52 protein-coding genes and 1 pseudogene (1 of these 53 running past the window's edge) are annotated in these 55,900 nt (G+C 67.7%); 28 read left to right on the top strand and 25 right to left on the bottom strand.

Going from position 1 to position 55,900, the window contains the following annotated elements:
- Positions 1-486 precede the first annotated feature (486 nt).
- From ABIC51_RS19075 to ABIC51_RS19065, 3 genes and pseudogenes are all read right to left on the bottom strand, one after another.
- Positions 487-637 (bottom strand): annotated as a pseudogene (locus tag ABIC51_RS19075) (antibiotic biosynthesis monooxygenase); the annotation flags it as partial.
- A 421-nt stretch (positions 638-1,058) separates the two neighbouring features.
- Complete coding sequence (locus tag ABIC51_RS19070) at positions 1,059-2,435, bottom strand: ATP-binding protein (protein WP_027789586.1); 1,377 nt, start codon at positions 2,433-2,435, stop codon at positions 1,059-1,061.
- Positions 2,432-3,094 (bottom strand): response regulator, encoded by a 663-nt coding sequence (locus ABIC51_RS19065; protein ID WP_021159887.1) that lies wholly within the window; start codon positions 3,092-3,094, stop codon positions 2,432-2,434. The genes ABIC51_RS19070 and ABIC51_RS19065 overlap by 4 nt, the downstream gene beginning before the upstream one ends.
- A 229-nt stretch (positions 3,095-3,323) precedes the next feature.
- Between ABIC51_RS19065 and ABIC51_RS19060 the strand changes: the two genes are divergently transcribed.
- The 7 genes from ABIC51_RS19060 to ABIC51_RS19030 all read left to right on the top strand — a co-directional run bounded on the left by ABIC51_RS19060 (position 3,324) and on the right by ABIC51_RS19030 (position 9,997).
- Positions 3,324-3,677 (top strand): YgiW/YdeI family stress tolerance OB fold protein, encoded by a 354-nt coding sequence (locus tag ABIC51_RS19060; protein ID WP_021159886.1) that lies wholly within the window; start codon positions 3,324-3,326, stop codon positions 3,675-3,677.
- Between the two features lie 63 nt (positions 3,678-3,740).
- Positions 3,741-4,601: a MurR/RpiR family transcriptional regulator gene (locus ABIC51_RS19055; RefSeq protein WP_011354378.1), complete on the top strand. Its 861-nt coding sequence runs from the start codon at positions 3,741-3,743 to the stop codon at positions 4,599-4,601.
- 54 nt (positions 4,602-4,655) lie between these two features.
- On the top strand, positions 4,656-5,081 hold the full coding sequence (locus ABIC51_RS19050) for a GNAT family N-acetyltransferase (protein WP_175755468.1): 426 nt from the start codon (positions 4,656-4,658) through the stop codon (positions 5,079-5,081).
- Between the two features lie 189 nt (positions 5,082-5,270).
- Positions 5,271-6,938: an ankyrin repeat domain-containing protein gene (locus ABIC51_RS19045; RefSeq protein ID WP_175854326.1), complete on the top strand. Its 1,668-nt coding sequence runs from the start codon at positions 5,271-5,273 to the stop codon at positions 6,936-6,938.
- Between the two features lie 287 nt (positions 6,939-7,225).
- Positions 7,226-8,086: an isocitrate lyase/PEP mutase family protein gene (locus tag ABIC51_RS19040; protein ID WP_027789583.1), complete on the top strand. Its 861-nt coding sequence runs from the start codon at positions 7,226-7,228 to the stop codon at positions 8,084-8,086.
- 337 nt (positions 8,087-8,423) lie between these two features.
- A complete protein-coding gene (locus tag ABIC51_RS19035; protein ID WP_027789582.1) occupies positions 8,424-8,690 on the top strand; it encodes a YodC family protein in 267 nt (88 codons plus the stop codon).
- Positions 8,691-8,791: 101 nt separating this feature from the next.
- A complete protein-coding gene (locus ABIC51_RS19030) occupies positions 8,792-9,997 on the top strand; it encodes a cytochrome P450 (RefSeq protein ID WP_226128028.1) in 1,206 nt (401 codons plus the stop codon).
- A 15-nt stretch (positions 9,998-10,012) separates the two neighbouring features.
- On the opposite strand, the gene ABIC51_RS19025 is transcribed toward ABIC51_RS19030, so the two are convergent.
- Together ABIC51_RS19025 and ABIC51_RS19020 are read right to left on the bottom strand one after the other, a co-directional pair.
- On the bottom strand, positions 10,013-10,339 hold the full coding sequence (locus ABIC51_RS19025) for a superinfection immunity protein (RefSeq protein WP_011354384.1): 327 nt from the start codon (positions 10,337-10,339) through the stop codon (positions 10,013-10,015).
- 101 nt (positions 10,340-10,440) lie between these two features.
- Positions 10,441-10,860 (bottom strand): rhodanese-like domain-containing protein, encoded by a 420-nt coding sequence (locus ABIC51_RS19020; RefSeq protein ID WP_226128026.1) that lies wholly within the window; start codon positions 10,858-10,860, stop codon positions 10,441-10,443.
- Positions 10,861-10,971: 111 nt separating this feature from the next.
- Here ABIC51_RS19020 and ftrA point away from each other — a divergent pair, with 111 nt between their 5' ends.
- Together ftrA and ABIC51_RS19010 are read left to right on the top strand one after the other, a co-directional pair.
- A complete protein-coding gene (ftrA, locus tag ABIC51_RS19015; protein ID WP_354006586.1) occupies positions 10,972-11,946 on the top strand; it encodes a transcriptional regulator FtrA in 975 nt (324 codons plus the stop codon).
- 88 nt (positions 11,947-12,034) lie between these two features.
- A complete protein-coding gene (locus tag ABIC51_RS19010; RefSeq protein WP_175897640.1) occupies positions 12,035-14,461 on the top strand; it encodes a DKNYY domain-containing protein in 2,427 nt (808 codons plus the stop codon).
- A gap of 199 nt (positions 14,462-14,660) precedes the next feature.
- On the opposite strand, the gene ABIC51_RS19005 is transcribed toward ABIC51_RS19010, so the two are convergent.
- The gene (locus ABIC51_RS19005) at positions 14,661-17,000 is read right to left on the bottom strand and encodes an Orn/Lys/Arg family decarboxylase (protein WP_175854331.1); all 2,340 of its coding nucleotides are present in this window, start codon (positions 16,998-17,000) and stop codon (positions 14,661-14,663) included.
- A 3-nt stretch (positions 17,001-17,003) separates the two neighbouring features.
- Positions 17,004-18,536 (bottom strand): arginine/agmatine antiporter, encoded by a 1,533-nt coding sequence (gene adiC / locus ABIC51_RS19000; RefSeq protein ID WP_034195968.1) that lies wholly within the window; start codon positions 18,534-18,536, stop codon positions 17,004-17,006.
- Positions 18,537-18,967: 431 nt separating this feature from the next.
- Here adiC and ABIC51_RS18995 point away from each other — a divergent pair, with 431 nt between their 5' ends.
- From ABIC51_RS18995 to ABIC51_RS18975, 5 genes are all read left to right on the top strand, one after another.
- Positions 18,968-20,038, top strand: a complete 1,071-nt coding sequence (locus tag ABIC51_RS18995; protein ID WP_027789576.1) for an NAD(P)H-dependent flavin oxidoreductase — start codon at positions 18,968-18,970, stop codon at positions 20,036-20,038.
- An 80-nt stretch (positions 20,039-20,118) separates the two neighbouring features.
- Positions 20,119-21,573, top strand: coding sequence for a M20 family metallopeptidase (locus tag ABIC51_RS18990; protein ID WP_027789575.1), 1,455 nt, complete (start codon positions 20,119-20,121; stop codon positions 21,571-21,573).
- A gap of 40 nt (positions 21,574-21,613) precedes the next feature.
- Entirely contained in the window at positions 21,614-22,723 is a 1,110-nt protein-coding gene (locus tag ABIC51_RS18985; protein ID WP_354006585.1) for a malate/lactate/ureidoglycolate dehydrogenase, read from the top strand.
- Complete coding sequence (locus ABIC51_RS18980; protein WP_354006584.1) at positions 22,720-23,361, top strand: TfoX/Sxy family protein; 642 nt, start codon at positions 22,720-22,722, stop codon at positions 23,359-23,361. The genes ABIC51_RS18985 and ABIC51_RS18980 overlap by 4 nt, the downstream gene beginning before the upstream one ends.
- Positions 23,362-23,678: 317 nt before the next feature.
- Positions 23,679-24,257, top strand: a complete 579-nt coding sequence (locus ABIC51_RS18975) for an NnrU family protein (protein WP_322036608.1) — start codon at positions 23,679-23,681, stop codon at positions 24,255-24,257.
- Positions 24,258-24,367: 110 nt separating this feature from the next.
- Here ABIC51_RS18975 and ABIC51_RS18970 read toward each other — a convergent pair whose 3' ends face one another.
- Positions 24,368-25,747, bottom strand: coding sequence for an amino acid permease (locus ABIC51_RS18970; protein ID WP_027789571.1), 1,380 nt, complete (start codon positions 25,745-25,747; stop codon positions 24,368-24,370).
- 287 nt (positions 25,748-26,034) lie between these two features.
- Positions 26,035-26,772 carry a sulfite exporter TauE/SafE family protein gene (locus ABIC51_RS18965; protein WP_021163683.1) on the bottom strand — a complete coding sequence of 246 codons (738 nt, stop codon included), beginning with the start codon at positions 26,770-26,772 and terminating at the stop codon, positions 26,035-26,037.
- A gap of 335 nt (positions 26,773-27,107) precedes the next feature.
- Here ABIC51_RS18965 and ABIC51_RS18960 point away from each other — a divergent pair, with 335 nt between their 5' ends.
- Entirely contained in the window at positions 27,108-27,545 is a 438-nt protein-coding gene (locus ABIC51_RS18960) for a hypothetical protein (protein WP_049097299.1), read from the top strand.
- Between the two features lie 33 nt (positions 27,546-27,578).
- Here ABIC51_RS18960 and ABIC51_RS18955 read toward each other — a convergent pair whose 3' ends face one another.
- From ABIC51_RS18955 to codB, 3 genes are read right to left on the bottom strand one after another with little or no spacing between them, the layout of a single operon-like run.
- Positions 27,579-28,283 (bottom strand): TetR family transcriptional regulator C-terminal domain-containing protein, encoded by a 705-nt coding sequence (locus ABIC51_RS18955; RefSeq protein ID WP_034195967.1) that lies wholly within the window; start codon positions 28,281-28,283, stop codon positions 27,579-27,581.
- A gap of 44 nt (positions 28,284-28,327) precedes the next feature.
- On the bottom strand, positions 28,328-29,581 hold the full coding sequence (gene codA / locus ABIC51_RS18950) for a cytosine deaminase (protein ID WP_060086251.1): 1,254 nt from the start codon (positions 29,579-29,581) through the stop codon (positions 28,328-28,330).
- Between the two features lie 46 nt (positions 29,582-29,627).
- Positions 29,628-30,923 (bottom strand): cytosine permease, encoded by a 1,296-nt coding sequence (gene codB, locus ABIC51_RS18945; protein WP_059675697.1) that lies wholly within the window; start codon positions 30,921-30,923, stop codon positions 29,628-29,630.
- A gap of 432 nt (positions 30,924-31,355) precedes the next feature.
- On the opposite strand from codB, the gene ABIC51_RS18940 reads away from it, so the two are divergent.
- From ABIC51_RS18940 to ABIC51_RS18930, 3 genes are all read left to right on the top strand, one after another.
- The gene (locus tag ABIC51_RS18940; protein WP_175897638.1) at positions 31,356-32,645 is read left to right on the top strand and encodes an NAD(P)/FAD-dependent oxidoreductase; all 1,290 of its coding nucleotides are present in this window, start codon (positions 31,356-31,358) and stop codon (positions 32,643-32,645) included.
- A 17-nt stretch (positions 32,646-32,662) separates the two neighbouring features.
- Positions 32,663-33,220, top strand: coding sequence for a helix-turn-helix domain-containing protein (locus ABIC51_RS18935; RefSeq protein WP_034189364.1), 558 nt, complete (start codon positions 32,663-32,665; stop codon positions 33,218-33,220).
- A gap of 151 nt (positions 33,221-33,371) precedes the next feature.
- Positions 33,372-34,718, top strand: coding sequence for a glutamine synthetase family protein (locus ABIC51_RS18930; RefSeq protein WP_060173322.1), 1,347 nt, complete (start codon positions 33,372-33,374; stop codon positions 34,716-34,718).
- A 23-nt stretch (positions 34,719-34,741) separates the two neighbouring features.
- Here the strand turns inward: ABIC51_RS18930 and ABIC51_RS18925 are convergent, their stop codons facing one another.
- The gene (locus ABIC51_RS18925) at positions 34,742-35,920 is read right to left on the bottom strand and encodes an FAD-dependent monooxygenase (RefSeq protein ID WP_175897637.1); all 1,179 of its coding nucleotides are present in this window, start codon (positions 35,918-35,920) and stop codon (positions 34,742-34,744) included.
- A 149-nt stretch (positions 35,921-36,069) separates the two neighbouring features.
- Between ABIC51_RS18925 and ABIC51_RS18920 the strand changes: the two genes are divergently transcribed.
- A complete protein-coding gene (locus ABIC51_RS18920) occupies positions 36,070-37,005 on the top strand; it encodes a LysR family transcriptional regulator (protein ID WP_027789563.1) in 936 nt (311 codons plus the stop codon).
- On the opposite strand, the gene ABIC51_RS18915 is transcribed toward ABIC51_RS18920, so the two are convergent.
- From ABIC51_RS18915 to ABIC51_RS18890, 6 genes are all read right to left on the bottom strand, one after another.
- Positions 36,985-37,530 (bottom strand): GNAT family N-acetyltransferase, encoded by a 546-nt coding sequence (locus ABIC51_RS18915; protein ID WP_175897636.1) that lies wholly within the window; start codon positions 37,528-37,530, stop codon positions 36,985-36,987. The two genes, ABIC51_RS18920 and ABIC51_RS18915, sit on opposite strands and share 21 nt — an antisense overlap.
- 58 nt (positions 37,531-37,588) lie before the next feature.
- The gene (locus ABIC51_RS18910) at positions 37,589-38,167 is read right to left on the bottom strand and encodes a hypothetical protein (protein ID WP_175897635.1); all 579 of its coding nucleotides are present in this window, start codon (positions 38,165-38,167) and stop codon (positions 37,589-37,591) included.
- A gap of 62 nt (positions 38,168-38,229) precedes the next feature.
- On the bottom strand, positions 38,230-38,619 hold the full coding sequence (locus ABIC51_RS18905) for a lysozyme inhibitor LprI family protein (RefSeq protein ID WP_059698594.1): 390 nt from the start codon (positions 38,617-38,619) through the stop codon (positions 38,230-38,232).
- Positions 38,620-38,673: 54 nt separating this feature from the next.
- Positions 38,674-39,438, bottom strand: coding sequence for an N-acetylmuramoyl-L-alanine amidase family protein (locus tag ABIC51_RS18900; protein WP_175897634.1), 765 nt, complete (start codon positions 39,436-39,438; stop codon positions 38,674-38,676).
- Between the two features lie 124 nt (positions 39,439-39,562).
- Positions 39,563-41,182, bottom strand: coding sequence for an NAD(P)-binding protein (locus ABIC51_RS18895; protein ID WP_175897633.1), 1,620 nt, complete (start codon positions 41,180-41,182; stop codon positions 39,563-39,565).
- Positions 41,182-42,696 (bottom strand): polyamine aminopropyltransferase, encoded by a 1,515-nt coding sequence (locus tag ABIC51_RS18890; protein ID WP_175897632.1) that lies wholly within the window; start codon positions 42,694-42,696, stop codon positions 41,182-41,184. The genes ABIC51_RS18895 and ABIC51_RS18890 overlap by 1 nt, the downstream gene beginning before the upstream one ends.
- Before the next feature lie 121 nt (positions 42,697-42,817).
- Here ABIC51_RS18890 and ABIC51_RS18885 point away from each other — a divergent pair, with 121 nt between their 5' ends.
- Genes ABIC51_RS18885 through ABIC51_RS18860 form a run of 6 tightly spaced genes read left to right on the top strand, consistent with a single transcriptional unit; the run spans position 42,818 to position 46,738 of the window.
- The gene (locus ABIC51_RS18885) at positions 42,818-43,204 is read left to right on the top strand and encodes a DUF350 domain-containing protein (protein ID WP_027789557.1); all 387 of its coding nucleotides are present in this window, start codon (positions 42,818-42,820) and stop codon (positions 43,202-43,204) included.
- Positions 43,205-43,231: 27 nt separating this feature from the next.
- On the top strand, positions 43,232-44,272 hold the full coding sequence (locus ABIC51_RS18880) for an SPFH domain-containing protein (RefSeq protein WP_060349912.1): 1,041 nt from the start codon (positions 43,232-43,234) through the stop codon (positions 44,270-44,272).
- Between the two features lie 9 nt (positions 44,273-44,281).
- Positions 44,282-45,799: a DUF4178 domain-containing protein gene (locus ABIC51_RS18875; protein ID WP_175897631.1), complete on the top strand. Its 1,518-nt coding sequence runs from the start codon at positions 44,282-44,284 to the stop codon at positions 45,797-45,799.
- Positions 45,796-45,945, top strand: a complete 150-nt coding sequence (locus ABIC51_RS18870; protein ID WP_153489189.1) for a hypothetical protein — start codon at positions 45,796-45,798, stop codon at positions 45,943-45,945. The genes ABIC51_RS18875 and ABIC51_RS18870 overlap by 4 nt, the downstream gene beginning before the upstream one ends.
- Positions 45,942-46,325: an adenosylmethionine decarboxylase gene (gene speD, locus ABIC51_RS18865; RefSeq protein ID WP_059686731.1), complete on the top strand. Its 384-nt coding sequence runs from the start codon at positions 45,942-45,944 to the stop codon at positions 46,323-46,325. Before ABIC51_RS18870 ends, speD begins: the two co-directional genes overlap by 4 nt.
- Positions 46,322-46,738, top strand: coding sequence for a hypothetical protein (locus tag ABIC51_RS18860; RefSeq protein WP_226128020.1), 417 nt, complete (start codon positions 46,322-46,324; stop codon positions 46,736-46,738). Before speD ends, ABIC51_RS18860 begins: the two co-directional genes overlap by 4 nt.
- Positions 46,739-46,911: 173 nt before the next feature.
- Here the strand turns inward: ABIC51_RS18860 and ABIC51_RS18855 are convergent, their stop codons facing one another.
- The 3 genes from ABIC51_RS18855 to ABIC51_RS18845 form a co-directional block, all read right to left on the bottom strand.
- Complete coding sequence (locus ABIC51_RS18855) at positions 46,912-47,700, bottom strand: lysozyme inhibitor LprI family protein (RefSeq protein ID WP_175897630.1); 789 nt, start codon at positions 47,698-47,700, stop codon at positions 46,912-46,914.
- A gap of 121 nt (positions 47,701-47,821) precedes the next feature.
- Positions 47,822-48,709, bottom strand: coding sequence for a DUF4261 domain-containing protein (locus ABIC51_RS18850; protein ID WP_027789551.1), 888 nt, complete (start codon positions 48,707-48,709; stop codon positions 47,822-47,824).
- 212 nt (positions 48,710-48,921) lie between these two features.
- Positions 48,922-49,374, bottom strand: coding sequence for a type II toxin-antitoxin system RatA family toxin (locus tag ABIC51_RS18845; RefSeq protein WP_027789550.1), 453 nt, complete (start codon positions 49,372-49,374; stop codon positions 48,922-48,924).
- A 181-nt stretch (positions 49,375-49,555) separates the two neighbouring features.
- On the opposite strand from ABIC51_RS18845, the gene ABIC51_RS18840 reads away from it, so the two are divergent.
- Positions 49,556-50,596: a bifunctional nicotinamide-nucleotide adenylyltransferase/Nudix hydroxylase gene (locus ABIC51_RS18840; protein WP_027789549.1), complete on the top strand. Its 1,041-nt coding sequence runs from the start codon at positions 49,556-49,558 to the stop codon at positions 50,594-50,596.
- 74 nt (positions 50,597-50,670) lie between these two features.
- Complete coding sequence (locus tag ABIC51_RS18835; RefSeq protein ID WP_027789548.1) at positions 50,671-52,104, top strand: nicotinate phosphoribosyltransferase; 1,434 nt, start codon at positions 50,671-50,673, stop codon at positions 52,102-52,104.
- 85 nt (positions 52,105-52,189) lie between these two features.
- Here the strand turns inward: ABIC51_RS18835 and ABIC51_RS18830 are convergent, their stop codons facing one another.
- The 3 genes from ABIC51_RS18830 to ABIC51_RS18820 all read right to left on the bottom strand — a co-directional run bounded on the left by ABIC51_RS18830 (position 52,190) and on the right by ABIC51_RS18820 (position 55,021).
- On the bottom strand, positions 52,190-52,669 hold the full coding sequence (locus tag ABIC51_RS18830; protein ID WP_049097292.1) for an OmpA family protein: 480 nt from the start codon (positions 52,667-52,669) through the stop codon (positions 52,190-52,192).
- Entirely contained in the window at positions 52,663-53,364 is a 702-nt protein-coding gene (locus tag ABIC51_RS18825) for a M35 family metalloendopeptidase (RefSeq protein WP_049097291.1), read from the bottom strand. The genes ABIC51_RS18830 and ABIC51_RS18825 overlap by 7 nt, the downstream gene beginning before the upstream one ends.
- Positions 53,365-53,542: 178 nt before the next feature.
- Entirely contained in the window at positions 53,543-55,021 is a 1,479-nt protein-coding gene (locus tag ABIC51_RS18820) for an aminotransferase-like domain-containing protein (protein WP_027789545.1), read from the bottom strand.
- 126 nt (positions 55,022-55,147) lie between these two features.
- Between ABIC51_RS18820 and ABIC51_RS18815 the strand changes: the two genes are divergently transcribed.
- A protein-coding gene (locus ABIC51_RS18815; RefSeq protein ID WP_027789544.1) for a DMT family transporter crosses the window boundary here: on the top strand, positions 55,148-55,900 show its 5' portion. The gene runs 135 nt beyond the window's last position; the window shows 753 of its 888 coding nt (coding positions 1-753); it begins with the start codon at positions 55,148-55,150; its stop codon lies off the right edge, out of view.

Below are 55,900 nucleotides of genomic sequence, written 5' to 3'. Positions count from 1 at the left end.
TCGCGTGATCTTGACGCGTGGCGGGCGCGAGCGTCAAGGCGAGGGTGGTGCACGGGGGGGGCTCGTCGGTCGCGCGGGATCGTCCGCATTCACGCATGTCCGGGCCACACGCTGCCGCAACCGTGACGCGGCGCATGAACCGTAAGCCGATCAACGGGTTAGCGCACGCGTGCGCAGGATATCCACAAGCTTGCCAACAAAATCTGTGGGTAAGTGGCGCAGCGCATGGCCGGCACGTGTGCGCCGGCCGCGACGTGCATCGTCGTGGCGTCGTGATGCGAAGTGCGGCGAAGCGGTGGACGCGGTGGCCGTCACCGGGGCCGCGTCTGCATCACGCGTGCCAAAGTCCATCGGATCAAGGGTTTAGCGTTGCGGTGCGCAGGATATCCACAAGCTTGCCAACATTTTCTGTGGAGAAGTCCGGGTGCGCGCGCGACGCGCGGGACACCCGCGAATGCCACGCGTTGCCGCGATGCGTGCGGGCGCTCACGCAGTGCAGATGCCGGCCGCGCCGACTTTCTGGAACAGGTGCGGGCTCGCGACGGCGGACGGCGGACGACGGACAGGCCGACAGCCTGACGGCGAACCCGGGATGCGTGAAGGCCGCGCGAAACGCTGCGATCGATTCGCGGATCGCGCAGTACGGCCGGCTCCATTACATGGGCGAACACGTCGGCGCCTCATCCATCCGGCGGTACCGTCGTCGTGCACGAAGAGGGCCGAACCCGACCCAAGCCGGACGGCTGTCAGAAAGGCCTTCTATATTGCTACGGGTCGAAGCGCGCAAGCATCCTCGAAATCTCGACCGCCCTGCGAGTCGAACGGATCGTCGTCGGAAATTGAGACGAAGGAGGGGCGGCGCATGACGCGTGGTCGAGGCTACGGTGGCGGCGTGGATGTGCCTGTTCACGACCGCATGGCGCATTTGCCGCGCATCTCCGACAAACCCTTTCCGATCAATGGCTTGGTGTCGTTAATGGACGGTTGTCCACACGCTTGCCAACACAATCTGTGGAAAAGCCGCGCGAGGCACGTCGCACGTCGCACGCGGCGCGGCGTCAGGCCGGCAGCGGAAAGCGCACCGTGACGGTCAGCCCGCGCCCGCCGCGTGTCGTGCCGAGTGCGACCGTCGCGCGATGCTGTTCGGCGATCCGCTTGACGATCGACAGCCCGAGCCCGCTGCCCGACGACGTGACGGCCTGCGCGCCCTCGCCGCGATAGAAACGCTCCCATACGTCGGTGCGTTCGGCTTCCGGGATCCCGGGGCCGTCGTCGGCGACTTCGAGCACGGGCGTCGTGCCGTCGAGCCGCGCGGACACGTCGACACGCGCGCCGTCGCCCGCATAGCGGATCGCGTTGTCGACGAGGTTGTTCAGCAGCACGCGCAGCGTGTCGGCATTGCCCGACGTCATCACGGGCGTCGACACGATCGCGCCGAGATCGATCCGGTGCGCGTCGGCGACGCGCGTGCGGTCCGATACCACCGACCGGCACAGCGCGGCGAGATCGACGGGCGCCGACGCTGAGGCGGCCGCCTGCGCATCGGGTTCGAGGCGCGCGAGCGTCAGCAGCTGTTCGGCGAGGTGGCCGAGCCGCGTCGTGCCGGCATGGATCTGCGCGAGGATGTGCTCGCGTTCCTCGGCGGTCGACGCGCGCCGCAGCAGCTGCGACTGGATCGACAGCCCCATGATCGGCGTGCGCAATTCGTGCGCGGCATCGGCGATGAAGTGCCGTTGCAGCGTGAACGAGCGGTCCAGGCGCGCGAGCAGGTCGTTGATCGCTTCGGCGAGCGGACGGACTTCGTTCGGCATCGCGCCGACGTCGACCGGCTCGAGATTGTTCGCATTCCTGCGTTTGAGGCCGGATGCGATCGTGCGCAGCGGCCGCAACCCCGCGCCGATGCCGAACCACAGGCCGATCGCGAGCAGCGGCAGCATCGAGAACACGGGCCACAGCAGGTGCACGGCGATGCCCGCGATCGCTTCCCAGCGCGCATGGCGTGCCTGCGCGAGCCGGATCGTCGTGCCGCCGCGTTCGGTCACGTAGGTGCGCCACGGCTGGCCGCCGACGTCGACGCTCGCGATGCCTTTCTGCTCGGGCGGCGGCAGGGTCGAATCGCGGTCGGTCGAATACACGAGCTTGCCGTTGCGCCAGACCTGCAGCAGCACGGCGTCGGGATCGCTCGCCTCGAAACCGTGCTTGCCGTTGGCGCGGTTGCTGAACGACAGCTCGCCGTTCGGGCCGACGACGATCTGCTTCGACATGCTGCGCATCTGGTCGTCGAGCAGGTCGTCGAGCTCGCGCAGCGCGCCCCAGTAGGTGCCGGCACTCGCGACGAGGCCGATCACGCACGCGGCCGGAAGCAGCCACGTCAGCAGGCGCCGCCGCAGCGACGCGTTGCGCCAGCGCGCGATCGCGTGTTGCATGCGCGTCATGCGCCGTCACCGATCCGGTAGCCGACGCCGCGCACCGTGCGGATCATGTCGTGGCCGAGCTTCTTGCGCAGGTTGTGGATGTGCACCTGCACGGCGTTGCTCTCGATTTCCTCGCCCCAGCTGTACAGCCGCTCCTCGAACTGCTCGCGCGAAATCACCGCGCCCGGGTCGCGCATCAGCTCGTGCAGCAGCACGAACTCCTTCGGCGACAGCGTGACTTCGTCGTCGCCGAGCCAGACGAGGTGCTTGACGGGGTCGAGCCGCAGCGGGCCGATCGCGAGGGTCGTCTGCGCGCGGCCCGCGTGGCGGCGGTTGACCGCGCGGATGCGGGCGAGCAGTTCGTCGAGTTCGAACGGCTTGACGAGATAGTCGTCCGCGCCGCTGTCGAGGCCCGCGATGCGGTCGGGCACGCCGTCGCGCGCGGTGATGATGATCGCGGGCAGGTTTTCGTCGCGGCGGCGCAGCGCGGCGAGCACCGACAGGCCGTCGCGGTTCGGCAGCCCGAGATCGAGCAGCAGCAGGCCGTAGCCGGTCGCGCGCAATGCGAGCGACGCGGCGTCGCCGTCCTTCACCCAGTCGACCGCGAAGCCTTCCTGTTTGAGGCCCTGTTCGAGCCCGCTGCCGATCAGCGGATCGTCCTCGACGAGCAGTACGCGCATGGATTCGTGTCTCTTCAACGGGGCGCCATGGCGCCCGGGGTTCCCATGATAAGCGCGCGGGCCTTAGCGGGAGCTTAAACACGGGCGCACGGCCGGCTTGCGCGCGTGCCCGGTGCGGCACCGTGCCGCTGCGGCGCGACCTTCAGGTTTGCTTAATCTTACGGTCCGTAATCTGAGGCCGTCGCGTTCAACGGAGCGCGGCGTCACATCGAAGAAGAGGACCGAAATCATGAAACACCTGACGAGAATCCTGGCGGTTGCGCTCGCCGTGCTGCCCGCCGCCGTTTATGCGGAATATACCGGGCCGTCCACGCTGACCACGACGACCGTGAAGGAACTGCTCGCGAACGGCAAGGACGACCAGCACGTGCAGTTGCAGGGGCGCATCGTCAAGCATGTCGGCGGCGAGGATTACGAATTCGCCGATGCGACGGGCACGATCCGCGTCGAGATCGACCACAAGCTGTGGGCGGCCGGCCAGCCCGTCAGCGACCGGAACGAAGTGAAGGTGACCGGCGAATTCGAGCGCAAATGGTCGGGCAGCGTGAAGGTCGACGCCGATCACGTCGAAGTGCTGCGCTGACCGGTGCACCGGTGTATACGGGGCCGGTGATACCATGGACGACCGGTTCCCGCTCACACCAAGATGGCCGCCAATTTCGACGAACTCGCGTCCCGGATCCGGGCGCAATTTTCCGAGCTGAGCCCGCAATTCCAGGCGGGCGCGGCCTTCCTGCTCGATCATCCCGACGAAGTCGCCACATCGTCGATGCGCAAGGTCGCACAGCGCGCGCAGGTGCAGCCCGCATCGCTCGTGCGGCTCGCGCAGCAATTCGGCTTCCCCGGCTGGAACGAACTGCGCGACCTGTGTGTCGCGCGCGTGCGCACGCGCCCCGAGCCGCTCACGCAGCGGGCGCGCTCGCTCGTGCGGCCCGATGCGAAGGCGTCGCTCGCGCACGACCTGCTCGCCGCGCAACAACACAACCTGTCGGCCACCGCCGCGCAGAACGAGCACGCGCTCGCCGATGCCGCGAAACTCATCCGCAAGGCGTCGCACGTGCATGTCGCGGGGTTTCGCTCGTGCTACCCGGTTGCATTCGGCTTCGTGTACGGCTACCGGCTGTTCCGCCCGACCGTGTCGCTGCTCAACGGCGTCGCCGGGTCGCTCGAAATGGAGCTGCGGACGATCGCGAAGCAGAGCGTGACCGTCGTCGTCAGCTTCGCGCCGTATTCGGCGGAAGCGACGCGCGTCGCGCAGGCCGCGAAGGCGCAGGGCAGCCGGATCGTCGCGATCACCGACAGCGCGGTGTCGCCGATCGCGCTGCACGCGGACGCACAACTGATCTTCACGCACGACAGCCCGTCGTTCTTCCCGTCGCTGGTGGCCGCGCACGCGATGGCCGAAGCGCTGGTCGCGCAGTTGCTGGCGCTCGAAGGCAGCGATGCGATCGCCGCGCTCGAGCGCACGGAAGCGGAGCTGCATGCGAAGGGCGCTTACGTCGTCTGACGCGGTGCGTGCGGGTTCAACCTTCCTCATTTCCGATTCAACCGGACTCGACCGATGACGTTCACATACGAGGTGACCGACGCGGGCGACGTGAACGTTCGCAAGCAGATCGTCGCGCCGCTCATCCGATTCAACGAAAGCCAGGCGGGCCCGAACGACTTCCGCGCGCTGGCCGTGGTCGTGACCGACGCCGAAGGCACGGTGGTCGGCGGCTTGTGGGGCAGCACGGCGTACGGCTGGCTGCATGTCGACCTGCTCGTGGTGCCCGAGGCCGCGCGCGGCCAGGGTGCGGGCACGCGCATCATGGATCTGGCCGAGGCGGAAGCTGTCGCGCGCGGATGCCACGGCGCGTGGCTCGACACGTTCGACTTCCAGGCGCGGCCGTTCTACGAGAAACGCGGCTATGTCCGCTTCGGCGAACTGCCGGATTATCCGGCCGGGCACACGCGCATTTTCCTGACGAAGCAGCTCGCGGGCTGAGCGTCGCCGCATGGAGCGGCCCGGTTGACGCGGTCGCCGGCCGTCGCCTAGGATAGCGGCCAGCGATGCAGGTCGCTTCCGGGTCCGCGGAAAGGGTTGAACCCACCTGTCGCAGCAAATCCAGTCTTCCTCCTGTCCTTTGTGCTGGCGGTATTGCGGACCTTCGGCCATGACTGCACGAGGATTCGCATGAAAAAGCTGCCTCCCGGGGCCAATCCCGATCATCTGAAAAAGCAGGCCAAGGCATTGTTGCGCCTGTACCGGCAGGGTGACGCCGACGCCGTCGCGCGCTTTGTCCGCTTTCTCCCCGCCGCCGCCAACCGCACGCACGACGAAGCGCTCGCGCTCGGGCTCCGGCTTCACGATGCGCAGTCGTGCATTGCGCGCGAGTACGGTTTCGCGTCATGGGCCGATCTCGGCGCGTTCGTCGAAACGCATGCGCTCGCCGGGCAACAGCGGTCGGCGTTGATCCGGCGCTGGCTCGACCTGGCGTACGGCGCCGACGTGACGGGCGGTTTCGATGCGGCCCGGCCGCGTGTCGCCGCGCAACTGCTGCTCGACCGGCCCGATCTCGTTGCAAGCGATCCGACCGTCGCATGCGCGGCCGGCGACCTCGATGCCGTGAAGGCGGCGCTGGCCGCCGATCCCGGATGGATCGCGCGCGCCGGCGGCGTGCTGAAGCTGCCGCCGCTGGTTGCCGTCACGCATTCGCGGCTCGGGCAGATTCCCGGGTTCGCCGTCCGGCTGCGCGCCTGCGCGCGTCATCTGCTCGATGCCGGCGCCGATCCGAACCAGCGGATCGGCAACCGGTTTCCGCCGGCGTCGCTCGCGGCGCCCGACGAAGCGGGGCCGCTGTCGGCGCTGTACGGTGCCGCGGGCGTCAATCGCGATCCGGTTCTGACCGCGATGCTGCTGGAAGCCGGCGCCGACCCGAACGACGGCGAATCGCTCTATCACTCGGTGGAAAATCCGGCCTGTACGCGTCTGCTGCTCGAACACGGCGCGCGGGTGGGCGGGACCAATGCGTTGCGTCGCGCATTCGACATGCGCGATGCGGACGCGCTCGAACTGCTGCTCGCGCATGGCGGCGACCCGAACGAGCCGCCCGGCGAGGGGCTGGCGCAGACCTGGGGCGCACCGTTGTTGCGGGCGATCGGCGTGCGCTGCTCGGCGCGCCACGTCGCCGCGCTGCTGGCGGCCGGCGCCGATCCCCGCGCGCGGACCCCGGCGGGCGTCAGTGCGTACCGGCTGGCGATGCAGACCGGGCTGTCCGAGGTCGCCGCGTTGTTGCGTGCGGCGGGCGCGGAAGAGACGCTCGACGCCGAGGACGCATTCGTGGCGGCCTGCGCGCGCGCCGACGCCGACGATGCGCGACGCATCCAGGCACGGCATCCCGAACTGCCGGGCGCGCTGCCCGGCGAGCGGCTGCGGCTGCTGCCGGATGCCGCCGCGTGGGGGTCGGGCGACGCGGTGAAGGTCATGGTCGAACTGGGCTGGCCGATCGCGGCGCGGGGCGGCGACTGGGACGCGAGCGCGCTGAATCACGCGGTGTTTCGCGGCGATGCGGGCTTGCTGGCGTTCCTCCTCGAGCACGGTGCGAGCTGGCGTGACATGCACGGGTTCGGCAGCGACGCGCTCGGCACATTGTCCTGGGCATCCGTCAACGAACCGGAGCATGTCGGCGCAGCCGATTGGGAGGCTTGCGCGCGGGTGCTGCTCGCGCACGGTGTGCCGCAAGCCGCGCGGGACCCGTCGAATCCGGACGGCGTACTGATCGACGGTCGCGCGATGCGTTTCTCCGAAGCCGTCACCGACGTGTTGCTCGGCATCGACGGCGGGCCACCGGCGGCAAGGTAAGCGGCTATCGGTTGGCAACGGATGGGCGGCGGTGTCGGCCCGCTCGTTGTCGATTGCGGGTTGCCGGCTCCCGATTCCCGATTCCCGATTCCCGGCTTCCTGCTCCCAGCTCCCGACTTCCGGCTTCCGGCTTCCGGCTTCCGGCTTCCGGCTTCCGGCTTCCGGCTTCCGGCGCGCAGTCGGCGCATCGGTTTTTTCCTGTCGCGCGACGACATTTCGGTGAACGCTGAAACGTCGCGTGCACGATCGGCGTAAGCTCGGCCGTCAACTTTCTCCTGGAGCCCGCGATGACCCGTTCCGATCTTCAAGTCCGCCAAGCCGAAGCCTTCCGCGCCCTGCATGCACGTGCCGGCGCCTTCATCATCCCGAACCCGTGGGACGCCGGTACCGCGCGCCTGCTCGCGATGGCCGGCTTCGAGGCGCTCGCGACCACGAGCGCCGGCTACGCCTTTTCGAAAGGCCGGCCCGACTATGCGATCGACCGCGACGAGATGCTCGATCACATCGCCGAGATCGCCGCCGCAGGTGGCCTGCCCGTGAGCGCCGACCTCGAGAACGGCTTCGGCGATGCGCCCGACACGGTGGCCGAGACGATCCGGCTCGCGGCCGAGGCCGGCGCGGTCGGCGGGTCGATCGAGGATGCGACGGGCCGCGCCGACGCGCCAATCTATGCGCACGAAGCGGCGGTCGAGCGCATCGCGGCGGCCGTCGACGCGGCGCGTGCGCTGCCGTTTCCGTTCACGCTGACCGCGCGCTGCGAAAACTACCTGCACGGCCGCCACGACCTCGCCGACACGATCGCGCGGCTCGTCGCCTATCGCGACGCGGGCGCCGACGTGCTGTATGCGCCGGGCATCACCGATGCGGACGACATCGCGGCGGTGACGCGGGCGGTCGGCGCACCCGTGAACGTCGTGATGGGGCTGCAGGGCGGATTGCTGAGCGTCGACGCACTGGCGGCGCTCGGCGTGAAGCGCGTGAGTGTCGGCGGCGCACTGGCGCGGGCCGCGCTCGGCGCGTTCCTGCGCGCCGCGAAGGAGATGGCGCAGGACGGCACGTTTACGTTCACGCAAGCGGCCGTTCCCGGGCGCGATATCAACCGCTGGTTTGCGTCGCCGGATAATTCACCGGTTTTGTTCGGTGAATGAGTGTAAATAAATCGTGGGATCGTTCCCAATCGAAAAGTTGATTGATAATAATCAATCGATTTCACGTCAGAATTAAACGTCGGTGACGACGAAAAATACATCGTCTATTCTCCGCATTTCGCCCGTTCGACCGGGTCCGGCGCGCAAGCCGCGCCGGATCGGGCGGTCGGGCATCCGCCGGGCGCGTCGATGGCGCGCATTGTTGCATTTTCCCGATCATGACATTTTTGAAAAGGGGAGTTGCCGGCCGGTTTTTTGATTGATAATCTGCGGCACGTTCGAATGAACAGTTGGTGGGCTGCCGGGAATATCGATATATAAAAATGCTGAGAGAGCGATGACGATCCGAGAAAATCAACGCGTCAGGTTTCGCGTCGGCGATGTCGTGACGCTGAAGACGGGCGGGCCGCGCATGACCGTGACCTATGCCGGGCCGGTCGTATTCGACGACGGCGACTGGCTGATCTGCCAGTGGTTCGACGAACACGGCGAATTCCGGCAGGAAATGTTCCCTCACGACACCGTGGTGCCGGAGCCGCGCGCGATTTCGGCCGGGCGTGTCCGCATGCGCATGCAGTCGCATCGCTACCGGTCGGCTGCCTGACATTCACCTGACATCGCGAGGCGGCCGCACGCGGCGCCCGCGCCGCGACATTTCACGCCGGCCCGAAACATGCGGCGGTGCACTGCGTCGATACTGTCTGCATGAACCCGACCGATCCCATCGCAGCGGTTACGCACCGCGATCCCTATCCCTACTACGCGGCGCTCGTCGACGGGCCGCCGCTCGCGTTCGACGCCACGCTCGGCCTGTGGGTCGCGAGCCGCGCGGCCGCCGTGACGGCCGTGCTCGGCCATCCGGCCTGCCGCGTACGCCCGCTGGACGCGCCCGTGCCGCCCGCGTTGCGCGGCACGACGGCCGGCGCGCTGTTCGGCGAGCTGGTGCGCATGAACGACGGCGCGTTGCGGCACGACGTGCCGAAGCAGGCGCTGCGCGCGGCGTTCGCGCCGATCGACGCGGCTGCACTGCGCGACCGTGCCATGCAGCTCGCCGCGCGGCGCCTGCCGCCGCCGGGCGATGCCGGCGCGCTGAACACGTGGTGCATGACGGTGCCCGTCTGCGCGGTCGCGGATCTGCTGGGCTTCGACGAGACGCAGCTCGACGCGATCGCGGCGCAGGTGGTCGACTTCGTCGCGGCGCTGTCGCCGCTGTCCGATGCCGAGGCGCTGGCCCGCGCGAGCGACGCCGCGCGACAGTTGCTCGACCGGATGACGGTGCGCGTCGCGCAGACGCGTGCGCACGACGGCACGCTCGTCGCCGCCGTGCAGCAGGCGGCCCGTGCGGCGGGCTGGCAGGCAAGCGGCGCGCTGGTCGCGAACCTCGTCGGGCTGCTGTCGCAGACGTGCGAGGCGACCGCCGCCTGGCTCGGCAATGCGCTGGTGGCGTGGAACGGGGGCGCGGAATCGGGCTTAGAAGCGGGCTTAGAAGCGGGCGCGGGCGCCGCGCGCGTCGTGCCGGACGATGCCGCGCTCGACGCGTTCGTTGCCGAAGTCGGGCGCTTCGATTCACCGGTGCAGAACACGCGCCGCTTCGTCGCATCGCGCACGACGATCGAAGGCGTGACCGTCGAAGCCGGCGACGCGATCCTCGTCGTGCTCGCCGCGGCGAATCGCGACCCGGCCGTGCATCGCGATCCGCACCGGCTGATGCCCGGCCGCGCGGCCGGGCCGAATTTCGGTTTCGGCACGGGGCCGCACGGCTGCCCGGGCGAGCGGATCGCACGGGCGGTGACAGCGGGGGCGTTCGGGGCGTGGCTGCGTGCGGGCGGCGGGCCGCGGCACGACGGGCTGGCGTGGCATTACCGCGCGTCGACCAACGTCAGGATGCCGAAGTTCGACGCGGCAGGGTGATCGGGAAAGAGGGACTTAACGGCAGCCTTGCTTTTCCGCCCATTGCTCCTGGGCGGCGACACGGCGCTGCACGCGTTCGACGAGACCGGTTGAAAAGGTCCGCATGCTGATGCCGCGACGCTTGGCGAGGATCGTCTGCGCGACATCGGTGCGGGGGTTCGGCTGGCAGGCCCAGTACAGCGTCATCAGCCAGCCGATGCCGGTCCACCCGAACAGCGCGTTGAACATCGCGACCGTCAGCTTGTCGTGCCGGCCACGCCGGTCGGCAATGACCGCCGGCAGAAAATAGATCGCGATCGCGGCCACCGAACCGGCCACTTGAATCAGGACTGCGTTCTGCATGTTGCTGCTCCATCCGAACTGCAATGGAGCCGATTGTCGCGCTTTTTTCGTTCGCGTGCAGGCCGCGCTCAGACAATTGATTGTTGCGGTTTTAATGATGATCAGCCGGCTTCGGTGTCCGCCGGCTGCATTTCGTTGCTCAGCGCGAAACCTTCGTCGCGCCAGCCCGTCACGCCGCCGATCATCAGCTTGACCGGCCGGCCGAGGTGCGCGAGCCGGATCGCCGCGCGCGCGGCGCCGTTGCAGTGCGGGCCCGCGCAGTAGACGACGAACAGCGTGGCGGCCGGATAGCCGGCGAGCTTGCTCTCGATGATCTTGCGGTGCGGCAGGTTGCGCGCGCCGGGCACGTGGCCGGCGGCGAACTGGTCGGGGCCGCGCACGTCGAGCAGCACGAAATCGGGCGCACCCGATGCGAGCGCGTCGTGCACGTCCCAGCAATCGGTCTCGAAGCGCAGCGACGCCTCGAAATGCGCGAGGGCGGCGGGGCTGTCGGCAGCGGGGACGTCGGTGACGTAGGACATGGTCGAGTTCTCCTGAAGGTTGCGCGGAACGCAGTGGAATGAAGGGCAGTATCGCGGTTCGGCGACCGTCGCGGCAGTGGCGCGATCGACAAGTTCCGGTAACATCGCGCCATGCATAATCATCTCGTCGTCGCGCTCGCCTACGATCGCCTCTGCACCTTCGAATTCGGCTGCGTGGTCGAACTGTTCGCGCTCGAGCGCCCCGAGCTCGGGGTCGACTGGTATCGCTTCGCGGTCTGCGCGAGCGAGCCGGGGCCCGTGCGCGCGGCGGGCTGCATCACGGTCGCCGCGCCGTATCGGCTCGCGATGCTCGATCGCGCCGATACCATCGTGATTCCCGGCTGGCGTGATCCGGACGAACCGCCGCCGGAACCGTTGCTGAAAAAGCTGCGGGCCGCGCATCGCCGTGGCGCGCGGCTTTGCTCGATCTGCTCGGGCGTGTTCGTGCTGGCGGCGGCCGGCGTGCTCGATGGCCTCACGGTGACGACCCACTGGCGCTATGCGGAGAAACTGCAGGCGCGTTATCCCGCGCTGCGCGTGAATCCCGATGCGCTTTACGTCGACGAAGGGCAGGTCGTCACGTCGGCCGGATCGGCGGCGGGGCTCGACATGCTGCTGCATCTCGTGCGCCGCGATCACGGCGGCGCGATCGCGAACCGGGTCGCGCAGCGCCTCGTGCTGCCGCCGCATCGCGACGGCGGCCAGGCGCAGTTCGTGCCGCGCCCGGTCGCGCCGGGTGGCACCGACCGGCTCGCGAAGCTGATCGACTGGATGCGCGCGCACGCGGCCGAGCCGCACACGCTCGCGTCGCTCGCCGCGCAGGCCGCGATGAGCACGCGCACGCTGCAGCGGCAGTTCGCGGACGCGACGGGGATGTCGCCGCTCGCATGGCTGATCCGCGAACGCGTGAACGTGGCGAAGGACATGCTCGAAGCGCATCCCGCGCTGTCGCTCGCGCAGGTGGCGGCGCGTGCGGGGTTCGGTTCAGAGGAGTCGCTGCGGCGGCATTTCCGGCGCGTCGCGGCGACGAGCCCGGCCGCGTACCGGCGCGGGATGGATCGCGGCGTAAGATCGCAGGACGCTTGAGCGCCGCGCTGTTGCGCGGTGGCTTTCGTACCCGGCGGCGCACCGCCTGACCGGGGCATTCCGGACGAAAGCGCAACAAACCAACAACATGACACTCAGAGAGAACCTCGGATTCGGCTTCATGCGCGATGACGCGCACGTCTATTGCCACGATGGCCCGCTGCGGGACCGCGCCGGCAACCTCATCGAAGGCATCGCGATCGACAGCTTCCGGCCGTTGTCCCGGTATCTGGCGACGGACGGCGTGCGTGCCTATGCGTGCACTTTCACGTGGTTGCGCTTCACCGTGCTCGACGTCGACGCCGCGACGTTTCGCCTGCTGGACGAGTCGCATGCCGTCGACGCGAACCATGTCTATTTTCAGAACCGGAAACTTGCCGGCGCGTCGCCTGCGCGCTTTCGGCTGCTGAGCGAATCATGGGGGCATGACGACCGTTACCTGTATCACTACGGCAAGCGCATGCGCGGCGCGGATCCCGCGACGCTGCGTTGGGTCGGCGCGTATCTGGTCGACGCACAGCGCGTCTGGTACGGCGGGCGGGCACTGGAAGGCGCTGATGCGGCGAGCTTTGTCAGCGCGGATGAAGTGGCGCAGGATCAGGCGACCGACCGCGCGCGTCCCTACCGTTACGGCCATGCGGATGATCCCGGCCCGCGCGAGCAATGGGAACGCAACTGGTCGCCGTTCTTCGCCGCGCGTCCCGAATTGAAGGGGTACTGGTGGCATGCGCTGATCGGGCAGGCCGTGGCGGACGTATCGACGCGGGAACTCGGCGGCGGATACCGGGTGGTCGGCGATCAGGTGTACCTGCACGACCTGCCGCTGCTCGAACCGGATGCGGGGACGGTCCGATGGCTCGGCGATTCATTCATCGCGGACCGCTCGCGGCTCTATTCGTATTCGGAGTACCACAAGGGCTTTCTTCGCGGAGGGCCGCTTCCGGGCGATCCTGCGCAGTGGCGGCATCTCGGCGGGCCGTGGTATCAGGCCGGCGACCATTGCTATCGGCAGCAATGGCGCGGCCATGCGGAGGCCGCGAAGGTCGACGGCAAGACGTTCGAGATCCTGAACGATACCTATGCGAAGGATCGCAATGGCGTGCTGTGCATGCTGGTACGCAAGCGCGGCATCGATCCCGCACGAATCGAAGTCGTCGGCGACGACCATCTGCGGGAGGGAGACCGGCTGTTCTATTTCGGCAAGGAAGTGAAGGCCAGGTTCGACGCCCCGACGGCCGAACCGGTCGGTCACGGCTTTCTGCGCGACGGGCAGGGGCGATTGCTGCACTACAACCAGCCGTATCGGCGCGGCGTCGACGGAGCGACGCTCACGTTCCTGTCCGAGTATTTCGCACGGGACCGCGCGCGGGCCTACGTCTATTGCAACGGCGCCGAACTCGTGCCGCTGCCCGGCGTCGATCCGACCGCCTTTCATCTGGAGCAACCCGATATCGGCACGGACGGTAGTCGTCGCTACGTGTATCAGGCATGGCTGGCTGCGTGGCGCGCGCGTGACAGGTCGCCGATGCCCGACTACGTGCCGCCGGACTACGTGGCGCCCGAAGCGGGAGCACGGGCCGATGCCGGACCGGCGCCCGAATCGGTGTCGGCGAACGGGTTCCGGCACGCGTCGCCCGCCGGGCCGGACGCCGCCCGCCGGGCGTGCGTGATCGAATGGGCGCGCGACGAGACGGGCGAACCGCGACTCGTCGTGGCCGGCGACGGATTCTGCGACATCTGGGATCTGGCGCAGCGGCAAGTGGTCGCGTCGTTTGCGCTGCCTCGTCCGTTCGTGCCCGACGAGACGGAGGCGACGGCCATGGACCGACTGCGCAACGTGCCGGTGAGCGCGTCGGCCGATGCGTCGTTGTCGACGCTGATTGTCGCGTACTGGGACAACACGGCACTTTACCGGGTCGATGCCGCGAGCGGTGCAGCGGACGCGTGCTGGCGGGCAGACAGCCGTTATGACGATCCGGAACGGGTTCATCTGTCGCCCGACGCGCGCGAAGCGTGGGTGCGCATCCGCAACCGGCTCTATCGCGTGCCGCTCGCCGGCGACGGCACGCTCGACGTGCTCGATTACGATCTGGCCGACCAGCGTTTCCAGGACGCTCCGTTCGCGGTGAGCGCCAGCCGGCATCGCCGTGCATTCGCGCGGGACGCGGCGCTGACGGTGCGCGCGGATGGCGCGACCGATTGCGACATACCCGGCGCGGACAACGGCTTTCCATGCGCGTTTTCGGACGACGGCACGCGCGTGCTGGCGCGCGACGCGAAATTCGTGTTGCGCGAGTTCGACGTCGACAGCGGCAAGCGCCTCGCGTTGCATCGTGGCGGCTGGTGCGAGCGCAAGTGGTTCAAGAGCCAGGCCGGCTGGATCGGCGGGCGCCCCGTGTTCGTCGGCCTGCCGATGGGCGGGCAGGGCGAGGTCGACATCTGGGATGTGCTCGACAACCGGCTGCTGTTTCGCATCGAGGCCGCCGCACGCGTGCCCGAGCCGGACGCGGGCTGACACCGTCGCGACGCTGCGGCCGGTCGCGGGAAGAGCGCCGGGCGATTCCGAAGCCGATGCGAGCGGCCGACGCGATCGCGCCGCGATACGGCGCATGCATCCTCCAACCCGACGACGACGGTGCAGCGCAGGCGGCCGGTGACCGGAGCAACCGGCCGCGTGTACTGAACGGCCGCGTGCCACCGCGGCCGGTGCAGGCTCACCGCGGAATGGTGTCGCGCGCCTTCTGCTTGATGCACGCGATCCGGTACACGCCATCCTCGACTTCGACACCGTGCGTGTCGTGCGTGAAGCCCGGGAAGCGCAGGTCGTACTGCTCGAGCGCCTTGAGGTAGCCGAGCAGCGGGCCGTCGGCCGGCCCCGCGTTCTCGCCGGGCATCAGCAGCGGAATGCCGGGCGGATAGGGCACGACGCCCGTCGCGACGGTGCGGCCTTCCATCTCCGACAGCTCCAGCATCTCGATGTCGTTGTGCACGAGATGCTCGAACGCCTCGGCCGGGCTGTAATCGGGCTTCGGCAGCGTCGAGAAGCCGCGCGACATCATCTCGGTCGTCTTCAGGTCGCTCATCGCGCTGAACATCAGGTCGCACAGGTCGCGCAGGCCGAGCTTGCCGTAGCGTTCCGGATAGCGCGCGACGAGTTCGGGCAACGCCTGTTCTAGCGACACGTTCGCATCGTAGTCGCGCTTGAAATCGAGCAGCGTGTTGACGAGCGTGCCCCACTTGCCCTTCGTCACGCCGAGCGAGAACAGGAACAGGATCGTGAAGTCGGTCGTCTTCTCGACGACGATCCCGTGCCGGTCGAGATACGCGGTGACGACCGATGCCGGAATGCCGACCGGCATCAGCCCGCCGTGCGATGCGACGCCCGGCGTGACGATCGACACCTTGATCGGGTCGAGCATGCAGTAGTCGTCCTCGATTTCGCCGAAGCCGTGCCACGTGTCGCCCGGATGCAGTACCCAGCACGACGGGTCGGTGGCGAGCAGCGTCTCGTCCGCTTCGTGGAAGCGCACGCGGTGGCCCGTCTTGCGATCGACGACGTTGTCGGGCTGCCAGCCGTTGAAGAACCAGTCGTTGTTCTCCGCGCATTCCGCATGCAGGCGCGCAAGCATCTGGCGGAACGCGACGGCCTCGCGTATCGCGTCGGTCGTCAGCGCCTCGCCGCCGGGGCCGTCCATCATCGCGGCGCTCACGTCGTTCGACGCGATGATCGCGTAGTTCGGCGACGTCGACGCATGCATCATGTACGCCTCGTTGAAGCGCGCATGCTCGATCGGGTTGCGGCCGTCGCGGACGTGGATGAACGACGCCTGCGACAGCGCGGCGAGCAGCTTGTGCGTCGATTGCGTCGCGAACACCGTCGGCTTGCTCGCGTCGTGCTGCGACGGATCGCCGTGCATCGCGTGACGGTCGCGGTAGATCGGGTTGAAGCGCGCGTAGCCGTACCACGCCTCGTCGAAGTGCAATCGGTCGACGCTCTGCCCGAGCAGTTCCTCGACGCGCGCGACGTTGTAGCAGAGGCCGTCGTACGTCGAGTTCGTGATCAGCGCATGCACGGGCGTCGGGTCGATGCCGTCGCGGCCGCGCACGAGCGGGTTCGCGTCGATCGCGAGCCGCACGGCGGCGGCCGTCAGCCGTTCCGGCATGATCGGCCCGATGATCCCGTAGTGGTTGCGCGACGGAATCAGGTAGGTCGGAATCGCGCCGGACATCGTCATCGCGTGCTCGGCCGACTTGTGGCAGTTTCGGTCGCACAGCGCGACCTGGTTGCGCGTGACGCTCGCCATCAGGATCACGCGGTTCGACATCGACGAGCCGTTCGTCACGTGATACGTGCGGTGCGCGCCGAACACGCGCGCCGCGTAGCGTTCGCTTTCGCCGATCGGGCCGGAGTGGTCGAGCAGCGAGCCGAGTTCGCCGACCGAGATCGACAGGTCCGAGCGGAACAGCGCCTCGCCGAAGAATTCGAAGTACGCGCGGCCGACCGGCGATTTCAGGAACGCGGTGCCGCCGGTGTGGCCGGGTGTGTGCCACGAGTATTCGTACACGCGCGAGAATTTCGCGAGCGCGCGGAACATCGGCGGCAGCACGGTCTCGCGGTAGCGTTCGATCGCGGCGACGATCCGCCCGCCGATGAACGCGGTGGTGTCCTCCAGCATCCAGATGAAGTCGTCGGCCTTGCGCATCGCGTCGACGGGAATCGCGGATGCGCTGGCACGGCTCGCGAGCAGGAACACGGGCACGGTCGCGTTGCGCGCGCGCATCGCGTCGAGCACGGCCTGCGCGGGCGCGTGGCCGGCGTCGTTGCCGAGTTCCCAGTTGAGCAGCAGGCACTGGATCGCCGGATCGGCGGCGACGACCGCGCAGGCATCGTCGGCGGACGTCGCGATCACGACGTCGACGAGCCGGGTGCGCAGCTCCTCGGCAAGCGCCGTCGCGGCGCGCCCGGTGGCCGTGCGTTCGTCGATGTCGTGCTGCACGAGCAGCGCCTTCATGCCGAGGCGGCGGAAGGCCGGTTGGGTCAAGGATGCGGTCATGTGTCATTCCCCCGTTTGCTGGGTTGCCTGGGCGCTCGCGGCAACGGCCGGCGAGCGCGCGTGAAGGGTGTCGGCCTGGTGACGGCCCACGGAAATCCAGAAGGTCGCGGCGAGCGCGGCGATGGTCACACCGAGCGCGAGATAGCGCACCCAGCGCGGCGAGCGGCCGCCCGGATGCACGTGGGTTTCCTCGATCTCGCGCTGGCGGTTGATCGACAGCTCGTAGAAGACGATCGTCGCGACGACGAAGATCAGCGACCAGCGCGTCTGCTGGCCGTCGGAGCCGACCATCGCCCACAGCGCGTAGACGGCGCCGATCAGGCCGACGATCGTGTAGAACGTGAACTGGTGCGACGGCATCTTGCCGTAGCCGAGCACCTTGATCGCGATGCACGAATAGATGTACGGCAGCAGCGTCATGATCACGGCGATCGACGCGATCTTGCCGAACTGCTCGCTGGCGCTCGGCGACATCGTCGCGAGCACCTGCACCGACATGATCAGCGCGACGATCGCGAGGCCGGCCGACGGCACGTTCTTCGAGTTGACGCGCGCGAACACGCTGGCGAACAGGCCGTCGTCGGCCGCGGCCTTCGCGGTCTGGCCGACCAGCAGCGTCCAGCCCGCGAGCGAGCCGAGGCAGCCGAGCGCCGCGCACAGCGCGACCGCGTTCGCGGCCGTATTGCCGAGCGCGAGGCGCGCGGCATCCGCGAACGGCGCGCTCGATGCGAGCAGCGCCTTGTTCGGGATCATCCCCATGATCACGGTCGAGCTGAGCACGTAGCAGACGGCCGCGAGCACCACGCCGCCGACGGTCGCGATCGGCACGTTGCGCGACGGATTCTCGACGACGCCGGCCGACACCGATGCGCTTTCCACGCCGATGAACGCCCACAGCGTGAAGTTCAGCGTCGCGCCGATCGCGCTGAAGCTGTTGGTGCCCGACACGTTCCAGCCGGCGAAATACACGTCCTTGCTGAACCAGAACCAGCCGAACACGGCCATCCCGAGGATCGGCACGAGCGCGAAGACCGTCGTGACCGACTGCACGCGGCCGACGACGTTCGGCCCGAGGATGTTCGCGTACGTGAACAGCCAGATCACGAAGATCTGCGCGAGCGCGAACACGAGCGGGTCCTTCAGTACCGGGAAGAAATGCGTGAGGTAGCCGAGGCCGGCGACCGCGAGGCCGACGTTGCCGAGCACGTTCGCGAGCCAGTAGATCAGGTTGGTCTGGTAGCCCATGTACGGGCCGAACGACTTGCGCGCATACGCGTACGGGCCGCCGGCGGCCGGGTCGATCGCGGCGAGCTTCGCGAACACGAGCGCGAGCGACACGGCGCCGACGACGGTGATCAGCCAGCCGAAGATCGCGATGCCGCCGGTCGCGGCGAGGTTCGCGGGCAGCATGAAGACGCCGGAGCCCATCATGTTGCCCGCGACCATCAGCGTGGCGGGAATGACGCCGATTTTCGGCGCGGAAGCCGCGTCCGGCGTGGCGGCGGCGCGGGAGGAGGACGAGCTGGCATCGGACATGCGACGCTCCTTGAGAAGGCGTGTTTCGGTTGAGGTAACGCGGTGTGGCGCCGGTCGACGATTCCGGTGTGGTTCGTCGTTTTAATTGACGCGTTCATGTTATCGCTCGGGGCGATTATTAATAAGGGTAAACGCTTGTATTTAATGACTTGAATATTGATCAATGTCATTGAAGCCGGTGAAACGGTGTTTGGCTTCGGGTTCGGCGGCCCGTGTGGAAAGGCCGGAGCGCGTTTTTTCGATTCCGATGCGGACGGGTGGGATCGTGCCGCGGAAGCTTCGAAGAATAATCGCTTTTACTAACCGGTTAAATCAATTCGCGACGCAAATGGCGTGGCAATCGGAGTTTGAGTTTGTCGGTTATTATCGGGCGCATTAAATGCGTGCCGCCGGCGCGCGCGACCACCGCTTCTTCCCCGAGGATGATTCCGATGACGACGCTGCCTTCCCGTTTGCCGCTGATCCAGGCCCCGATGGTCGGTTCACTGAGCCCGCTCGCGATCGCCGTGTGCGAAGCCGGCGGGCTCGGCTCGCTTGCCTGCGCGGCACTGGGCCCGCAGCAATTGCGCGACGAGATCGCGGCGATCCGGGCGCGCACGCCCGCCCCGTTCAACGTGAACTTCTTCTGCCATACGCCGCCGGCGCCCGATGCCGCGGTCGACGCGCGCTGGCGCGCGGCGCTCGCGGGCTACTACGCAGAAGTCGGGCTCGATCCGGCCGACGTGAAGGGCGGCCCCGGACGCGCGCCGTTCGACGATGCGATGTGCGCGGTCGTCGAAGAGCTGCGGCCGGCCGTCGTGAGCTTTCACTTCGGGCTCCCGGACGATCCGCTGCTCGATCGCGTGCGGCGCACGGGCGCGCAGGTCGTCTCGTCCGCGACGACCGTCGAGGAAGCGCGCTGGCTGGATGCGCGCGGCGTCGACGCGATCGTCGCGCAGGGCGCGGAGGCCGGCGGCCATCGCGGCATGTTCCTGACCGACGACATCCATGCGCAGCCGGGCCTGTTCGCGTTGCTGCCGCAGATCGTCGACGCGGTGCGCGCGCCGGTGATCGCCGCCGGCGCGATCGCCGACGGGCGCGGCATCGCGGCCGCGTTCGCGCTCGGCGCGCGCGCGGTACAGATCGGCACCGGTTACCTGCTGACGCCGCAGGCCGGCCGCTCGGCGCAGCATCGCGCGGCGGTGCGCGCCGCGCGCGACGACGGCACGCGCCTGACCAACCTGTACACGGGCCGCCCCGCGCGCGGGCTGCTGACGCGCTTCATGCGCGAACAGGGGCCGATGAGCGCGCTCGCGCCGGCGTTTCCGCTCGCGACGGCCGTGGTCGATCCGCTGCGCGGCGCGTTCGAGCGGCAGGGCCGCGACGACTTCTCGGTGCTGTGGTCGGGCGAGGCCGCGGCGCTCGCGCGTGAAGAGGATGCGGGCGAGCTGACGCAGCGCCTGTGGCGCGATGCGCTGGCATGTGCGGCGGGGCTGCGCGACGCGTTTCCGCAGGCGCGCTGAGCGACCGGGAAGGGGGCGCCGGCGCGGGAGCATCGGCGTATCATCTGGGTTTTCGTCAGCCCGATCCAGGCACCCCCACCATGACCTCCGTCGACACTACCCCCGTCCTCGACCATGACAAGCTCGTTACCTTCATCGAGCGCAAGTGGAACGATGAAATCCTCCATGCACTGACCGACTACATCGCGATCCCCGCGAAGAGCCCTGCATTCGACCCCGACTGGGCGAAGCGCGGTTATCTCGAGCGCGTCGTCACCGATGCCGCGCAGTGGGCCGAGCGACAGCCCGTGAAAGGCCTGAAGCTCGAGATCGTGCGCCTGCCGGGCCGCACGCCGGTGATCTTCTTCGAATCGCCCGCCACGCGCCCGGGCAGCACCGACACGATCCTGCTGTACGGCCACCTCGACAAGCAGCCCGAGTTTGACGGCTGGCGCGCGGACCTCGGCCCGTGGACGCCGAAGTACGAGAACGGCAAGCTGTACGGCCGCGGCGGCGCGGACGACGGTTATGCGATCTACGCGAGCCTCGCCGCGCTCGGCGCGCTCGACGAGCAGGGCATCGAGCGGCCGCGTTGCGTCGGCCTGATCGAGACCTGCGAGGAGTCGGGCAGCTACGACCTGCTGCCGTACGTCGACGCGCTGCGCGACCGGCTCGGCCAGGTGTCGCTCGTCGTGTGCCTCGATTCGGGCGCCGGCAACTACGACCAGATGTGGCTCACCACGTCGCTGCGCGGGCTGGTGTCCGGCGACCTGCAGGTCGAGGTGCTCGAGGAAGGCGTGCATTCGGGCGTGTTCGGCGGCATCGCGCCGTCGAGCTTCCGCGTGATGCGCCAGCTGTTCGAGCGCCTGGAAGATGCGAAGAACGGCAACCTGCTGCCGGGCGTGTTCCATTGCGAGATTCCCGACAGCCGCGTGCGCGAAGCCGACGCAGCCGCCGCCATCCTCGGCGACGCCGTGTGGAAGGGGCTGCCGTGGGCCTGCGGCGCGGACGGCAAGCCGGTGCTGCCGACCACCACCGATCCGCGCGAGGCGCTGCTGAATTCGACGTGGCGCCCGTCGCTGTCGGTGACCGGCGCGGCCGGCATGCCGGCGCTCGCGGATGCGGGCAACGTGCTGCGTCCGCGCACCGCGTTCAAGCTGTCGCTGCGCCTGCCGCCGCTCGTCGACGCCGCGCAGGCCGTGCAGCAACTGAAGGAACTGCTCGAACTCGATCCGCCGTATAACGCGAAGGTCACGTTCAAGCCGGACGCGGGCGCCGCGACGGGCTGGAGCGCTCCGGATCTCGCGCCGTGGCTCGCGTCGTCGCTCGATGCCGCATCGCGCCGCCACTTCGGCGCCGATTGCGCGTACATGGGCCTCGGCGGCACGATCCCGCTGATGAACGTGTTGCAGGAAGGTTTCCCGTCCGCCCAGTTCATGGTGTGCGGCGTGCTCGGGCCGAAGTCGAACGCGCACGGCCCGAACGAGTTCCTGCACGTCCCGTACGCGAAGAAGCTGACGGCGGCGGTCGCGGACGTGATCGCGACCGCGCGCTGAGCGCCACGACTGCCCGACCCGACCTGACGGAACCTTGCCGATGACCGCCTTGCCGACGCCCGATACCGAACCGCTGCGCATGCGCGCCGAACCGCTGCATGCATTCGTCGCGGCACTCTGGGAACGGGCCGGCAGCAGCGAGCGGGAGGCACGGCTCGTCGCCGATCACCTGGTCGGTGCGAATCTCGCGGGCCACGATTCGCACGGAGTCGGGATGATCCCGAACTACGTCGCGTCGTGGCGGGAAGGGCAGTTGCAGCTGAACGGGCACGCGTCGATCGTCCGCGACGGCGGCGCGGTGCTGACGATCGACGGCGGGCGCGGCTTCGGCCAGGTGATCGCGTTCGAGGCGATGGTCGAAGGGATCGAGCGTGCGCGGCGCATGGGCATCTGCGCGATCGGGTTGCGCGACGTGCATCATCTCGGCCGCATCGGACACTGGGCCGAGCAGTGCGCGCGCGCGGGGCTCGTGTCGTTCCATTTCGTCAACGTGCCGGGCGACCTGCTGGTCGCGCCGCTGCACGGCACCGATCCGCGCTTCGGCACGAACCCGTTCTGCGCCGCGTATCCGCGTGCGGGCAGGCCGCCGCTGCTGCTCGATTTCGCGACGAGCGCGATCGCGTACGGCAAGACGCGCGTCGCGCACAACCAGGGCAAGCGCGTGCCGGCCGGGTCGCTGATCGACCATCGCGGCCAGCCGACCGACGATCCGGCCGTGATGCACGAGCGGCCGTTCGGCGCGCTGCTGCCGTTCGGGCTGCACAAGGGGTACGCGCTGGCGGCGATGTGCGAGATTTTCGGCGGTGCGCTCGTCGGCGGGCATACGACCTACGGCGACACGCTGCAGAAGACGAGCGCGATCGTCAACGGGATGCTGTCGGTGCTGATCGACCCGAAGGCATTCGATGCGGCCGATGCGGAGCGTGAAGCCGATGCGTTCGTCGCATGGGCCAAGGCGTCGCCGCAGGCCGGTGACGCGCCGGTACAGGTGCCGGGCGAGCCGGAAGAGACGAGCCGCGCGGCGCGCGGGGCCGGCGGCATTCCGGTCGATCGCGCGACGTGGCGGCAGATCCGCGAGAGCGCGGCGGCGGTCGGCTTCGACGACGCGGCGCTCGACGCGTGGACGCAGCGTTGCACGGAGCGTGCATGAGCTGGCAATCGGAGAAGGCACACGGCGAGGAGATCGCGTATCAGCTCGCGCCGCTCGGCAAGGTCGAGGTCGCGCGGTTCTTCAGCGGGGCGGCGATGCGGCTCGATGGCGTGATGTTCGGCTTCATGTCGCGCGGGTCGCTGTTCCTGCGTGTCGACGACGTGAACCGTCCGGCGTTCGTCGCGGCGGGGATGGGGCCGTTCTCGTATGCGAGGCCCACGCGTACCGTCGCGCTGGAGGGCTACTACGAAACACCGGCCGACGTGCTCGAGGATGCGGGTGCGCTGTTCGACTGGTGCCGCAGCGCGTATCGCGCGGCGCTGCTGGCGGGGCCGCCGAAGCGAAAGACGAGGGCGGCGGCGAAGCCGGTGCCGGAGGTGGCGCCGGTGGTGAAGCGGGTGGCGAAAGCGGCAGCGAAGCCGGCGGAGAAGTCTGCGGCAAAGCCGGCAGTGAAGCAGGCAACGAAACCGGCGGCCAAGCCAGCGGCAAAGGCGGCAGCGAAACCGACGGCGAAACCGACGGCGAAACCGGCAGCGAAACCGACGGCGAAACCGACGGCGAAACCGACGGCGAAACCGACGGCGAAACCGACAGCGAAACCAGCAACTAAACCACCGGCGAAGCGCAAGCAAACCTGATGCCGGTCGAGCGAAGCGACACCTTCACAAATTTCGCTTTCCTTTCTTTCGATCTCGAACGTGTCGGGGCGATTCGCGCGACGCGCGGCGCATGACGGGTGCCAGGCGGTACACCCGCGCAGGTGCGTAAAGTCATGCGGCTTGCCGCACCGCACATCCCCCGTGCTTCACAACGGCGGCCCCGGCGTTTATGATCGGCGCGGGTTGCACCCGTGACTGGCGCGACCCGCGCCGGCCTCGCCGCCGGCTCCAACGAACGGCGCATCGTATGCCGCGCGGGACGCTTCCCCACTCATCATTCCAGACGGAGACAACCGATGCTCGTCCTGATTCTCGGTTTAGCGATCTTCCTCGGTGTTCACTCGATCCGGATCGTCGCGGACGGCTGGCGGTCGGCGACGATCGAGCGAATCGGCGAGAAAGGCTGGAAGGGCCCCTATGCGATCGCATCGATCGTCGGCTTCGTGCTGATCGTCTGGGGTTACGGCATCGCGCGCCAGGGCGCGACGCTGCTGTGGGTGTCGCCGGCCGGTGTGCGCCACCTCACCGGCATGCTGACCGCGATCGCATTCGTGCTGATCGCCGCCTCCTACGTGCCCGGCAACCGAATCAAGACGCTCGTCGGCCATCCGATGGTGGCCGGCGTGGCGGTCTGGGCGATCGCGCACCTGCTCGCGAACGGCACGCTGCACGCCGTCGTGCTGTTCGGCGCCTTCTTCGTCTGGTCGCTCGTCGATTTCGTCGTGTGGCGCGCGCGCGACCGCCGCGAAGGCGTTCGTTATCCGGCGGGCAGGCTGTCGGGCGACGTCGTGGCGATCGTGGCCGGGCTCGTCGTCTGGGCTGTCTTCGCGCTGTTCCTGCACGGCTGGCTGATCGGCGTGCGGCCGTTCGGCTAAGCCGCCAGGCACTTGAGCGGCTGAGCGGCTGAGCGGCCGAGAAGCCAAGCGGTTGAGCAACTGATTGGCCGAGCGGCGCCGGCCAGCGCGCCGCCGGCCGAGGGCAACGGTCAGCGCAGCTTCGCGCCGGCCGTTTCGCCGAGTTGCGCCGGCTTGCGGCGCAGGAAATACGCCGCGACGATCGCGAGCGCCGTCGATACCGTGAACCAGAACTGGAAGCGCGAATCCGGGTTGAATGCCTGCGAGCCGAGCACGGCGACGAGCGCCAGCAGCGCGACCCAGTTCGACACCGGATAGAACCACGCGCGGAACGCCGCCGGGTCGCGTCGCTCGTGCTTCGTCTGCCGGCGCATCGCGAAGTGCGCGACGATGATGAAGATCCACACGATCATCACGAACGCGCCGCTGCTCTTCGCGAGCATCAGGAACAGGTCGCCGCCGCTCACGAAGTGAACGCCGAGGATCGATACGCAGATCGCGAGGCACAGCACGAGCGCGTTCATCGGCACGCCTTTCGCGTTGGTACGGCCGAACATCGCGGGCGCGTGCCCGCGCTGGCTGAGCGAGAACAGCATGCGCGAGTTCGAGAACAGGAACGAGTTCATCACCGACATGAACGACACGAACAGCACGATCTTCATCGCGACGGCCGCGCCCGTGAAGCCCGCCATCCCGAACAGCGACACGTACGGCGATTTCAGGTTGGCCTTGTCCGTCCACGGCATGCACAGGATCAGGATCGACACCGAGCCGACGTAGAACACCATCACGCGCACGATCACGCTCTTGATCGCGCGGATCACGTTCTTGCCCGGGTTCTCGGATTCGCCCGCCGCCACGGCCGCGATTTCGCTGCCGCCGAGCGAGAAGATCACGACCATCACGCCGGCAAGCACGGGCGAAATGCCGTTCGGCATGAAGCCGCCGTGATCCGTGAGGTTCACGAGCCCGGGCGCCGGAATGCGCGGCTGGAAGCCGAGCAGGATCGATGCGCCGAGCGCCATGAACACGACGATCGTCGCGACCTTCGCGAACGACAGCCAGTATTCCGCTTCGCCGAACGAGCGCACCGAGTACGCGTTGCTCGCGATCAGCGTCACGAGCATGAACAGCGCGCCGGCCCACACGGGTAGCCACGGCAGGAAATCGTTGAGGATCGCGCCGAGCAGGATCGCCTCGACGGTGATCGTCATCATCGACTTGAACCAGTACAGCCAGCCGACCGCGAAGCCGGCCCATTCGCCGAGATAGCTGCTCGCGTAGGTGGAGAACGAGCCGCTGTCGGGATTGCGGGACGCCATTTCGCCGAGCATGAACATGACGAGCGTGACGATCACGCCGCCGATCAGGTACGACAGGATCGCCGCGGGGCCGGCGGTCGCGATGATCGCGCCGGAGCCGACGAACAGGCCTGCGCCGATCACGCCGCCAAGCGCGATCATCGTGATGTGCCGTTGCTTGAGGCTTTGCCTCAAAGAATTGTCCTGCATCTCCTACCTCTAGTTATTGTTGGCCGGGAACGCATCGGGCAGCGGCGGCAACGTTCTGCCGCCGCAGGGGCGCCGATGTCGGGGGAGCGTGTGTGACGCGATGTGCCGGGCCGCCGGCGGTGAGTCGGAATGGCGGCCGCGAAGTACCGGTCGGTGCCCGCGAGAGGGCGATGACGACGGCAACCCGGATTGTGGGCGGACACTGCCGTCACCGCAAACGAGATATGAGAAAGACGTCTTGCGGTTTGCTCATCAATTGCCGTGGCGGCGACAAGCGTGTGCGTGGGTCAGATCGGCTTGACGAACAACCCGATGGTCAGCAATGCGCCGATGCAGACGATCCCGATCCGCAGCACGCGTTCGTTCACGCGATGCAGCGCCCACGTGCCGAGCAGCCCGCCGACGATCGCTCCGCCGCCGAGCGCGAGCGCCTTGCCCCAGTGCAGGTGCGGCGACGTCAGGAACAGCACGACGGCCGATGCGTTCATCACGCCTGCGAGCGCGTTCTTCGTAGACATCGCGTGACGCGGCGACAGGCCGGCCATCGTCAGCACGGCCATCATCAGGAAGCCGAGCCCGCCGCCGAAGTAGCCGCCGTAGATCGCGATCATGAATTGCGAGAACGCGGCCGGGACGGTGCCGAGGTGGGCCGTGCCTTCGCCCGGCTTGCGGAAGAAGCTGCCCCACGCGAATACGATCGTCGCGAACAGCACGAGCCACGGCACGAGGCGCGAGAAGATCGACGAAGGCGTCTTCAGCAACAGCAGTCCGCCGAGCGCGCCGCCGACCACGCTGATCGCGAACATCGCCCGAAACGACAGCTTGCCGACGCCGCGCACCATGTTGCGGCTCGCCCAGCCGGTCGTGACCTGAGCGGGAAACAGCGCGACCGTCGACGTGATGTTCGCCGAGAGCGGCGACATGCCCGACACGATCAGCGCGGGCAGTGTGACGAACGAGCCGCCGCCCGCGAGGGTGTTCTGCAGTCCGGCCCACAGGCCGGCGAGGATGACGAGAGCGAGCATGGGTGCGCGAACGGGGAGGTGACTGGAGGCCCGCTTGCCGGAGGCGGGGCAGGCGCGGCGGACGCTCGATGGTAATGCAGGATCGCGGACGCAGGAAGGCAGGCCGGGCGTTCTGCGCGATGCGGTGCAGGTCGTGGTGTGTCGACGCGCTGTTGCGCGGCCCGTCGATGGCGGCCGCGCCGATTGCAATCCCGGCGGCGACACCCGGACGACGCATGTCCGCTCGCGTGGGAGATCGCCATGGAAAGCGGGATTTAACGCTTCATTACGATAGGTTTACCGGAAAGGTGCTAAATTCGCGCATCGATATCTCGAAAAGTGGCGAGGGTAGACAGATGCTGAAGAAATGGGCCGGAATGGCAGCGATGGTCGGCGCGATGGTGGCGGTCTCGGCGCCTGCCGTGGCAGGTGACACGAACAACGCACTGGGCGGCGCGCTCGGCGGTGTCGCGGGCGCGGCGGTCGGCAACGCGGTCGGCGGGAGCACGGGCGCGATCATCGGCGGGGCCGTGGGCGGCGGCGCAGGCGGCGCGGTGACGTCGAACAAGCGCGAACGCACGGGCGCCATCGTCGGCGGCGCACTGGGCGGCGGCGCGGGCACCGCGGCGGGCCACGCGATGGGCGGCACGGCGGGCGGGCTCGTGGGCGCGGCCGTCGGCGGCGGCGCGGGGGCGGCGCTGGGCGGCCACGTGTCGCGCAACAACTCGCGCTCCGACGATTACTATCGCGGCGGCAAGCACAAGAAAAAGAAGCACCACAAGCACAACGACTGACCGGCGGTTCCCGACGCCTCCGATGGCGCCGGGTTACCGTGCGCGAACGGCAACGGCGGCGCTCAGGCCGCCGTTGCCGTTTTCGGTGATCAGCGCCCGGAGCACCAGGTCCGAGATCGTGCGATAGGCCGCGTCGAAATCGTCGCTCCCCAGCGCGCGCTTGCCGAGCACCAGCAGCATCTGCGACGCGAAATCCGCATACGACTGCGTCGCTGCCCAGATCAGGAAGAACAGGTGCTCGGCATCGACCTGCCGGACCTTGCCTTCGTCGATCCAGCGTTCGAGCACCCGGATGTCGTCCCGCAGCACCGGGATCAGTTGCTTGCGGATCTCCTTTCCGTAGGTCTTCGCGCCGCCGATGATCTCCAGCGCGAACACCCGCGATCCATGCGGGCGGTTCCGGGAAAATTCGAGTTTGGCGCGGATATAGGCCGACATCGCTTCCGCCGGCTCGCGCTCGGGCGCCGCGAACTCCCGCATCCTGCCGAGCCAGTCCCGCAGGACGTCGTCCAGCACGCGTCTGTAGAGCGCCAGCTTCGTCGGGAAGTAGTACATCAGGTTCTGCTTCGACAGGCCGGCCGCCGCCGCGATCGCCGCAACGGAACTCCCTTCGAATCCATACGTGGAAAACGATTCCTCGGCGGCGGCGAGAATGGCCGCCTCGAGGGTATCGCGCAGCGCTTCCCGCCGGCCGGGTGGCCGGGCGGGCGGTTCTGCGGTCGGCGCGGACGGGTTCATCGCTCGATCCTCCACCGGCATGTCGGGCCGGAGCCGCCGTCCGCTCAACGCGCGTTCGCTTCGGGATAGGTGATGTGTTCCGGCGCGCGCTGCATGATGACCTTCCCGCCGCGCAGCGACGTACGCACCCTGGCCTGCTTGCGAATCACTTCGTAGTCGCTATCGGCGTCGAGGATCAGCAGATTGGCCGGCCGCCCGACGGCGAGGCCGTACCGGTCGCCGAGGGACATCGCGTTCGCGCTGTGCTCGGTGACGAAATCGAGGCACCGCTGCAGGTCTTCGTATCCGAGCATGTGGCACACGTGCAGGCCCACGTCGAGAATGCGCAGGATGTTGCCGTTGCCGACGGGGTACCACGGGTCCTTGATCGAATCCTGTCCGAAGCACACGTTGATGCCGGCGCGATCGAGCTCCGCCACACGCGTGATGCCGCGCCGTTTCGGGTAGGTGTCGAAACGCCCCTGCAGGTGGATGCTTTCGGTCGGACACGAAATGAAATGAATCTCCGAGCGTTTCAGCAGCCGGAACAGCTTCGAGCAATAAGCGTTGTCGTAGGAGCCCATCGCGGTCGTGTGGCTCGCGGTGACGCGCTTGCCCATCCCGCGTACCCGCGCTTCCTCGGCGAGCACTTCCAGGAAGCGCGATTGCGGATCGTCGGTTTCGTCGCAATGGACGTCGACGAGGCAGCCCTTGCGCTCCGCGAGATCCATCAGGAACTTGATGGAGCTCACGCCCTGGTCGCGCGTGTTCTCGAAATGCGGAATGCCGCCGACGACGTCGGCGCCCATCTCGATCGCGCGCTCCATCAACGCGCGGCCGTTGTCAAAGGATTCGATGCCTTCCTGCGGAAACGCGACGATCTGCAGGTCGATGAGATCGCGCGCCTCCTCCCTGACCTCGACCATCGCCTTCAACGCCGCGAGCGTGGGATCGGTGACGTCCACGTGCGTGCGCACGTGCTGGATGCCGTTGTCGCGCAGCATCCCGATCGTCGTGTGCGCGCGGGCTTTCGTGTCGTCGTGCGTGATCGTGGCCTTGCGCTGGCCCCATCGCTCGATGCCTTCGAACAGCGTGCCGCTCATGTTCCATTCGGGTTCGCCGGCGGTCAGCGTCGCATCGAGATGGATATGCGGCTCGACCAGCGGCGGGATGACGAGATTGCTGCCGGCATCGATGACGTCGTTGCCTTGCGGCGTCAGCGGCGACGGCTGGAGGTCGATCGCACGAATCGTGTCCGCATCGAGGTCGATCGTGAAGAGGCCGCTACGGCCGCGCAATCTGGCGTTGATGATCTTCATGTGGGTTCCTGTCGTTCGAGTGGGGCCGGAAGGGCGCGCAGCGGAATCATTCGCCCTGGACGGACGGCTCGCGCGAGAACGCGCGGGCAACCTGCAGCAGCACGATGTACGCGGCGGCGGACGCCGCGATGCCGACGATCGGCGCGATCCACGGCGAGGTGTAGGCGAGTATCGCACCGATCGCATAGGCGGCCAGGCCGACCAGGTTGAAGCGCGGCAGGCGGGCGGTCGCAAGCGACGGGTAGGCGCCGCGATGGCGGTACCAGTAGTCCGCCATGATCACGCCGCCGACGGGCGGAATGATCGAGCCGAGCAGCACGAGGAACGGGATCAGCAGCTCGTACATCCCGCCGACCGCGAGCACGATGCCGATCGCCGCCCCCACGAGGACGAGCGTGCGGCGCCGTTCGGTGCGCAGCAGGTGGCAGCCGGCGGCGGCCACGTTGTACATCGTCGGCCCCTGGATGGTCCAGAGATTCAGGCACAGCATCACGACCGCCGCGATCGACAGGCCCTGCAGCATCATCACCTCGACGATGTCGGCCTGCTGATAGACGATCGCGCAGTACGCGCCCGCGACGATCATCAGGCCGTTGCCCGCGAAGAACCCGATCATGCTGGCCGATACGGCGCTGCGCGCGCTGCGGGCGAGGCGCGTCCAGTTGGTCGCCTGCGTGGCGCCGCTCGCGAAGGTGCCGATGACCATCGTCACCGCGGCCGAGAACTGCATCGGATGCGTCGGCACGACGTGCTTGAGGCCGGCCCACCCGCCGATATCGCGCGTGGCGATCCACATCGACGTCATCAGCAGCACGAACATCAACGGCACGGACACGCGCGACAGCACGTCCATGCCGCGATAGCCGATGATGGCCGTGATCGAGAATCCGAAGCCGAACAGGATCATCAACGGCGTGGTCACCGACGCGGGCCAGCCGAGCAGCTTGACCAGCACGATGGCGACCGTCGCGGTGCCCCACGCGTACCAGCCGAGTTCCGCGAAGCCGAGCAGGAAATCGGACAGCTTGCTGCCGACTTCGCCGAAGCAGAAGCGCCCCATCAGCACCGCATTCAGGCCGCTGCGCGCGGCGATCAGCGCGAGCGACGCCGCATAGGCGGCGAGCAGCAGGTTACCGATCACGGCGATCTGGATCATGCTGACGACATCGAAGGCGACGCCGATCTTGCCGCCGGCGAACATCGTCCCGGTGAAGAACGTGAAGCTCAGCAGCACCATCGTGATCGATAGAAAGCCGGTGCGTTTCTCGAGCGGGACTTCGCTCAGCGCGAATTCCCCGTGGTTCGACCCGGCAGTCGGGCGTGCATCCTGGTTTGTGGGCATCTCGTTTTCCGTGGGCGATCGGGTTGTGGGCTGAAGGAGGTTGCGGAGGCCCGTCATGGGCAGCGGACGGGCTGTTTCTGTTCCTGTTTCTGTTTTCAGCGCGTCATTCTCTCTGGCCAAAATTTTTACAAGCGTAAAAATTTGGCGTGTGCGTGGCGGTCGCGAAGCGGCTGCCGGGAAAGCGTGCCGGGGTTGATCGCCCGGGGGCGCTGGGGGCGAAGTGATTGCGTGAACCGATGTAACCGGGGTCGACGTGACCGGTGCATCGATCGAGTCGAAGCGCCGATCCCGGCGGATCGCCGGATTCAACCGGGAAAGAACGTGGCCTCGATTCGTCAGACCAATCGGCGATTTTCCCTCCCGCTTGCTCCCGTGAAATTGTCATGCTAGTTTTTCATGAAATTTCTCGGCAAGAATTTCACGGGAGTCCGCATGTTCGTGCAGTCCGACCGTCACGTCGCAAGCTACTACGCCGGTACGTATCCGGAGCCGATCCCGCATCGTCCGGAACTGGACGAGCGCATCGACGCCGACGTGCTCGTCGTCGGCGCGGGGTTCAGCGGGCTGCATACGGCGCTGCGCCTTGCGCTCGCCGGCAAGCGGGTCGTCGTGCTCGAAGCGAGCCGCGTCGCGTGGGCCGCGTCGGGCCGCAACGGCGGGCAGGCGCTGCTCGGCTGGTCGTGCGACATGCAGCCGCTCGAGGATTCGCTCGGCCGCGACGGCGCGCGCCTGCTGTGGGACAGCATGCGCTGGGCCGCGACCGAGGTGCGGGAACTGCCCGGGCGGCATGGTTTCGACATCGACTATCGGCCCGGCAGCCTGTGGGCGGCGGTGCGGCCGCGCCGCGTCGCGATGCTCGCGCAGGCCCGCGACGAAGCGGCCGAGCGCTGGGGCTACGACCGGCTGCGCGTGATCGAGCGGGCCGACATGCCCGAATGGATCGGCGGCTCGCGCTATCTCGCGGCGCTCTACGATCCCGAGGCCGGCCACCTGAACCCGCTGAAGCTCGCGCTTGGCCTCGCCCGGACGATCGAGCGCGCGGGCGGCCGCATCTTCGAGCAGAGCCGCGTGCTCGACTGCCGCGAAATGGCCGGGAGCCACGTCGCCCGCACGGCGCGCGGCGAAGTGCGCGCGGACGTCCTCGTGCTGGCCTGCAACGCGTATGTCGACCGGCTCGATCGCGACCTCGCGCGCCGGCTGTTGCCGGTCGGCACCTACCAGGTCGCGACCGCGCCGCTCGCGCCCGACGTCGCGCGTTCGCTGTTGCCGCGGAACAGCTGCGTGATCGACAACCAGTTCGTGCCCGACTATTTCCGGCTGAGCCCCGACAACCGGCTGCTGTTCGGCGGCGGCTGCACGTATCTCGGCGGCATTCCGGCCGATATCGCGGCGGCCACGCGCCCGCACCTCGAACGCGTGTTTCCGCAACTGGCCGGCGTGCCGCTCGATTACGCGTGGGGCGGCCATATCGACATCAGCATGCGCCGCACGCCGGACATCGGCCGCCTCGGGCAGCGTTTCTGGCTGCAGGGCTTCTCGGGGCACGGCGTGCTGCCGACGCTCGCGGGCGCGCGCGCGGTGGCCGACGCCGTGCTCGGCGACGAACGCCTGCTTGCGCAGTACCAGCGCATCCGCAACCCGCGCTTCCCCGGCGGCGACCGGCTCGCCGCGCCGCTGGAAGCGGTCGGCAAGGCCTGGTACCGTCTGCGCGATACCGTTTGACTGCACCGGAACCCACCATGAACGAACAGGAAGAGATAGAAAGCCTGGCGATCCTGATCCGCGACCTGCGCAAGCATCGCAAGGTCACGCTCAACGATCTCGCGGAACGGATCGGCCGCTCGGTCGGCTTTCTGTCGCAGGTCGAGCGCGGGCTGTCGCGCCCGACGGTCGCGGATCTCACCGCGATCGGCGAGGCGCTCGGCGTGCCGACCACTTATTTCTACAGCCTGAGCAAGCCGCGCAGCGTGCCGTGGGTCACGCGGCCCGACGAGCGGCGCACCGTGTATTACGCGGCCGGCATTACCGACATCCTCGTGTCGCCGAACATGCGCTCGCGTTTCTCGATCCTCGAAAGCCATCTCGCGCCGGGCGCGAGCAGCGGCGAGCGGCCCGTCGACGACAGCGACGAGCAGGGCGGTTTCGTGCTCGAAGGAGAACTGACGATCTGGATCGACGGCGACGACACACCCGTCACGCTCGGCCCGAACGACGCATTCCAGCTTCCCGCGCACAAGCGCTTCCGTTATGCCAACCTGACCGACGTGCCGACGCGCGTGATCTGGGTATTCACCTGAGTGGTCGGCGGGGCGGGCGGCATGACGGGCCGCCCCGCCAAGCAGCCTGTTTGCAGTACTGATCGAGATGATGCATGCGACGTGATGCATGCGCGTGAATCCGGTTCGCCGCGCTGCGGCACCGCCATACAAGACATGGAAAGGATGAGACATGGCTGACGTCGTTCCCGCGCTGGTCGGTGAAGTCCGCGCATTCCGGCAGGCGCACCCCGAGATCCGTTATGTCGACCTGATCTGCCTCGACCTGCCCGGGCATTTCTACGGCAAGCGCTACCCGATCGACGCGCTCGAAAAGGTCGCGTCGGGCTCGTTGCTGAAGCTGCCGCAGAATTGCGTGCTGCTCGGCACGCAGGGCGGCCTCTACAAGATCGGCGACTACTGCTTCAACGACGGCGACCCGGACGCGCCGCGCCGGCTGATTCCCGGCACGCTGAAGCCCGTGCGCTGGGAGCGGCAGCCGCTCGCGCAAATGCTGATCAGCTCCGACGGCACTGATTCGCCGATCGAGTTCGAGCCGCGCGAGGTGCTCGCGCGCGTGCTGCGGCGTTTCGCGGCGCGCGGCATCCGGCCGGTCGTCGCATTCGAGCTCGAGTTCTACCTGTTCGCCGCGCAGCTCGCGGAAGGGATGCCGCAATATCCGCGCGACCGCCTGAGCGACGATCGCGACGATCAGCCCAACATGCATATCGAGCGCCTGTCGCGCTTCTCCGACGTGCTGCACGAGATGGTCGAGGCCGCGCGCGAGCAGGGCGTCGACGCGACGGTGATCACGGCCGAACTTGGTCCCGGCCAGTTCGAGATCAATTTCGGCCACACCGACGATGCGTTGCGCGCGGCCGACTGGTCGGCGCTGTTCTGCCGCAGCACGCGCGGCGTCGCGTTGAAGCACGGCTATCGCGCGAGCTTCATGGGCAAGCCGTACCTGCATGCGCCGGGCAGCGGGATGCACGTGCACGTGAGCCTCTACGACGATGCCGGGCGCAACCTGCTCGCGGCGGACGGGCAGCGGCCGCTGCGGCACGCGGTGGCCGGATGCCTCGCGGTGCTGCCGCACTGCATGCCCGTGTTCGCGCCGAATCACAACGCGTTCCGGCGCTACGGATCGATGGTGAATGCGGCGAGCCGCGCAAGCTGGGGCTTCGAGGATCGCGATGCGTGCATCCGGATTCCCGAGTCGGATGCGCGCAACCTGCGGATCGAGCACCGGCTCGCGAGCGCGGACGCGAACCCGTATCTGGTGCTCGCCGCGATTCTCACCGGGATGGAGCATGGGCTCGATGCACGGATCGAGCCGATCGCGCCGCTCAACGAGGATCGCGGCAGCGGGATCGATTTCCCGAAGGAGATGCTGTCGGCCGTCGCGGCGATGCAGGATCATCCGGCCGTGCGCGAAGGGCTCGGCAGCGAGTTCGTGATGGTGTATTGCGAAAACAAGCGGCAGGAGGAGCTGGATTTTCGCAATGAAATCGGCGCGCGGGAGTATCGGTGGTTCTTGTGAGCGGATGCTGCCGCGCGCGCGTCTTATCGTCCGCGCATCTGCTCCATCGGCAGGTGCGCGCCCCACGCGCTCGTCAGGGCCTCGATTTCCGCGAGCGGGTCGATCTGGTGTCGAGCGCTTTCGGCCACGCCGTCGCCGAACAGCAGGTGCGCGAAATCGCGTGCACGCTCGGTGATCGCCGCTGTTTTCGGGCGGCGCCGCAGCGTGAAAGACGAGAGCGCCGCATCGAGGTCGCTGTCGTTGCCTGCCCCGTGCTCGTCGAGACAACGGGCAAGATGCCACGCGTCCTCGAGCGCCTGGCAAGCGCCTTGTCCGGAGGTCGGTAGCGGGGCGTGAGCGGCATCGCCGATCATCAGCACGTTGCCGCGATGCCACACGTCGACCGGATCGAGATCGTGCACGCGGATCTTCGTGATCGCGTCCGACGGTGTCGCACGTATCGCGTTCGCGACGGGTGCCGGCCACGCAGCGAAGCGCCGTTCCAGCATCGCCGCGGGATCGCTTTCCGTCGCGTCGCCCGGATCGGCTTCGGGCCATGCCGCGGCCCAATACATCCGATGCCGGTCGAGCGCGACGATGCCGAAGCGCTCGCGCACGCCCCAATAGTCGAATACCGACACCTCGTCGACCAGCGGCACATCACTTTGCGCGATACCGATCCAGTTGACGAATCCCTGGTAGACGGGCGCGTTGTGACCGACCACGTAGTGTCGCGCGACGGAGTTCATGCGGCCGTCGGCGCCGATCACGAGATCGGGGGCGATCGTCGTGCCATTGTCGAAGTGAACGACGGCGCGGCCGTCCGTTCCGGTTTCGATGGCCGTCGCACCGTGGCCGAAGCGGACGTCGATGCCGCGCGCGGCGAGGTGCCGTGCCAGCACGGCCTGCAGGTCGCGCCGCAGGATCGAACACGTCGGGAAACCCATGCGGCGGTCGAGTGCGCGGATATCGGTAGCCTTGAGCGCGGTGCCATGCCGGTCGATGCGCCGCATCGCGTGCAGGTGGCCGCCAACCTCGACGATGTCCGGCAGCAGGCCGAGTTGCTCGAGCACGAAGCCGGCATTCGGCCACAGCACGACGCCCGCGCCCATCGTCGATTCCGACGGCCGGCGTTCGTACAACCGGATCCGGTGGCCGAGCCCCGCGAGTGCGAGTGCGGTGCTCATGCCGGCAACGCCGGCGCCCAGAATGGCGATTTCCATCGTGCTCCTTCCTTGTGTCGTACGCGTGCTCGCCGGGGCGCGGAGTTGCGCATCGGCGTCGCATTGACGGGATGAGCATCGTAAATTATGGTCTCCGGCGGGATAAGCCGTGAAAATCGGCACGCTTTGATACCTGAAATGGGCTAATGATGCGGAGCAAGCTGGATCTGAATGCGGTGCGTGTGTTCGTGGCAGTCGTCGACGAAGGCAGCTTCGCCGGCGCCGCGCGCGTGCTCGAGATGCCGGGTTCCAACGTGAGCCGTCACGTGGCGCAACTGGAGTCGAGGCTCGGCGTGCGGCTGCTCGAGCGCAGTACGCGGCACCTGCGCATGACCGAGGCCGGGCGTTTGCTGCACGAGCGCGCGCGACCGATGCTCGATGCGCTGACGCAGGCCGAATCCGAACTGACCTCGCAGCAGACGGAGCTGCGCGGCGTGCTGAAGCTCTGCGTGCCCGGCGAAATCGGGCCGCGCATGCTCGGGCCGATCGTCGCGGAATTCGCGAGCCGCCACCCGCGCGTCGAAATCGACTGCGATACGAGCCTCGCCGGCGTGTCGACGCTGCGCGACGATATCGACCTGTCGATCATCGTCAATCGCGGGAGGCTGGACGACAGCGCATTCGTCGTCAGGCCGCTCGTGAGTTTGCCGAGCGTCGTCGTGGCAGCGCCGTCGCTCGTCGCGCGGGTCGGGTTGCCGACCCGGACGGAACAGCTCGGGCAACTGCCGTGCATCACGACGTTGAGCACGCTGAAAGGGCAGCCGTGGCAGTTCGCCGACGGCGACGGGAGGATTCACAAGATTTCCGTGGCGAGCCGGTATCGCGTCAACAGCGGCGAGATGGCTGGGTTGGCCGCGGTGAACGGAATCGGCTTCGCGATACTCGTCGAGCGCGCGTGCGCGGTCGAGCTGGCCGAGGGGCGGCTGGTACGCGTGCCGCTGGAGATGGCGCCGGCGCCGCTGGAACTGCTTGCCGCTTATGCGAGCCGGAATTCGGTCAACGCGAAGATCCGCGAGTTGCTGCAGATGATGCAGGCGCGGTTGGCGGTGGAGGAGGCGAAACCGTCAACGCGATCGCTTCGGTAACGCGCGCCAGTAACGCACCTCCTCGATCGGCGTCCCGTCGACCTCGAACGTCTTGATGTCGTCTTCGGCGACGAAGCCTTCGCGTTCGTAGAACGCCCTGGCCCGACGGTTCTTGAGCAAGACCCACAGCGATACCCACGCATGGCCCAGCTCGTGCAACGACCGGCATGCATGGTCGACCAGTGCCGCGCCGATCCCCTGGCCGCAATACGACGGATGCAGATAGATCGCTTCGATTTCTCCCCACGCACGATCCTTGTCGGTGTCGCGTGTCGGACCATAGGCGATCCAGCCTGCCGGCGTGTTGTCTGCGACCGACACCGCGAGTGCGACGTGCGGCCGCCCGGCGTCGAACGTACAGCGCCACGAGGCCGTGCGCTTCTCGACCGACAGGCCGGCGAGGAACGCCGCCGGCATGATGTCCGTGTAGGTCGCCTGCCACGCTGCGACGTGGATGTCGGCGATGGCCGGCGCGTCGGCGGAGGTGGCCGTGCGGATGTCGATCGTCGTCGTGTTCGGTGTCATGCGTGCCTCGTCGAATCGTGTGCCGTTTGCCGCGTTGCCGCGTTGCCGCGCGCGGGATTCATTCCGCCGGATCCAGGCTGCCGTCGATCGCGAAACGGTAGCCGAGGTCCACTTGCGACGCATCGCCCGGCGTATCGGTCCGCTTCAGCACGAACTCGAACGCGGGTTCGTACCAGCCGTTGCGCGGCACTTCGCCACCGAGGATTTCGACGTCATACCAGCCGTTGTCGAGGTCGATCACGGGCCGGCCCGGTTCGCGATAACGCGCAAGCAGCGCGTTCACCGATTCGTTGTTGAAGCGCTCGAGAATGCGCCACGTGTAAAGCATCACCGAACGGTGTTCGACGCGCAGCACGTATCCGCCGCGCCGATGCTGCAGGCGGCTTCCGGCCTTCAGCAGTTCGGGCGTGTCGTCGTCCAGCGTGAAGATGACCGTATACGGATGGTTTTCGATACCGGCCAGCGGAATGACGACGCCTTCGAGCACGGCGTTGTCGCCGCTTTCGCCGGTCGTGAACGCGGACGCGACGTTGTCCGGCAGCCGATGGGTTTCCTTGTAGCGCTTCAGCAGCAGAAGATCGCCGACGAGGAAACAGTCGATCAGGTCGTTGAGGACTTCGGAGAATTCATGCCGCATCGTCGTGTCTTTCGAAGGCGGCGTGCCGCGACCTGCACGGCGGCACACCGCGTCCGGCGAGCTTACTCGCCGAGCCTGGACGTCACGCAACCCGTGCTCGAGCACTCGCGCTCACGCTCGCGCAGGAACGACAGCCGCGACTGCGTCATGTCGTTCGCGCACTGGATATCCACGAGGTAGCTGTTGTTGCGCGTTTCGCTGCACTGCGCATCGCGTTGCTTCAGCCATGCGAGCTGGCCGGCCTTCAGCGCGGCCTGCTGGTCGCCGCTCAGTTGCTTGCGCAGGCGGCCGTATTCGTCGTTCAGATCGCGATCGGACTGAGAGAACTGCGTGCTGGTGCAGTACACCTGGTCGAACGCGCTGCGCGGCTTCCCGCAGCCGGCCGCGTGCGCGGCGAACGGAACGGCAAGCGCGAGCAGTGCGCAGGATGCGAGCAGATTCTTCATTTTCATGGTGATGCTCCTGACTGGGTGAAAACCGTTGGGCCCGATGGGCGATTGCATCGTTTATTGCGGCGCGGTGCACGCGTCGATCCCGCCCGCGATCGCGGCGGACAGCTTCTGGATCGTCTCGCGACGCGCAAGCCGTGCTTCCTCGTCCGGGTTGACGATCACGCCGGCCTCGACGAGCACCGCCGGAATCGGCGCGGTGCGCAGCACGACGAGATCGTCGAAGCGGTGAATGCCGAGTGCCGGATCGATCAGCGGGCGGTTCTCGCCGCGGATCGGCTGCGCGTGGTACAGCGACGGCCGTTCGCCGGCCGCGACCAGCCGTTCGGCGATCGCCTTCGCGCAACGCAGGCTTTCCGCGTAGTGCGGATTGCGTTCCGACACGAACACCGAGAAGCCTCGGAATTCGCGCTGCCGGTCCGCGTCGATGAACTGCTGCTGCATCGAGTCGTGATGGATCGACACGAACAGGTTCGCGTCGGGCGCCTGGGTCGAGCGCTGGTCGAGCGAGATCTCGCGGCCGTCGGCCGACGTGCGCAGCACGCGGTCGCCATGCGCGGCGAGTTTTTCGGCGACCGCCGCGGACAGGTCGAGGTTGTACAGGTATTCGACGCGGCCGCTCGCGCCGGTGGAGCCCGGGTGAGCGGGCGTATGGCCGGTGTCGACGACGATGTAGCGCCCGGAGGCGGGCGCGGTGCCGGCGGTGGCCGCGGTGTCGGCCGCATGCAGCGCCGGCGGCGCGCCGAGCAGCGCAGTGCAGGCGAGCACGCGCGCGGTGGCGCGCACGAACGGGCGAAGGCGTCGGATGGTTCGGTTCGTCATTGTTGTTGTCGAGGAGGGCATACGGCGCGTCGGACGGCACGGCACCGTCGGCCTGCTCAATGCAGTCGGAATGTCGCGCGATTATAGCGGCTGGCGGCGCCGCCGCAATGACGGATGACGCCGGTCAGGCCAGCACGCGCCGGGCGGCGAGCATGCCCCAGTACGACGCTTCCTCGAACAGCGACAGCCCGGACAGGTCCGCATGCGCGAACACGACGGGGCCGTCGGCCTCGCGCAGCGCGAGCAGCCCCGGCCGGCTCAGGAAGCCGACGTCGGGTGTCGCCATCGCATGACCGCGCACGGTGATCTCGAGCGCCGTCGCGTGCTTCCAGAGTTCGCGCCCGTAGACGGCCTGCAGGTCGATCGCCGCCTGTTCGCGCAACGCATCGGGCCTGGCCCGGGCAAGCCAGCGGCGCGTGTCGTCCGGCGTTTGCGTACTCAACGCCTGATAGGCGGAGAACACCGAACGCGTCGGCGGCGACATTCGGATCAGCTGGTGCGTCGACACGACATAACCGAGCGCCGCGCCGTCGTAGACGACGTTGTCCCACGCGAGCGGCACGCCCGCTTCCTCGGCCGGCATGCCGTCGAGCAGGAAGTTGGACACGAGCCACGGCGCGCGCGGCGGCAGGTCGCGCGCGGGGTCGAAGCCGTATGCGCCGAGCTGCGGAAACACGCGCGCCGCGACGAACAGCGGCATCGCGCTCACGACGCGCCGCGCCTTCAGCATGAACGTCGACAGCGCACCGTCGTTGCCGACGCGCGCGCACAGCACGTCGACGCCGCCCGCGCGTTCGGTCGCACGCACCGCGAAGCCGTCGCGCGACCACGCGCCGGAACCGGTGCGCGCGGTGATCGAATCGCTCAGCTTCGTCACCATCGTGTGCAGCCCGTCGGGCCAGGTCAGCACCGCGCCGTCGCTCGCATCGCCCGCGTGGCCGCCGCGCGACGAGAAGTAGTGCAGGCCGGCCCACGCGGACACGCGCTCGTACCCGGCGCCATAGTCGTCGCGGCAGCAGTAGTTCAGGTACCAGTGCAACGCCTTCGCCGTGTAGCCCTCGTCGAGCAGCCACTGGCGGAACGAGCGCCGGTCCAGCGCGCGCCAGCGCGGGTCGCGCGACGATTCGGCGATGGGGATGCAGAACACCTTGCGGCCGTCGGTGCCGCGCGCGGTGCGCAGCCCGTCGGTGTAGGCGAAGAACTTCGCCTGTTGCGCGAGTTCGTCTGCGCCGAGGCCGGCGGTCGGCACGATGCCGTCCTGCCACTGGCCGGCGATGAAGAGCCGTTCGTCGGGCGCATGCACGAGCGCGCGTTCGTCGTACACAGGACGTCCGGAGAACGGCGCGGATTCGATCACGCGGAGATCGGCCAGCATGTCGCGCAGGTGCGCGGATTCGAGCGACGGCAGCGGCAGGTAGTGCGCGCCCTTGGGATAACCGAGATCGCCGAAGCGGCCGCCGGCGGCATTGCCGCCGAATTCGGGGCCCGCGAGCACCGTGAAGCGCGTGTGCCCTGCGCGCGCAAGCTGCCATGCGCACGACAGCCCGGCGGCACCCGCGCCGAGGATCGCGACGTCGGTATCGATCGTGCCGGAATGCGGCGGCAGCGTCGCATGGTCGCGCAGCGCATGGCCTTCGCGCATGCCGGGGTAGCCGACCTGCGGCGTCGTCTCGATCCAGCCGGTGCGCCCGCAGGCGGCGAGCGATGCGGCGGCCGACGCGACGAGGAACGTGCGGCGGTCCATCAGCGCAGCACGTGCTTCCAGTCGTCGTCGAAGCGGCGCACGAGCGGCTGGTCGTTGAGTTCGTTCGGCGACATCGGCAGCGACGGCATGTCGGCCGGGAAGTGGAACATCTCGGCGGCCGTCTGCGCGTCGAGCCAGCGGGTGGGCACCGAGTAGTGCGTCGGGACCGTGAAATCGCGGCGCTTGCCGGCGATCACGAAGCCCCAGTCGCCGAACGACGGCACGTAGCAGTGGTACGGCCACGTGTTGAGCCCCGCTTCGTGCAGCGTCGCGATGATGGTCCAGTATGCGTGCGGCGCGAAATACGGCGACGTCGACTGGATCACCGCATAGCCGTTCTCCGACAGGTGGCGCGCGAGCAGCCGGAACACGGGCACCGAATACAGCCGGCCGAGCCCGAAGTTGGTCGGGTCGGGGAAGTCGACCACGATCGCGTCGTACACGTCGGCGTTCGATTCGAGCCAGCGTATCGCGTCGTCGTTGATCACGTGCACACGCGGGTCCTTCAGCGAGCCCTGGTTCAGCTTGACGAGCGGGGCGGACGTCGAGAACAGCTTCGTCATCGCGGGGTCGAGATCGACGAGCGTGATCTGTTCGAGGTTGCGGTGCTTCAGCAGTTCACGCACCGCGAGCCCGTCGCCGCCGCCGAGCACGAGCACGCGCTTCGCCCACGGCAATGCCTCGATCGTCGGGTGGATCAGCGCTTCGTGATAACGATGCTCGTCGCGCGACGAGAACTGCAGGTTGCCGTTCAGGTACAGCCGCATGTCGTCGTGCCACTGCGTGAGCACGATGCGCTGGTACGGCGTCGTTTCCGAATAGATCGTCTCGTCGCCGTACACGCCGTGTTCGGCCCAGTGCGTGATGCGGTCCGACAGCACGAAGCCGGCGACGAGCAGCCCGATCACGAGCGACGCGCGCATCAGCTTGCCGCGCACGTTGCGGATCTCGTCGCGGAACAGGTGCGTCGTCCACAGCGCGACGAAGGCGTTCAGGAGCCCGAACAGGAAGCTGGTGCGCAGCAGGCCGAGGCGCGGCGCGAGCACGAGCGGGAAGATCAGCGACACGGCGAGCGAGCCGAGATAGTCGAAGGTCAGCACTTCGCTGACGGTATGGCGGAATGCCTGGCGACGCTGCTGGAACGCACGCATCACGAGCGGGATCTCCATCCCGATCAGCAGGCCGAGCGCGAGCACCCATGCGTAAAGCGCCGCGCGGAACGGCGCGGCGAGCCAGGCGAACACCGCGAACAGCAGCGCGGCCGACACGCCGCCGAGCAGGCCGACCAGCAACTCGATATCGACGAAGCGGTCGAGCACGTCGTCGTCCTCGACGAACTTCGCGAGCCACGAGCCGATCCCCATCGCGAACAGGTAGCTGCCGATCACCGACGAGAACTGCAGGATCGAATCGCCGAGCAGGTAGCTCGATAGTGCGCTGCTGATCAGTTCGTAGCCGAGCCCGCACGACGCGAGCACGAGAATCGACAGGACGAGCGCACGCTTATGCAGCATGGCGCATCCGTTGTGCAGTGTTCGGCAATGTGGATATACTGGCGCGGAATTTTGTCCGGTGGCCCCGCGCGGGCCGGCCGGCGACGGGGCGGCGAACCGAGCACAAAATCCGAGGGAAAGAATGAATAGTGCCTATCTCTATGCGGTTCATTTACTGTCGGCGTTCGTGCTGCTTCTTGTGTTCGCGGCAGTGTACCTGAAGGTCACCCCGTTCGACGAACTGGCGCTGATCCGCGACGGCAACGCGGCCGCGACGCTGTCGTTCGGCGGTGCGCTGATCGGCTTCTGCCTGACGCTCGCGTCCAGCATCGCGCACAATTCCACATTCGGCGAAGTCGTGATCTGGGCCGTCGGCGCGATGGTCGTGCAGCTGATCACCTATGCGGCGCTGACGCGCCTGATGCCCGGCATGAATCATGCGATCGAGGATCGCAACGTCGCGATGGGCGGCCTGATGGGCACCGCGTCGCTCGTCGTCGGCATCATCAATGCCGCCTGCCTGACCTGACGCGCCACGCGTTTCGAGGAGACCGACATGAGTCTGGGATCGTTTATCCGCAAGCAGTTCATCGACGTCCTGCAATGGACGGAAGACACCGACGGCGTGCTGGCTTGGCGCTACCCGATGGAAGACCAGGAAATCCAGTACGGCGGCAAGCTGACCGTGCGCGAAACGCAGGTCGCGATCTTCGTCAACGAAGGCAAGGTGGCCGACGTGTTCCAGCCGGGGCTGTACACGCTGGAAACGAATACGCTGCCGGTGCTCACGTACCTGAAGAACTGGGACAAACTCTTTCAGTCGCCTTTCAAGTCGGACGTCTATTTTTTCAGCACGCGGCTGCAGCTCGGCCGCCGCTGGGGTACCGCGCAGCCGGTGACGATCCGCGACCGCGAATTCGGCTTCGTGCAGGTGCGCGCGTTCGGCATCTACTCGTACCGGATCGTCGACGCGGCCGCGTTCTATCGCGAGGTCAGCGGCACGCGCGCGCAGTACACGGTCGACGAGGTCGAACAGCAACTGCGCAACCTCGTCGTGACCGCGATGAGCACGACGTTCGGCTCGGCCGACGTGCCGTTCGTCGACATGGCCGCGAACCAGTCGCTGTTGTCGCAGCGTGTCGCCGACGCGCTGGCACCTGTGTTCACGCGCTACGGTCTCGCGCTCGACGCATTCGCGGTCGAGAGCGTGTCGCTGCCGGCCGAGCTGCAGAAGGCGCTCGACCTGCGGATCGGCGCGGGGATGGCCGGCGATCTCGCGCGCGCCACGCAATACCAGACCGCGCAGGCGATTCCGCTCGCCGCGCAGAACCCGGGCGGCCTCGCGGGCGTCGGCGCGGGGCTCGCCGCGGGCGCGGCGATCGGGCAGGCGATGGCCGGACAGATCGCGGGCGCCGCGCAACCGGCGCCGGCCGCACCGCCCGCGGCCACTGCAGCGCCGGTGGCGGCCGCGCCGGCGGAAGGCACCGACTACGTGCAGCGGCTCGAACAGCTGAAGGCGCTGTTCGACAAGGGCCTCGTGACCGAAGACGAATATTCGCGCGCGAAGGCCGAGATCCTCGCAAAGCTCACCCGGTAAGCGTCGCGCATGTTCAGTACCTCGTGCCCCCAGTGCGGCGCGCCGGTCGAGTTTCGCTCGGCGGCGGCGGTGATGGCCGTCTGCGCGTTCTGCCGCAGCACGCTGCTCAAGCGCGGGACCGACGTCGAGCGGATCGGCGAACTGGCCACGGTGCTCGACGATGCGTCGCCGATCCAGATCGGCACGGCCGGGCGCTACGGCAAGCGCACGTTCACGGTGCTCGGGCGCATCCAGATGACCTACGACGCCGGCGTGTGGAGCGAGTGGTATGTCGTGTTCGACGACGGCACGTTCGGCTGGCTGTCGGATGCGTCGGGCCAGTACGCGGTGACGGTGCGCGAGCCCGACGATGCGTCCGGCGGCGCGTGGCCCGCGTTCGGCACACTGGAGCCGGGCATGCGGATCGACCACGGCGGCCGCGCGTTTCTCGTGTCCGACGTGCGTACCGCGCGCTGCACGGGCGGCGACGGCGAGCTGCCGTTCCGCGTCGATGCCGGCTGGGAGGCGCGCGTCGTCGACCTGCGGACCGGCAACGCATTCGCGACATACGACTATTCCGACGCCGATTCGATCGGCGGGAGTCCGGCCGTCTATACGGGCGAAGCGCTGGAGTTCGACGCGCTCGCGTTCACCGGGCTGCGCGATACCGACAACGACACGCGCGAGAAGCGCGGTGCGGAGATGGTGCCGTTCGCGTGCCCGAGCTGCGGCGCACCGCTGTCGTATGCGCCGAACCTGGCCGACTACGTGGTGTGCGGCAGTTGCCATGCGGGCGTGCAGTGCACGGCCGAGCAGCAGACCGTGTTCGCGGCGCAGCGCAAGCTCGAAGCGGTGAAGGGGGCGCTGGAACTCGGCGCGATCGGCACGTTCGACGGCGTGAAGTACACGGTGATCGGGATGATGCGTTGCCGCGTGCCGGGCGACGAAGAGACGTGGGACGAATACCTGCTGCTGAACCCGAAGCGCGGTTTCCTGTGGCTCGTGCAGAGCGAAGGGCGCTGGGAGCGTGTGCAGGTGCTCGACCAGTGGCCGACGATCGGCAGCGAGTCCGACGTGGCCGACGGCGGCAAGACCTACCGCCTGCGTGAGGAATACGACTCGGAGGTCGTCTATGTGGTCGGCGCGTTCAACTGGCGCGTGCAGGTCGGCGATCGCACGTCGATCATCGACTATGGCTGGCAGAAGGACAAGCTGACGCGCGAGCGCAGCGACGCGGAGATCGTCTGGTCGCGCGCGCGGCCGCTGTCGGGCAGCACGCTCGCCGAACGCTTCGGCACGCCGGCGCTTGCGACGGCCGCGGCTGCGGCGGCAACGGGTGCCACCGCGTCGACCGGCCTGTTCGGCCGGAAAGGCCCGCACAGTTTCGCGCCGCTGCCGCTCGTGTTCAGCGCGCTGCTCGTGATCCTGAACATGGGCTCGCTGTTCTCGTTCAGCGGCCGCTCCGTTTACGTGCTGGTCGGCCTGCTGGTGCTGTGGCTGCCTGAATGGCTGTGGAAGAGCTTCGCGTCGGACGGGGGCAGCGCGTGATCCGGTACATCCTCTACGGTGTCTACGGCCTGATCGTCGTCACGCTGTTCAGCTGCGCGTCGATCGGCGGCAGCGGTTCGGGCGGCGGTGGCTGGGGCAGTTCGTCGGCCCGCAGCGGCTACTCGTCGTACGGGTCGCACAAATGACCGCGCGCGACGGGATCGCGCCGCCGCGCGCGACGTTCGGCTCGCACGTGCTGGCCGACCTGGCAGGCATCGACGCGGCGTTGCTGCGCGACGCCGCACGGCTCGAGACGCTGCTCACCGAAGCGGCGCGGCAGGCGGGCGCGCGCGTGATCGGCGCGCATTTCCATCATTTCGGCGGCGAGCATGGCGTGACGGGTGTCGTGCTGCTCGCCGAATCGCACATCACGATCCATACGTGGCCCGAGCATCGCTTCGCGGCCGTCGACGCGTTCATGTGCGGTGCGGCGCGTGCGGCCGAGGCGGTCGATGCGATTGCCGCTGCGCTCGGCACGCAGGCGCAAGTCCGGCAGCAGGTTGCGCGCGGCGGTGCGGCGACGTGAGCGGTCGTTCGACTCTCGTTGCCGAAATGCAAAACAGCATCCGATTCTTAGCGTTGCTCGGCTGGGCACTGCTCGCCGGCCATGCTGCCGCCGATGTGCAGCCGAAGGCGCCCAGTCCGGTCGTGATGGTGCACTTCGATTACGACGAGAAGGACACGGCGCGCCTTCATGCGCTGGAGCGACGGCTGGGTCGCGCGGTGAAGCGGGCCGGGGCCGGCGAACTGGGCGAGACCGAGCTGCATCGCGACGGCAACGACGGGTATCTGTACCTGTACGGCGCCAGCGCCGACCGGTTGTATGCGGTGGCGCGCCCGATCCTGAAATCGTCAGGATGGCTGACCGGCATGGAGGTGACGTTGCGCCGCGACGCCGGTGCGCAGACGTTCCCGTTGCGCCGCGACGGCGCCCGTTAGTGCGTAGATGATCCGGGCGGCGCGGCGGGTGCCGCGGCCGTCGCGAATCGGGGCGGAAAAGGTGATTTCATCACGGCCGACGTTGGCGACATGCCGCCGGGACGTCATCGAGATGACGCATCGCTGCCCGGCGCGTCGTATCCGGGAGGCCGGACACCGTGACGCTCCGGCCGCTAACGATCGAACCGGAACGTCGACACACTGTGCAGCGTCGCGTCGTCGGTGCCGACGATTCCCTGCGTCCCCGCGACGGCCGAGCGCTTGCCGTTGCTCAGCACGGCCCAGTAGCATTCGCCGGCTGCCGAGTAAAAGCCGGTTTTCGGATCGCTGATGCGGCACATGATCGTCGCGCTCATGCCGTGCCAGCCGGGACCGGAGATGCGCTCGACTTCCTGCGGGATGCCGGGGCCGTACGACGTCACCCATTTGCCGTCATCCTGCTTCACGAATCCCGCTTCCTTTTCCGCGACCGGCTCCAGCGCGCCGTCGACGATCTCGAACGAGATGAACCTGCTGCTGTAGGTCATGTTGCGGCCGACGATCGCGATGCAATGGTCGCTGCCGCCTTCCGGGCACGGCTTTTTCACCTGCCGGTTCGCGAGGTATTCGAACGAGATGCCGAGCGCCGGGTCGTGGTAGGTCTTCCAGCCCGCGTGTTTCACCTGCTTCAGCGCTGCCGTGCGATCGCGGTACGCGGTGGCGATGCAGGCGGCGTCGGCGCAGGCATCGCGCTGCGTGAGCCATGCGCGTTGCGACCGGATCACGGCCTGCTGGTCGGCGGCGATGCCGACTGCATCGTAGTACGCGTTCGACAATGCGCTGTCGGCCGACATGAGTGCCTCGTCGGCGCAGATCAGGTGCTCGGTGCGCGTCGTCGCACGTGCGCATTGGATGCCGTCGGCATGGGCCGACAACGAGAGGCCGATGGCGGCCAGCGCGAGACCAGGGCGGATGCCGAACACGGACGACTCCTCAACGGGTTCGAGCGGCGGCCGTCATGCCGCCGTCGGGTGACACAACGGCGCACGCGGTTCGCGAAGCGTTGAACCCGTGCGCCATGCAGCGGGATACGACAAGGCGAAATCAGCGATTGATTTCGTCCGCCGAGATCAGCTCGGCCACCAGCACCGGCGCGGGCCCCCGCAGGTAGTACTCGTGCTCGAGCGGCTCACGCAGCTTCATGAACGTTTCCGCACCGACCTGCATCGTTTCGCCCGCATGCATGCGGGCGCCGCTTTCCAGCAGGTAATGCATCACGCTGTTGAAGATGCCCGAATAACGCTCGCCTTCGTGATGACCTTCCGCGAGCGCGGCGAAATCCGGCAGGCCGAACACGTCGGCGCCATAGGTGCGCATCCATACGCCCTGGACGCCTTCGACCTCGTATTTCACGAAGCCGCAGAAGAACAGGTTCAGCGGGATATTTCGCAGCACTTCGAGGCTTTCGTCGCCGAGTTCCTTCGCGTTGAAAACGCCCGCGGGCAGCGACGTGTGCGCGTGCTCGTTCAGCACTGCGAGGCCGTTCTGTTCGGCCAGCGCGCCGGCGACGGCCGCCAGTGCGACGTACTGGTCGAGCGGATTCGTTTCGTGCCCCGCGTAGTAGAGGATCACGTGGCTGCGGCTCGCGCGCACCTGCTGTTTCAGGTCCTGCCCGTAGTGGGCGGGCGCGACGCACGCTTCCAGCGCGTCGGACGGATAGGGCGCGTCGAAGCCGACGAGCCGGACGACGTGGTTGCCCCAGCCGGCGAGCCCGAACACCTGCGAGAGCGTCGGCTCGGTTTCGACGCGCGCCTGCTTCATGCTCGGGTGGTACGCGCGCAGTGCGGCCGTCAGCGCGGCGATATCGACCTGCAGCGGGCCGTCGAAGACGACCGCCACGCTCAGCGGATTCTCGACGTCGGGTGCCGCGGCCAGCGCGACGGGGTTTTCGGGTACTTCCTTGCGGCCAAAGAATCGGGATATCAGGCTCATCGGATTATGTTCGTGTCGAAGCCGTTTCAGGGAGGGGGCCCCGTTCTCTCGGTCGGGGCGCGCCGTCAGGGTGACGGCCGCCCGTAGTTTCCACGGGTTCGGCGAATCTGGCAAATGCGCGGCGAACGCGTGGCGGTGAGGCGACGGCGCGTTCGAATGCGTTCGGCAGGCGGGGGGCAGACGCGCCGGGCCGTGCGGCCCGCGCTCGCCGGTCAGTGCGGCAGCGCTTCCGCTTCGGCCCAGCGCTTGAACGAATCGAGACGCCGGCGCGTCTGCACGAGATAGAACGCGCCGATCAGCGGTTCGAGCAGCCAGCGCAGCCAGGCCGGTTGGGCGCGGAAGTGGTACGTGAATTTCACCTCGGTCGTGCCGGGCGTGTGCTCGGTGAAGTTCCAGCTGCCGCTGAAGCGTTCGAGCACTTTCGGGCCGTCGACCATTTCGACGGCCGCGACCTGCGGCGGTCGGTACGAGATGTAGCGCGACACCATCGTCGCGCCCGACTGGCTACGGCAGAACGCATCGACGCCGACGTCGGCCGTCATGCCGTCGAGCAGATAGGCATCGGTGAGGAAGCTGTCCCACACGAGCCGCCGCGCGTAATCCTGCGACCACGTGAAGAGGCGCCTGCGATCGACGCCGACGGTCCGGCTGACTGAGATCCTCATGATGGCGGGTGCAATGGCGCGGATTGGGATGGAACCGAGTGTAACCCGCCGATTCGGAGCATTTCTTCATACTTCGTCAAGTCGAGCAAGGGCTCGATTGACGCCCTCCGGGATTTCCCCTAGGATTCACACCAACCCTTCGGGAAAGACCCGAAGCGTTTCAATCTCTTGAGGGAGCCTCATGAGTACGCAACAGAACCGGCGCTTCGACGCGCTCGTTTTCATTGGTCGTTTCCAGCCTCCGCATCGTGGTCACCTGAACGTGCTGAAGTCGGCACTGAGTCGGGCCGAGCGCGTGTGCGTGCTGATCGGGTCGACCGACAAGCCCCGCACCATCAAGGATCCGTTCTCGTTCGACGAGCGCCGCCAGATGCTGGCTTCGCTGCTCGACGCGTCCGAGCGCGACCGCGTGACGATCGCGCCGTTGCAGGATTCGACCTACAACGACGGCGACTGGGTGCGCTGGGTGCAGGACGCCGTCGCGTCCGCGCTCGGCGACGTCGCGCAGCGCAAGGTCGGGCTGATCGGTCACGAGAAGGACGCCACATCGTATTACCTGCGGATGTTCCCGCAATGGGAGCTCGTCGACGTCGACGCGACGGAAGACATTTCCGCCACCGAGATCCGCGACCAGTATTTCGCCGAACGTACCAACAGCTTCGTGCAGTGGGCCGTGCCGGAACCCGTGTTCGGCTGGCTCGAGCGTTTCCGCACGCAGCCGGAATTCGCGCAGCTGAAGTCGGAAGCCGAATTCATCGCCGCGTATCGCAAGGCGTGGGCGGCCGCCCCGTATCCGGTCACGTTCGTGACGGTCGACGCGGTGGTCGTGCACTCGGGCCATATCCTGCTGGTGCGCCGCCGCAGCGAACCCGGCCGCGGCCTGTGGGCGCTGCCGGGCGGGTTCGTGAACCAGGACGAGCGGCTCGACGCGGCCTGCATCCGCGAGCTGCGCGAGGAGACCGGCCTGAAGCTGCCGGAGCCCGTGCTGCGCGGCTCGATCAAGGATCGCCAGGTGTTCGATCACCCGACGCGCTCGTTGCGCGGCCGCACGATCACGCACGCGTGCCTGTTCAATTTCCCGACCGGCGAGCTGCCGCGCGTGAAGGGCAGCGACGACGCCGACAAGGCGCGCTGGGTGCCGCTGAACGAATTCGCGCAGATGCGCAACGTGATGTTCGAGGATCACTTCGACATCGCGTACCACTTCCTGGGGAAGCTGTGATCCGCTGATTCCCCGCATTCCGGTCCGCCGCGACAGACGCGGCGGCACTTCAACGGCCTAGAGGAGCTCTAGCCATGCAAAACGATCTCGGCGGCTTTGCCGCGGTTCTTGCCAATCCGATCCTCAACACGGATTCGTACAAGGCTTCCCACTTCCTGCAATATCCGCCCGACGCGCAGGCGATGTTCTCGTACGTCGAATCGCGTGGCGGCCGCTACGACCGCACGGTGTTCTTCGGACTGCAGATGTTGCTGAAGGAATATCTGTGCAAGCCGATCACGCACGCGATGATCGACGAGGCGCGCGATTTCTTCACGGTGCACGGCGAACCCTTCAACGAAGCAGGCTGGCGTTATATCGTCGAACGCTACGACGGTTATCTGCCGGTGAAGATCCGGGCGGTGCCGGAGGGTTCGGTCGTGCCGGTGCACAACGTGCTGATGACGGTCGAATGCGACGACCCGCAGGTGTTCTGGCTCGCGTCGTATCTCGAGACGATGCTGCTGCGCGTCTGGTATCCGGTGACGGTCGCGACGCGCAGCTGGCACCTGCGGCAGACGATCCGCCGCTTCCTCGAAAAGACCGACGACGACCTCGCGCAACTGCCGTTCAAGCTGCACGACTTCGGCGCGCGCGGCGTGTCGAGCGCGGAGTCGGCCGCGATCGGCGGCGCGGCGCACCTCGTGAACTTCATGGGCTCGGACACGGTGCTCGGCGTGCTGGCCGCGAACCGCTTCTATCGCGAGCCGATGGCCGCGTACTCGGTGCCGGCGGCGGAGCACAGCACGATCACGTCGTGGGGGCGCGAAGGCGAGGCCGACGCGTACCGGAACATGATTGCGCGCTTCGGCTTTCCCGGCGCGATCGTGTCGGTCGTGTCGGACTCCTACGATCTGTTCGCCGCACTCGACCTGTGGGGCGGCGAGCTTCGGCAGGCCGTGCTCGATTCGGGCGCGACGCTGGTCGTGCGTCCCGATTCGGGCGACCCCGTGAAGATCGTGCTGCAGACCGTGCGTGCGCTGGACGCGTCGTTCGGCTCGACCGTGAACGGCAAGGGGCGGCGCGTGCTGAACCGCGTGCGCGTGATCCAGGGCGATGGTGTCGACGAGCTGTCGATCGAAGCGATCCTTTCCGCGCTCGACGACGCGGGTTACGCGGCCGGCAATGTGGTGTTCGGCATGGGCGGCGCGCTGCTGCAACAGGTGAACCGCGATACACAGCGCTTTGCGATGAAGTGCTCGGCGATCCGGCGCGGCGGGGAGTGGCACGACGTTCGCAAGGATCCGGTCACCGATCAGGGCAAGCGCTCGAAGAAAGGGCGGCTCACGCTGCTGCGCAATGATCGAACCGGCGAGTATCGGACGACGACGCTACCGGTTGCGTGGGACGACCGGATGCTGGAAGGCGAGTGGGAAGAGGCGCTCGAGACGGTGTTCGATACGGGGCGGCTGCTCGTCGATACGTCGTTTGCCGAGGTGCGGGCGAGGGCGCACGCAGGGGAGGTGTGAGGTAGGCGGAGGAGTGACGCGCGGCGTTCGCGTCACCCCGCCACCTGCGATGTTCGATGGCGGCTTCGTCGAAAGAAGATCGTTATCAACGAATGGCTCTGGATGTCGGCGTGATGCGAGGATCGTCGCAAAGATGCCGGCATCCGTCCGTGCACAGCGGAACCAGGGTCAGTCCGATCTGAAGATAACCCTCGTAGCCGGCGCTGTCTTTCGGATACGGTTTCGAGATCATGTGCGTGTCTGTCCAGATGTTCTCGTCCTTGACGCCGAGCTGGACGAGGTATTCCCTCAGATTGGCCGCTCGACGCAGCGCAAGCACTTGTGGGTCCTTTTCACCGATATACGCGCCGGCAGAGATGATGCCGCGAATGTCCGCATCAGGCCACTGACGGGCACGGATAACCATGTCCGCTATCTTGACTCGATCCTCATTCGGAATGGCGGAAGAGTTGAGCGCGACACTGTCCAGCATGTCTTCGGAAACGGTACATGCCGCGAGCGGCGGCGAAAACGCCAGGCATAACCCGAGCGCGATGCTCGTCAGATGCGCGAGAGACCTCACCACAAGACCCTGTCGTCAAAGAACGAAATATAGCAAGCGAGGCTGTCGGCGTTATTGATTGCCAGATCCCGATGATCCCGCGCCCAGTATTTCAGGCCGGTCCCGAATCCGTAGATTTCGTCATTCGAGTCGAAGGTATCGACGTAGTGCGTGCACTCGTGAATCAAGACCTTCAACTTGCAATTGGAAGAGAGTCGAGCGTCGGGAAGCGTGCAGAAGTGCGGATAGATTGCGATGATTCGCTTGTCTGAATCGGGTTTGCATACGGCGGCATCGGTGATTCCGTTGTCGGGAAACACGGTACACGTGATGTTTCGCTGTTTCTGCTCGTCCCAGCGGATGACATTTTCCGGTTTTAATTCCTGCATGACGCGCAGAAGCTTCGGCAACCCGATCCGTAGGTGATGTCGAATTTCCTCATCGGATCGCCCGAACCAGGTATGGACGCGTTCCTGTTCTCTTTGCTCCCAATGTGCAATACCGTGAATCCGATCCTGAATCAACGAGATCGCCGCGTCACGCAACCGCACGATCAGTTTCCGGAATGCCTTGTTCGGCATGTTCTCGCAGATCGGTGTCGGGTCAAGGTCGACGACATGAACGGATCCTGGCGTCGTGTTCGTGTAGGCGGTTCCAACGAAAACCCATTCGTCGTCTTCGTTTTCGTCGGCATCGTGTGAATTCAGAATCCCGTTCATTGGCTCGATAGATCCCGGTAAAAAAGTTGGAAAACTATCGGTTGTCGGGAGCGCGCTCGTCTATGGGATGAGTACGATTTTGCGACTCATCTACCGCGAGCGCGAACGATGACGCTGCAAGTGAAGGAAAACGCTGATGCCGGAACCATTCGATTACCGCTTGCGCTTCCGCCCGTTCTCACGGCTCGCCGGTCAGCACGCGCCCGTCCGCATCGTCCCGCGCACCCGTGTGCTCCGCCGCCCGCACCGCCTCCATCGCCCGCGCCAGCGCATCGAACACCGCCGGCCCCTTGCAGCGCGACACGTTGAAGCGCATGAACGAGGTCGCGCCGTGCGACGCACTGAACACGTTGCCCGGCGCGAGCACCACATCGTGATCGAGCGCATGGCGTGCGACACGCGCGGCGTCGAGCCCGTCGGGCAACTCCGCCCACACGAACAGGCCGCCGCGCGGCTCCGTCCAGATCCCGAGGCCCGCGCGTGCGAGGCGCCGGATCGTCTCGCCCATTGCATCCGCGAGACGCGCGCGCAGGCTGTCGAGATGGCGCCGGTACGTGCCGTCGACGAGCAGCCGGTGCACGACGTTCGCGCCGATCTGCGCATGGCCGAACGACGTCGCGAGCTTCAGGTCGACGAGCGCATCGATCCATTCCGGGCGCGCGGCGACGTAGCCGCAGCGGACCGCGGCCGACAGCGTCTTCGAGAAGCTGCCGATCGACACGACGCGCGACAGCCCGTCGAAGGCCGCGAGGCGCGGCGCGGGCGTGCTCTCGAAATCCGCGAAGATGTCGTCCTCGACGATCAGCAGGCCGTGCTCGGCCGCGAGCGTCAGCAGGCGGTGTGCGACGGGCGGCGCGAGCGTCGCGCCGGTCGGGTTGTGCAGTGCCGCGTTGGTGATGTACAGGCGCGGCCGGTGCTCGGCCAGCACCTGCTCGAAGCGCGCGAGATCGGGCCCGTTCGGCGTGTACGGCACGCTGACGATCCGCGCGCGATGCGCGCGCAGCAGCGCCTGGAAGTTGAAGTAGCACGGATCGTCGAGCACGACCGTGTCGCCAGGCTCCAGCAGCAGGCGGCACACGAGGTCGAGCGCATGCGTGCCGCCGTCGGTCAGCATGATCTGTGCGGGTTCCGCGTGGACGCCGTGCTGCGCGAGCCGCCAGGCGAGCTGCTGGCGCAGCGCGGGCAGGCCGAGCGGCGTCGCGTAATCGGTCAGCGCGTCGGATTCGTCGCGCGACACGGCGCGCAGCGCGCGGCGCAGGCTCTCGTCCGGCAGCCACGACGGCGGCAGCCATCCGCAGCCGGGCTTCACGGTCGTCGGCGCGGCCTCGAGCGACTGGCGCGACAGCCACAGCGGATCGAGCTCGCGATCGAGACGCGGGCCGAGATCGGCGAGCGCGAGCGGCGGCGCGTGCCCCGACACGTAGAAGCCCGAGCCGCGCCGCGCGACGAGCACGCCTTCGCTCGCGAGCCGCTCGTATGCGTCGACGACGGTCGATTTCGACACGCCCAGCCCGTCGGCCATCATCCGGATCGACGGTACGCGCGCACCGGGCATCAGCGCGCGGCTCGCGATCCGCGCGCGCAAGGTGTCCATCACGGTTTCCACGCGCGTGCGCGACGGCGCGGGCGGAACGGAAAGCGGGGCGGAATGGCTCATCGCGAAGAATGAACTGTACGGACGGTTGTCCAGTACAGTTTGTCGAAATTGTATTGAGCTGTAGCTTACGCGCTTTTCACGGGCGGCGGATCATCGGTGATCCACTTTCCCCGTTCAGGATTTCCCGTGCAAAAGACGACCAACGGATGGCTCAGCGGCCTGCTGGGCGTGATCATCTTCAGTGGCTCGCTGCCCGCGACGCGTATCGCGGTGCAGGGGCTCGACCCGTTGTTCCTCACGTTCGCGCGCGCGACGATCGCCGGCGCGCTCGGCCTGCTGCTGCTCGTCGTGCTGAAGCAGCGGCGGCCGACGCGAGCCGAGGCCGTGTCGCTGGCCATTGTCGCGCTCGGGGTCGTCGTCGGTTTTCCGTTGCTGACGGCGCTCGCGCTGAAGCATGTGACGTCCGCGCACGCGATCGTGTTCGTCGGGCTGCTGCCGCTCGCGACCGCGCTGTTCGGCGTGTGGCGCGGCGGCGAGCGGCCGCGGCTGCCGTTCTGGATCTTCTCGATCGTCGGCAGCGGTGCGGTGGCTGCGTTTGCGTTGCGCAACGGCGGCCAGGCGTCGGTGGTCGGCGATGCGCTGATGCTGGCCTCGATCGTCGCATGCGGGCTGGGCTACGCGGAAGGCGCGCGCCTGTCGCGCCAGCTCGGCGGGTGGCAGGTGATCTCGTGGGCGCTCGTGCTGTCGCTGCCGCTGATGCTGCCGCTCACGTGGCTCACCTCGCCCGCGTCGTTCGACGGCGTCGATGCCGCCGCGCTGTGGGGGCTCGCGTACGTGTCGCTGTTCAGCATGCTGATCGGTTTCGTGTTCTGGTATCGCGGGCTCGCGCTCGGCGGGATCGCGAGCGTCGGCCAGTTGCAGCTGCTGCAGCCGTTCTTC

The sequence above is a fragment of the Burkholderia sp. 572 genome (assembly GCF_040545135.1).
Lineage (GTDB): Bacteria > Pseudomonadota > Gammaproteobacteria > Burkholderiales > Burkholderiaceae > Burkholderia > Burkholderia cepacia.
The sequence above is the reverse complement of the archived record's forward strand: the minus strand, read 5'-3'. Positions and strand labels throughout refer to the sequence as shown.

Bases quoted from the DNA above. Each gene is read 5' to 3' on its own strand.
- ABIC51_RS18905 (WP_059698594.1), bottom strand. From the start codon at position 38,619: ATGAAAATGAAGAATCTGCTCGCATCCTGCGCACTGCTCGCGCTTGCC.
- ABIC51_RS18970 (WP_027789571.1), bottom strand. From the start codon at position 25,747: ATGCAGGACAATTCTTTGAGGCAAAGCCTCAAGCAACGGCACATCACG.
- ABIC51_RS18925 (WP_175897637.1), bottom strand. From the start codon at position 35,920: ATGGAAATCGCCATTCTGGGCGCCGGCGTTGCCGGCATGAGCACCGCA.
- ABIC51_RS19060 (WP_021159886.1), top strand. From the start codon at position 3,324: ATGAAACACCTGACGAGAATCCTGGCGGTTGCGCTCGCCGTGCTGCCC.
- ABIC51_RS18975 (WP_322036608.1), top strand. From the start codon at position 23,679: ATGCTCGTCCTGATTCTCGGTTTAGCGATCTTCCTCGGTGTTCACTCG.
- ABIC51_RS18915 (WP_175897636.1), bottom strand. From the start codon at position 37,530: ATGACACCGAACACGACGACGATCGACATCCGCACGGCCACCTCCGCC.
- ABIC51_RS18995 (WP_027789576.1), top strand. From the start codon at position 18,968: ATGACGACGCTGCCTTCCCGTTTGCCGCTGATCCAGGCCCCGATGGTC.
- ABIC51_RS18940 (WP_175897638.1), top strand. From the start codon at position 31,356: ATGTTCGTGCAGTCCGACCGTCACGTCGCAAGCTACTACGCCGGTACG.
- ABIC51_RS18985 (WP_354006585.1), top strand. From the start codon at position 21,614: ATGACCGCCTTGCCGACGCCCGATACCGAACCGCTGCGCATGCGCGCC.
- ABIC51_RS18880 (WP_060349912.1), top strand. From the start codon at position 43,232: ATGAGTCTGGGATCGTTTATCCGCAAGCAGTTCATCGACGTCCTGCAA.
- ftrA (WP_354006586.1), top strand. From the start codon at position 10,972: ATGCATAATCATCTCGTCGTCGCGCTCGCCTACGATCGCCTCTGCACC.
- ABIC51_RS19025 (WP_011354384.1), bottom strand. From the start codon at position 10,339: ATGCAGAACGCAGTCCTGATTCAAGTGGCCGGTTCGGTGGCCGCGATC.
- ABIC51_RS18885 (WP_027789557.1), top strand. From the start codon at position 42,818: ATGAATAGTGCCTATCTCTATGCGGTTCATTTACTGTCGGCGTTCGTG.
- ABIC51_RS19020 (WP_226128026.1), bottom strand. From the start codon at position 10,860: ATGTCCTACGTCACCGACGTCCCCGCTGCCGACAGCCCCGCCGCCCTC.
- ABIC51_RS19035 (WP_027789582.1), top strand. From the start codon at position 8,424: ATGACGATCCGAGAAAATCAACGCGTCAGGTTTCGCGTCGGCGATGTC.
- ABIC51_RS19005 (WP_175854331.1), bottom strand. From the start codon at position 17,000: ATGACCGCATCCTTGACCCAACCGGCCTTCCGCCGCCTCGGCATGAAG.
- ABIC51_RS19045 (WP_175854326.1), top strand. From the start codon at position 5,271: ATGAAAAAGCTGCCTCCCGGGGCCAATCCCGATCATCTGAAAAAGCAG.
- ABIC51_RS18845 (WP_027789550.1), bottom strand. From the start codon at position 49,374: ATGAGGATCTCAGTCAGCCGGACCGTCGGCGTCGATCGCAGGCGCCTC.
- speD (WP_059686731.1), top strand. From the start codon at position 45,942: ATGACCGCGCGCGACGGGATCGCGCCGCCGCGCGCGACGTTCGGCTCG.
- ABIC51_RS18825 (WP_049097291.1), bottom strand. From the start codon at position 53,364: ATGAACGGGATTCTGAATTCACACGATGCCGACGAAAACGAAGACGAC.
- adiC (WP_034195968.1), bottom strand. From the start codon at position 18,536: ATGTCCGATGCCAGCTCGTCCTCCTCCCGCGCCGCCGCCACGCCGGAC.
- ABIC51_RS19040 (WP_027789583.1), top strand. From the start codon at position 7,226: ATGACCCGTTCCGATCTTCAAGTCCGCCAAGCCGAAGCCTTCCGCGCC.
- ABIC51_RS18910 (WP_175897635.1), bottom strand. From the start codon at position 38,167: ATGCGGCATGAATTCTCCGAAGTCCTCAACGACCTGATCGACTGTTTC.
- ABIC51_RS18965 (WP_021163683.1), bottom strand. From the start codon at position 26,772: ATGCTCGCTCTCGTCATCCTCGCCGGCCTGTGGGCCGGACTGCAGAAC.
- ABIC51_RS18895 (WP_175897633.1), bottom strand. From the start codon at position 41,182: ATGGACCGCCGCACGTTCCTCGTCGCGTCGGCCGCCGCATCGCTCGCC.
- ABIC51_RS18835 (WP_027789548.1), top strand. From the start codon at position 50,671: ATGCAAAACGATCTCGGCGGCTTTGCCGCGGTTCTTGCCAATCCGATC.
- ABIC51_RS18890 (WP_175897632.1), bottom strand. From the start codon at position 42,696: ATGCTGCATAAGCGTGCGCTCGTCCTGTCGATTCTCGTGCTCGCGTCG.
- codA (WP_060086251.1), bottom strand. From the start codon at position 29,581: ATGAAGATCATCAACGCCAGATTGCGCGGCCGTAGCGGCCTCTTCACG.
- ABIC51_RS19050 (WP_175755468.1), top strand. From the start codon at position 4,656: ATGACGTTCACATACGAGGTGACCGACGCGGGCGACGTGAACGTTCGC.
- ABIC51_RS19010 (WP_175897640.1), top strand. From the start codon at position 12,035: ATGACACTCAGAGAGAACCTCGGATTCGGCTTCATGCGCGATGACGCG.
- ABIC51_RS19065 (WP_021159887.1), bottom strand. From the start codon at position 3,094: ATGCGCGTACTGCTCGTCGAGGACGATCCGCTGATCGGCAGCGGGCTC.
- ABIC51_RS18930 (WP_060173322.1), top strand. From the start codon at position 33,372: ATGGCTGACGTCGTTCCCGCGCTGGTCGGTGAAGTCCGCGCATTCCGG.
- ABIC51_RS18955 (WP_034195967.1), bottom strand. From the start codon at position 28,283: ATGAACCCGTCCGCGCCGACCGCAGAACCGCCCGCCCGGCCACCCGGC.
- ABIC51_RS18920 (WP_027789563.1), top strand. From the start codon at position 36,070: ATGCGGAGCAAGCTGGATCTGAATGCGGTGCGTGTGTTCGTGGCAGTC.
- ABIC51_RS18980 (WP_354006584.1), top strand. From the start codon at position 22,720: ATGAGCTGGCAATCGGAGAAGGCACACGGCGAGGAGATCGCGTATCAG.
- ABIC51_RS18990 (WP_027789575.1), top strand. From the start codon at position 20,119: ATGACCTCCGTCGACACTACCCCCGTCCTCGACCATGACAAGCTCGTT.
- ABIC51_RS18900 (WP_175897634.1), bottom strand. From the start codon at position 39,438: ATGACGAACCGAACCATCCGACGCCTTCGCCCGTTCGTGCGCGCCACC.
- ABIC51_RS18840 (WP_027789549.1), top strand. From the start codon at position 49,556: ATGAGTACGCAACAGAACCGGCGCTTCGACGCGCTCGTTTTCATTGGT.
- ABIC51_RS18820 (WP_027789545.1), bottom strand. From the start codon at position 55,021: ATGAGCCATTCCGCCCCGCTTTCCGTTCCGCCCGCGCCGTCGCGCACG.
- ABIC51_RS19055 (WP_011354378.1), top strand. From the start codon at position 3,741: ATGGCCGCCAATTTCGACGAACTCGCGTCCCGGATCCGGGCGCAATTT.
- ABIC51_RS18875 (WP_175897631.1), top strand. From the start codon at position 44,282: ATGTTCAGTACCTCGTGCCCCCAGTGCGGCGCGCCGGTCGAGTTTCGC.
- codB (WP_059675697.1), bottom strand. From the start codon at position 30,923: ATGCCCACAAACCAGGATGCACGCCCGACTGCCGGGTCGAACCACGGG.
- ABIC51_RS18935 (WP_034189364.1), top strand. From the start codon at position 32,663: ATGAACGAACAGGAAGAGATAGAAAGCCTGGCGATCCTGATCCGCGAC.
- ABIC51_RS18960 (WP_049097299.1), top strand. From the start codon at position 27,108: ATGCTGAAGAAATGGGCCGGAATGGCAGCGATGGTCGGCGCGATGGTG.
- ABIC51_RS19070 (WP_027789586.1), bottom strand. From the start codon at position 2,435: ATGACGCGCATGCAACACGCGATCGCGCGCTGGCGCAACGCGTCGCTG.
- ABIC51_RS19030 (WP_226128028.1), top strand. From the start codon at position 8,792: ATGAACCCGACCGATCCCATCGCAGCGGTTACGCACCGCGATCCCTAT.
- ABIC51_RS18850 (WP_027789551.1), bottom strand. From the start codon at position 48,709: ATGAGCCTGATATCCCGATTCTTTGGCCGCAAGGAAGTACCCGAAAAC.